Origin of the sequence: Pseudomonas nicosulfuronedens, assembly GCF_005877905.1 — a bacterium.
In the GTDB taxonomy this organism is placed as follows: domain Bacteria; phylum Pseudomonadota; class Gammaproteobacteria; order Pseudomonadales; family Pseudomonadaceae; genus Pseudomonas; species Pseudomonas nicosulfuronedens.
Window position 1 is genome coordinate 1 of sequence record NZ_SWDV01000025.1, and the last position, 55,765, is coordinate 55,765.

The following is a 55,765-nucleotide window of genomic DNA, read 5'->3' on the forward strand; positions in this document are numbered from 1 at the left end:
GTGTCCTGTGGCTCTTCAGGTGCCGGCTCGTGGCGTCTGTAGTGGCTTGTTGTCTGGGTTGATAACAAATTGGCGCGAAAAATCTGGCAACTTTATCGCTAACTATTTTTGTATATGGCGAGTCGTTGTCGACGACCGGTATTGAATTATCGAGTGGGTGGGGTGGCGATTCGCCATTTAACTAATAGAGTCTTTTTAAAGACCCCGGAAAAGAGAGTCTCGACAATGCCTGTCAGTTCCCGCGGTTTTACCCTGATCGAGTTGATGGTGGTGGCGGCGATAGTTGCGATCCTCGCGGCTATTGCTTATCCCAGCTATCAGCAGTACGTCATCCGCGGAAAACGGTCCGCAGCCCAGGCGCAGATGATGGACATTGCCAATCGCCAGCAGCAGTACCTGCTCGCCAACCGGGTCTATGCCAGCAAAAGCCAGCTGGAGAGCGGTGGCTACGCCTTGCCCAGCGAGGTATCGAGCAACTACGGCTACGACGTCACGGTGGTCAGTGGCACTCCGCCGACCTTCACCATCACCTTCACCCCGAGCGGCGCACAGGCCAGCGACGGCAACCTGACCCTCAGCAGCGACGGCAGCAGGACGCCGTCGGCCAAGTGGTGATCGCCATGATGACCTCTCGCCAGAGCGGTGTGACCCTGATCGAGTTGTTGATCAGCATTCTGATCATTTCCCTCGGACTGCTGGGCCTGGCCAAGTTGCAGATGCGCATGCAGCTGTCAGACATGGAGTCCTACCAGCGCGCGCAGGCGCTGCTGCTGCTCAACGACATTTCCAGTCGGATGACGGCCAATCCCAACAACGCATCCGGTTATGTCACCGGCGCTTCTTCGCCGGTTGGCTCGGGTATGACCTGCTCGACCACCACCGGCACCCGTCAGCAGGCGGATATCGCTGACTGGTGCAACAGCCTGCAGGGCGCAGCGGAGGTCGGCGGTGGCAACGTCAAGGCTGGCGCCATGCTGGGCGGGCGCGGCTGCATCCAGTCGCTGGGCAGCAATCAGTACATGATCACCGTCGCCTGGCAGGGGATGAGCCCGGTTTCGGCGCCGCCCTCCAGCGTGGCGTGCGGCACGGGAAGCTACGACGGCAGCTCCGGCTGCAGCAACGATCTGTGCCGCCGCGTGGTGACCACGGTCGTGCGGGTGGCCACCCTATGAGTCGCGCCAGCAACCAGCAGGGGTTCACGCTGGTGGAGCTGATGGTCGCCGTCACCATCGGCTTGATCATCATGGCGGGGGTCCTGTCGCTCTACCTGAACCTGAGCCGTACCAATGACGACATGGCCAAGACCAATGCCCTGATCGAGAACGGCCGGTTCGCGGTCGGGTTGATGCAGGAGGACTTCGCCCATGCCGGTTTCTGGAATGGCTACGTCCCGCAGTTCGACGACCTCACGGTGACTGGCATTCCCGGGGACGTGCCGACTGCCCTGGCGCCGGTCTGTTCGGACTTCTCCACCTGGACTGAGGCGGACAAGCTCAATGCTGTGGGCATCGTCGTGCAGACCTATTCGGCGGTACCCGCGGGCTGCTCGGGGATCGTTTCGGACCTGGCGGCGAATTCCGATGTGGTGGTGATTCGCCACGCAGAGAACTGTGTGCCCGGCGTCGGTACCTGCGAAGCGCTGACCGCTGGCAAGGTGTATTTCCAGGCGTCCTTCTGCGACACCGATGCGGGCCCCACAACCCCTAATCCCTTTGTACTCGCGACATCCGGCTTCACCTTGCGCAAACGCGACTGCACGACCCTGGGCGAGCGCCGCAAATTCGTCAGCAACGTCTATTACGTGCGCACCTATGCCGTGAGCGCTGGGGACGGGATTCCCACCTTGATGCGCGCTCAGTTCGACTCATCCGGTGGCGCGACGCCGACCAATGGTCTGCAGGCAGCCGTGCCGCTGATCGAGGGTGTCGAATCTTTCCGGGTCGAACTGGGGCTCGACACCATCAGCGATTCCGGCGCAGCGGTGAACTATGCGCAGGGTGTGTCCTGGGCGGACAACAGCACCAAGACCTCGCCCACCAACCGAGGCGACGGCTCTCCGGACGGCAGCTTCGTTCACTGCGGCCCGGCTTCCTGCACCGCAGCCCAGCTGGTCAACGTCGTGGAGGCGCGTCTCTACGTCGTGGCGCGCAGCCGCACACCAACGCCGGGTTACAGCTCCGACAAGACCTATGCCCTCGGCTCGGCCACTCTCGGCCCCTACACCGATGGCTACAAACGGCACCTGTTCACCTCCAGCGCCACGCTGGTGAACGTATCCCGGCGGAGGCAGACGCCATGAAAACGCACCGCAGTATGAGAAGCCAGCAGGGCGCAACCCTGGTGGTCACCCTGGTGATGTTGCTGATGCTGATGCTGATGGTGGGCAGCTCCTACACCCTCAGCGGCACCAATTTGAAGGCTGTGGGCAACATGCAGTTCCGCAACGAGGCGATCGCCTCCGCCAATATCGGTATCGAGCGGGTGTTGGGGTCGGCGTTCACCACCTCACCGACGGCGGAGCAGCTCAACGTCGACATCAACAATGACGGCACCACCGACTATCAGGTGTCGATGACGGCGCCGATTTGCCTGAGCGCCAAGCAGGGCGCCGGGTCTTCTCTCTGCGGCAAGCAGACCCAGAGCATGTGCAGCCAGGACTGGAACACCGTCTGGGAGCTCAACGCGACCGTGACCGATGCCGTGACCGGGACGGCTGTGAAGGTACGGTCGGGCGTGCGCGTGCAACTCACCGATACGCAGAAGCAGACCGTGTGCGGAGCATGACGATGAAGACTCAGGGCAGTTTCATGATCCTCCGGCGTGCGCTGGCTTCGTGCGTGCTGTGCCTCGGTTCGTTCGCGGCCTTGGCCGAAGACATCGACCTGTTCGTTGGCACGCCGCCGAATTCGACGGATGCGCCGAACGTACTGATCATTCTCGACAACACCGCCAACTGGAACACAGCGTTCGACAATGAAAAGTCGGCGCTGGTGTCGGTGATCAATGGCCTGACCGCGAACAAGTTCCGTGTCGGCCTGATGATGTTCACCGAGACGGGCGGCGGCGATAAGGGCAACGACGGGGCTTATGTCCGGGCTGCCATCCGCCTGTTCGATGCGACGAACAAGACCAAGTACCAGGCGCTGGTGAACAGCCTCGACGTGGGAGGCGACAAGTCCAATGGCGGCAAGATCAGCAAGGCGATGGAGGAGGCCTGGCTTTACTACTCGGCCAGTGCGCCCTATTCGGGCAACAAGAAAGTGAAGACCGACTACGCGGGCAACGCTTCGGGCACAGCATCCTCCAACGGCGTCTACGCCCTCGCGGGAAACGCGCTGCCGTCGAAGGATGGCACGCCCTACGTCACCCCCATCGTCGCCGGCTGCGCGAAGAATTTCATCATCTACATCAGTAACGGTGCAGCGCAGGACAACACCAACGACGTCAACCAGGCCACCGGTGCGCTGACCGCCGCGGGAGGCAATACCACGGCGATCCCGATTTCCCCCAGTGGCTCGCAGGACAACGTGGCCGACGAGTGGGCGCGCTTCATGAAGAAGAGCAGTCTCGCCATCACCACCTATACCGTGGATATCAACAAGGTCACCACGGGCCAGGGACCGGGCTGGACCGCTTTGCTCAAGAGCATGGCCAACGTCAGCAGCGGCAAGTACTTCGACGTGACCGCCAGTGGCACCCAGATCGCCGACGCGCTGAACGCCATCTTCTCCGAGATCCAGGCCACCAACAGCGTATTCGCCTCGGTGACCTTGCCGGTCAGCGTCAACACGCAGAGCACCTACCTGAATCAGGTGTTCGTCGGGATGTTCCGGCCGGATACCGACTCCTTCCCACGCTGGCCCGGCAACCTCAAGCAGTACAAGCTGGGCATGGTGGGCGGGGCGCTGAAAACGGTGGATGCCGACGACAGGAGCGCCATCAACAGCAGTACCGGCTTCATCACCGAATGCGCGCGCAGCTTCTGGACGCCCAGCACGACCGACAACTACTGGGCGTTCAAGCCGCAAGGCGGGTGCCTCACGGTCACCGGCGCCGATGCATCCAACTACCCGGATGGCAACATCGTCGAGAAGGGCGCGCAGGCCTATCGCCTGCGCCAGGGTGGCACGCGGACTGTGAAGACCTGCGCCGCCAGCGGTTGCACCACCCTGACCAACTTCAACACTGCCAACGGCACCGCTATCGGGCTGCTGGGGACGGCAAACACCACCGAGCGCGACACGCTGATCAACTGGGCGCGGGGTGACGACAACCAGGACGAAAACACCAACGCCAACCTGACGGAAGTGCGCGCTTCGGTGCATGGTGACGTGGTGCACTCGCGCCCGGCGGCGATCAACTACGGGACAGCGGCCTCGCCGCAGGTAGTCGTCTACTACGGGGGCAACGATGGCCTGTTGCGGGCGGTGAACGGCAACCGTACCGCAGCCATTGGCTCGGTGCCGGCTGGCAACGAGATATGGTCGTTCATGCCGCCTGAGTTCTACCCCAACATCAAGCGGCTGCGCGACAACAGCGTGACCATCGCCTTCCCCGGCCATACCACGGGTACGCCGACTCCGCAGCCCAAAGCCTACGGAATGGATGGCTCGGTCACCACGGTCCTGCAGGGCACCAGCACCTGGATCTACGCGGCCATGCGCCGTGGCGGCCGCGCCTTGTATGCCTTCGATGTCACCACGCTGGCCAGTCCCAGCCTGAAATGGAAGATCGGCTGCCCTAACCTGGCCAACGATACCGGCTGCTCCACGGGCTACAGCGACATCGGGCAGACCTGGGCCACGCCGACGACCTTCAAGGCAGCCGGCTATGGCAGTGGCGTCTCGACCATACTCGCGATGGGGGTGGGTATGACGCCTGCGAGGACGGTGACCCGAACACCTGTACCTCATCGTCCAAAGGTAATCGGATCTATATGATCGACGCCGACACGGGGGCCGCGCTGAGGACCTTCACCACAGACCGCGGCGTCGTTGGCGACGTGACCATGGTGGCCAACAGCAGCGGCCAGGCTGTCTACGGCTATGCCGCCGACCTGGGGGGCAACGTCTACCGGATTTCCGGGGCAGACGCCGTTTCGCCCATCGGAACGACTGTGCCGGCGAACTGGACCATCACCAAGATCGCCGCGCTGGGCTGCAACTCGGCCTCCAGTTGCACGGCGAACCGCAAGTTCCTCTATGGTCCCGAGGTTGCGGTCAGCAACGGGCAGTACGTCATCCTGCTCGGCTCCGGAGATCGCGAGAAACCGTTGCTCAGCTATACCTCGGCCGCGAGCGTGGCGAATCGCTTCTACACCCTGCGTGACAACCCGACCGACTCGACCTGGCTGACTTCCGAGAACGCCACCTGCGGCGCCAACGTGATCTGCAATGCGTCGCTGCTCGCCATCACCAGCACGGCCAACCCGAGCGATGCAGACCTTGCCGCCCACCCGAAGGGCTGGTACCTGGGCCTGGCATCGACCGAACAGGTGGTGACGTCAGCCCTGCTGCTGTTCGACACCATCATCTTCAGCACCCACACACCGCAGGTCGCCAGCACGACCAGCTGTGTCGGTCTCGGCACCGCGCGCAACTACAACATCAACTACCTGAATGCCTCTGCGCCCGGCGATCGCTTCCAGGTGATTGCCGGCGGCGGATTGCCGCCCTCGCCGGTGGCCGGGGTCGTGGTGCTCGATGACGGCACGCAGAAACCCTTCATCATCGGCGGCGGCACTTGCGCCACCGATTCGTCGCTGCAGGGCTGCGAAGCGGTGCCGCCGTCTTCCGGGACCCGGCCGAAATCCTGGGTGTTCTGGGACATCGAACGATAGGAGGACCGCGCCATGAACGCAGTTTCCCGGCGTGCAACCAGCGGTTTCACCCTGCTGGAGCTGATGGTCAGCCTGGCGGTGCTGGCAATCCTGGTGGGCATCGCCGTGCCGTCGCTGAGCGAAGCCACCCTGGCCAGCAAGCTCAAGGCCAGCGCCAACGATCTGGTGGCGGGTGTGGCGATGGGGCGCAGCGAAGCGATCAAACGCAATGCGGTGACCAGCCTGTGCGTCTCCAGCGATGGAGCCAGTTGCGGTTCGGGCGGCTGGGAGCAGGGCTGGATCGTCATTTCCGGCTCCACCGTGATCCAGAAACATCCCGCCGCCCCGACGGGGTTCAAGGTCACTTCCAGTGTCGCCAAGATCGACTTCCAGCCCAGCGGTGTGGGCAATACCCAGGCAAGCGTCACCGTCTGCCGCTCCGCGCCCACGGCTGGCGCCCAGGAACGGGTGGTGAATGTCAGTGCCACCGGGCGCGCCTACGTCAGCAAGACCGCCACAGGTAGCTGTTCCTGAGGGGATGAAGGTATCCCTGTCTACACCCTGAAGGGCAAATCGCAGGCAACAAAAAACCGGCCAGAGGGCCGGTTCTTCGTGGGTTTCGGGACTTCCTGGGAAGTCCTGAAACGATGTGGTGGTGCCCCGGGAGAGACTCGAACTCTCACTCTGTCGCCAGAAACGGATTTTGAATCCGCCGCGTCTACCATTCCGCCACCGAGGCAATGGGCGCGCAGTATAGGGAGGCGCTCTGCGCCGGTCAATCGGCTCGAATGGTCAGAATTTGGCATTTCCAGTAAGATACGCGCCCCTTCGAGAATGCTCTTCCCATGCGTGTCGCTGACTTTCATTTCGACCTGCCCGAGGCGCTGATCGCCCGCCATCCGCTTCCGCAACGTAGCTCCAGCCGTCTGCTGGTGCTGGACGGACCCAGCGGCGAGCTCAGCCATCGGCAATTCGCTGACATCCTCGGCTTCCTCAAGCCGGGTGACCTGATGGTGTTCAACAACACCCGGGTCATTCCTGCCCGTCTGTTCGGCCAGAAGGCCTCCGGTGGCAAGCTGGAAATCCTCGTGGAGCGCGTGCTGGACAGCCATCGCGTGCTGGCCCACGTGCGCTCAAGCAAGTCGCCCAAGCCGGGATCGAAGATCCTCATCGACGGCGGCGGCGAGGCCGAGATGCTGCAGCGCCACGACGCCCTGTTCGAGCTGGGCTTCAGCGAGGACGTGCTGCCGTTGCTGGAGCGCGTCGGCCACATGCCGCTGCCGCCTTATATAGACCGTCCGGATGAAGACGCCGACCGTGAGCGCTATCAGACTGTCTATGCGGAGCGTGCCGGTGCCGTTGCCGCACCGACCGCCGGCCTGCACTTCGACGAGACGCTGCTGGAGTCGATTCGCGCCAAGGGCGTGGACACCGCGTTCGTGACCCTGCACGTCGGCGCCGGCACCTTCCAGCCGGTTCGTGTGGAGCGCATCGAAGATCACCACATGCACAACGAGTGGCTGGAAGTCAGCCAGGACGTGGTCGACGCCGTGGCCGCCTGCAAGGCGCGCGGTGGCCGCGTGGTCGCCGTCGGCACGACCAGCGTGCGTTCGCTGGAAAGCGCCGCCCGCGATGGCGTGCTCAAACCGTTCAGTGGCGACACCGATATCTTCATCTTCCCCGGGCGGCCGTTCCACGTGGTCGACGCCCTGGTCACCAACTTCCACCTGCCCGAATCCACCCTGCTGATGCTGGTCTCCGCCTTCGCCGGCTACCCCGAGACCATGGCCGCCTACGCGGCAGCGGTGGAGCAGGGCTATCGCTTCTTCAGCTACGGCGATGCCATGTTCATCACCCGCAACCCGGCACCGCGCGGCCCCGAGGACTGATCCATGAGCTTCATGAAATTCGAACTGCTGGCCACCGAGGGCAAGGCCCGTCGCGGCCGCCTGACCTTCCCTCGCGGCGTGGTGGAAACCCCGGCGTTCATGCCGGTGGGTACCTACGGCACCGTGAAGGGCATGCTCCCGCACGACATCGAAGGCATCGGCGCGCAGATCATCCTCGGCAACACCTTCCACCTGTGGCTGCGTCCGGGCACCGAGGTGATCCAGAAGCACGGCGACCTGCATGACTTCATGCAGTGGAAGGGGCCTATCCTCACCGACTCCGGTGGCTTCCAGGTCTTCAGCCTGGGCGCGCTGCGCAAGATCAAGGAAGAGGGTGTGTACTTCGCCTCTCCGGTAGACGGCGCCAAGGTCTTCATGGGCCCGGAAGAGTCCATGGCCGTGCAGCGCGCGCTGGGCTCGGACATCGTGATGATCTTCGACGAATGCACCCCGTATCCGGCGGAGTTCGACGTTGCCAAGCGCTCCATGGAGTTGTCGCTGCGCTGGGCCAAGCGCTCGAAAACCGCCCACGGCGACAGCCCCTCGGCGCTGTTCGGCATCGTTCAGGGTGGCATGCACGAAGAGCTGCGCATGCGTTCGCTCGAGGGCCTGCAGGAAATCGGCTTCGACGGTCTGGCCATCGGCGGCCTGTCGGTGGGCGAGCCCAAGGAAGAGATGATCCGCGTGCTGGACTTCCTGCCCCAGCACATGCCGGCTGACAAACCTCGTTACCTGATGGGTGTGGGCAAACCCGAAGACCTCGTGGAAGGTGTGCGCCGGGGCGTCGACATGTTCGACTGCGTCATGCCCACCCGCAATGCGCGCAATGGCCACCTTTTCGTTGACACCGGGGTGATCAAGATTCGCAACGCGGTGCACAAGCACGATGAGTCTCCGCTGGACCCGACCTGCGATTGCTACACCTGCAAGCACTTCTCCCGCGCCTACCTCTACCACCTGGACAAGTGCGGCGAAATGCTCGGCAGCATGCTCAATACCATCCACAACTTGCGGCATTATCAGCGGCTTATGGCTGGTTTGCGCGAGGCAATCCAACAGGGTACATTGGCGAACTTTGTCGACGCCTTCTACGCCAAGCGCGGCCTTCCCGTGCCGCCGCTGGCGGACTGACCTTATTCATCGAAAAAGCTTTGAGACAGGAGTTTCCAATGAGTTTTCTGATTCCCGCTGCCTACGCTGACGCCGCAGCTCCCGCCGCTGCTGCAGGCCCGGCCGGCACTGGCTTCGAGTGGATTTTCCTGGTCGGTTTCCTGGTCATCTTCTACCTGATGATCTGGCGTCCCCAGGCCAAGCGCTCCAAGGAGCACAAGAACCTGCTGTCCGGCCTGCAGAAGGGCGATGAAGTCGTCACTTCCGCCGGTATCGCCGGCAAGGTGACCAAGGTCGCCGAGGACTTCGTCGTCGTCGAGGTTTCCGACAACGTCGAGCTGAAGTTCCAGAAGGCCGCGATCGCCGCGACCCTGCCGAAAGGCACCCTGAAGGCGATCTGATCCTCCACTTAGAAACCCAACCGACGGGGCGCAAGATGCGCCCCGCGTCATAACGGGCGGTGTCATGCTCAACAAGTATCCCCTGTGGAAGTATCTGCTGATCCTGGCGGTCCTGGCCGTTGGTTTCATCTATTCCGCACCCAACCTCTATCCTGACGATCCGGCCGTCCAGATCAGTGGCGCGAGCACCGCGCTGCAGGTCACCCAGGCCGACGTCGACAAGGCCAGCAAGGCTCTCGCCGACGCAGGTATCGCTGTCAAGGCCGGCTCGCTGGACAAGAACAGCGGCCTGATCCGCCTCGCCAAGCAGGAAGACCAGCTGCCGGCCAAGGACATCGTCCGCCGCGCGCTGGGTGACGACTACGTAGTTGCCCTGAACCTGGCCCAGACCACTCCGAACTGGCTGCGCAATATCGCCGCCCACCCGATGAAACTGGGTCTCGACCTGTCCGGTGGTGTGCACTTCCTGCTGGAAGTGGACATGGACAAGGCGGTCGACGCCCGCCTGAAGGTCTACGAGAACGAGGTCAAGAGCGCCCTGCGTAAAGAGCGCGTGCGCTACCGCAGCCTGCCCGTGCAGGATGGTGGCATCCAGCTCGGCTTCACCGAAGACGCGGACCTGGACAAGGCCAAGTCGATCATCGCCAAGGATTTCCGCGATTTCGAAGCTACCCAGAGCGAGCGTAATGGCCTGCAGGTCTTGCGCCTGGCCATGACCGCCACCAAGCTGGCTGAGATCCGCGAATACTCCATCAAGCAGAACCTGACCACCGTCCGCAACCGCGTGAACGAGCTGGGCGTGTCCGAGCCGCTGGTGCAGCGCCAGGGCGCCAACCGCATCGTCGTCGAGCTGCCGGGCGTGCAGGATACCGCCGAAGCCAAGCGTATCCTCGGCAAGACCGCCAACCTGGAGTTCCGTCTGGCCGCCGAGCCGGATGCGATCAAGTCCTCCACCGAGACCTTCGAGTTCCGCGAGCCGCGTCGCCCGCCGGCAAGCCTGGAGCGCGGCGTGATCATCACCGGTGACCAGGTCACCGACGCCAGCGCCAGCTTCGATGAGAACGGTCGTCCGCAGGTGAACATCCGTCTGGATGGCCACGGCGGCGAGCTGATGAACCGTGCCACCCGCAACAACGTTGGCCGCAGCATGGCCGTGGTGTTCATCGAGCAGAAGCCGATCACCCGCTATACCAAGCAGGTCGTCGACGGCGTCGAGCAGGATGTTGCCGTTCCGGCGTTCAAGGAAGAGAAGCAGATCATCAGCCTGGCGACCATCCAGTCGCCGCTGGGCAACCAGTTCCGCATCACCGGCCTGGACGCCCCGGGCGAGTCCTCGGAACTGGCCCTGCTGCTGCGCGCTGGCGGCCTGGCCGCGCCGATGTACTTCGCCGAAGAACGCACCATCGGCCCGAGCCTGGGTGCGGACAACATCGCCAAGGGTATCGACGCTTCCCTGTGGGGCATGGTCTTCGTTTCCCTGTTCATCATCGTCATCTACCGCTTCTTCGGCGTGATCGCCACCGTGGCCCTGGGCTTCAACATGGTCATGCTGGTGGCGCTGATGTCGATCCTCGGTGCGACCCTGACCCTGCCGGGTATCGCGGGTATCGTACTGACCATGGGTATGGCGGTGGACGCCAACGTGCTGATCTTCTCGCGGATACGCGAGGAACTGGCGGCGGGCATGTCGACGCAGCGGGCGATCCACGAGGGCTTCAACCGTGCCTTCACCGCGATCATCGACGCCAACCTGACCTCGCTGCTGGTCGGCGGCATCCTCTACGCCATGGGCACCGGCCCGGTGAAGGGCTTCGCCGTGACCATGTCCCTGGGTATTCTCACCTCGATGTTCACTGCCATTCTGGTCACCCGCGCAATGGTGAACCTGATCTACGGCGGCCGCGACGTTAAGAAGCTGTGGATCTAAGGGGCCAGAGATGAATATCAAGATCGGTACTATCAACTTCATGGGCGTGCGCAACATTGCGTTCGCCGCGACCCTGCTCCTGACCCTGATCGCCCTTGGCAGCTGGGTATTCAAAGGCATCAACTTCGGCCTGGACTTCACCGGCGGTACGTCGATCAAGCTGAGCTACGAGCAGCCTGCCGACCTCTCCAAGGTGCGTGAACAGCTGGTTGCCGCCGGTTACAGCGAAGCTGTGGTACAGAGCTTCGGTGATACCAAGGACGTGCTGGTGCGTATGCCCAGCGAAGACCCTGAACTGGGCAAGAAGGTCGCCACTGCGCTGCAGCAGGCCGATGCTTCCAATCCGGCGAAGGTGAATGGCGTCGAGTATGTCGGCCCGCAGGTGGGTGAAGAGCTGCGCGACCAGGGTGGCCTCGGCATGCTCCTGGCGCTGGGCGGCATCCTGTTGTACGTGGGCTTTCGCTTCCAGTGGAAGTTCGCCCTGGGTGCGATCCTCTCGCTGATCCACGACGCCATCATCGTGATGGGCGTGCTGTCGTTCTTCCAGATCACCTTCGACCTGACTGTGCTCGCCGCGGTGCTGGCGGTGGTGGGCTACTCGCTGAACGACACCATCGTGATCTTCGACCGGGTACGCGAGAACTTCCGCGTACTGCGCAAGGCCAGCCTGATCGAGAACATCAACATCTCGACCAGCCAGACCTTGCTGCGGACCATCGCCACCTCGGTGTCGACCCTGCTGGCCATCGCTGCTCTGCTGTTCTTTGGTGGCGACAACCTGTTCGGCTTCTCCATCGCCCTGTTCGTCGGTGTCATGGCGGGTACCTACTCGTCGATCTACATCGCCAACGTGGTATTGATCTGGCTGAACCTGTCCAGCGAGGACCTGATTCCTCCGCCGAGCAAGGAAGTCGACGAGCGCCCGTAATAGAGCGCTTCCGGCCTTCCACTGAAAACTCCCGCTTCGGCGGGAGTTTTTGTTTGTAGGCACTGTGTCACGTATAGGCCGGAACTTTCTTACAAATGGACGGCTCCAAGGCAGGGTAAAGGGCAAGGCCCGAATGAGAAGAAAGACCAGGAGAACCCTATGAACAAGTCGTTGCTAATCGGTACCGTGCTGGGCGCTGTAGGCGTGACTGCCGGTGGCGCCGTGGCTACCTACAGCTTGGTGGACCGCGCGCCCGAATACGCCGAGGTGCTCGCCGTTCAGCCGGTCAAGGAAACCATCAAGAATCCGCGTCAGGTCTGCAAGGACGTGGCGGTGACCCACCAGCGTCCGGTCAAGGACCAGCATCAGATCGCCGGTACGGCGATCGGCGCCATCGCTGGCGGCCTGCTGGGTAATCAGATCGGCGGCGGTAACGGCAAGAAGATCGCCACCGTGGCGGGCGCCATCGGCGGCGGTTATGCGGGCAACAAGGTGCAGGAAGGCATGCAGGAGCGTGACACCTACACCACCACCGAAACCCGTTGCAGTACCGTCAATGACACCAGCGAGAAGGTTGTCGGCTATGACGTGAAGTACCTGCTTGACGGCAAGGCCGGTCAGGTCCGCATGGACCGCGATCCGGGCTCGCAGATACCGGTCGACAAGAGCGGCCGTTTGATCCTGGGTCAGCAATAAGCAGTCGCCAGGAGTGAACGGAAAAAGGCGCCCATCGGGCGCCTTTTTCTTTTCTGTTTTTTGTAGGGGCGAGCTTGCTCGCGAACCGCCTCAACCCTCTGGTAGCAGGATGAACAGCTTCGCGAGGCGGCTGTCCCTGCGGGCGGGCATGGCATTCCCGCAGGCACAAAAAAGCCCGGCATTGCCGGGCTTTTTTCGTCGAGGCTCAGGCTCAGCGCTTGAGCGACGGTGGCAGGTGAGGCTGGATGCTGGTCAGCAGCGCCTTGAAGCACTTGGTGTTGCCGGCAACGATCTGGCCCTTCTCGAGGAACTCGTGACCGCCGGTGAAATCGCTCACCAGGCCCCCCGCTTCCTGGATCAGCAGGGCGCCAGCGGCCATGTCCCACTCGGACAGGCCGAATTCCCAGAATGCGTCGTAACGGCCGGCGGCGACGTAGGCCAGGTCCAGGCTGGCGGCGCCGGCGCGGCGGATGCCGGCGGTCTGGCCGACCAGGCTGCGGAACATGCCCAGGTAGGCGTCCAGGTTATCCATCTGGCTGTCGCGGAAAGGGAAGCCGGTGCCGAGCAGGGCGCCTTCCAGGCTCTTGCGGTTGCTGACGCGCAGGCGACGGCCGTTCAGCGCGGCGCCACGGCCACGGCTGGCGGTGAATTCTTCCTGGCGGACCGGGTCGAGGACCACGGCGTGCTCGAGGCGACCGCGGTACTTGCAGGCGATGCTGACGGCGTAGTGCGGAACGCCGTGGATGAAGTTGGTGGTGCCGTCCAGCGGATCGATGATCCACAGGTAATCGGCGCCTTCGCCGCTGCCTTCGAGCATGCCGCCTTCTTCGCCCATGATCCCGTGGTTCGGGTAGGCCTTGCGCAGGGCGGTGACGATGGAGAGCTCGGCCGCGCGATCGACTTCGGTGACGTAGTCGTTGGCTTCTTTCTCGTTGACCGACAGGGTGTCCAGGCGTTCGATGGAGCGGAAGATCAGTTCACCGGCGCTGCGAGCGGCGCGCAGGGCGATATTCAGCATAGGCTGCATGGAGAGGTCACCTGGGTCGTTAAAGAAAGCCGGACATTCTAGCAGAAAGCGCCAGCGTTCATAGAGCGACCTGTCGCCTGCGTGGCGCAAGACCCACTGCTGCGGTAGGATTCCCTCCCTTTTTCGCTTTTGTGTGGAGTCGCGCGTTGCTCGACAAAATTCGCGTGGTGCTGGTCAACACCAGCCATCCCGGCAATATCGGCGGTACGGCCCGTGCGATGAAGAACATGGGGCTGTCGCGCCTGGTGCTGGTCGATCCGATGGATTTCCCCAGCGGTGAGGCGCGTGCGCGCGCTTCCGGTGCTGATGACATTCTCGACGCGGCCGTGGTCGTTCCCACCCTTGAAGATGCCCTGGCGGGCTGCAGCCTGGTGCTCGGCACCAGCGCCCGCGATCGCCGCATCCCCTGGCCGCTGTTAGATCCCCGCGAGTGCGCCACCACCAGCCTGGAGCACATCCAGCAGGGTGGCGAGGTCGCTTTGGTGTTTGGTCGCGAGTACGCCGGCCTGACCAATGAGGAGCTGCAGCGATGTCAGTTCCATGTGCACATCCCGGCTAATCCCGAGTTCAGCTCGCTGAACCTGGCGACGGCGGTGCAGGTGCTGGTCTATGAGGTGCGCATGGCCTGGCTGGCCGTCCAGGGGCAGCCGACCAAGCAGGAAAAGGTCGAGTCCACCGCGATGCTCAACAGCGTTCCGGTGACGTCGGACGAACTGGAGCGCTTCTACGCGCACCTGGAGTCGACCCTGGTGGATATCCAGTTCCTCGATCCGCAGAAACCGCGCCACCTGATGTCGCGCCTGCGCCGCCTGTACGGCCGCAGCGGCGTCAGCAAGCTGGAGATGAATATCCTGCGGGGTATTCTCACCGAGACACAGAAAGCTGCCCGTGGGGAGCTTTCCAAGCGGAGTGATGAAGATGTTTGAGCGTGTACGCGAAGATATTCAAAGCGTATTCCATCGTGATCCGGCGGCTCGCAACGCCTTCGAGGTGCTCACCTGCTACCCGGGGCTGCATGCTGTCTGGTTGCACCGCCTGGCCCACGGCCTGTGGACGTCCGGCTGGAAATGGCTGGCGCGCATGGTGTCGAACTTCGGTCGCTGGATGACCGGCATCGAGATCCATCCGGGCGCGAAGATCGGTCGCCGCTTCTTCATTGATCACGGCCTGGGCATCGTCATTGGCGAAACCGCCGAGATCGGCGACGACGTGACCATCTATCAGGGCGTGACCCTGGGGGGCACCAGCTGGAACAAGGGCAAGCGTCACCCGACCCTGGCCGACGGCGTCGTGGTGGGGGCGGGCGCCAAGGTGCTTGGTCCGTTCACTGTCGGTGCCGGTGCCAAGGTCGGCTCCAATGCCGTGGTGACCAAGGAGGTGCCGCCGGGAGCCACCGTTGTGGGTATTCCGGGCCGCATCATCGTCAAGGATGACGCGGATCAGGCCGCCAAGCGCCAGGCCATGGCAGAAAAACTCGGCTTCGATGCCTACGGTGTCAGCCAGGACATGCCTGACCCGGTGGCTCGCGCCATTGGTCAGCTGCTCGACCACCTGCAGGCGGTCGACGGCCGTCTGGAAGGCATGTGCAAGGCCCTGACAGCGTTGGGCAGTGACTACTGTGCGAAAGATCTTCCGGTTCTGCGGGAAGAGGATTTCGCCGGAGTCAAGGACGAAGAGAGCAGCAAGTCGGCGCAGTGATGCGCCGGCCCTTGCATTGCTGCTACAATATGCCGCCGTTCGCTGGCTAATTCCGACTAAAGTAATAGGTCTTATAGTTGACTTAAATAGTCGGAAAAGAGCATACTCACGCCATACCAGCGATTCTTCCGGATTTCCCCATGCGATTGACCACCAAAGGCCGCTATGCCGTCACCGCCATGCTCGATCTGGCGTTGCACGCCCAGCGTGGCCCGGTTTCTCTCGCCGATATCTCCGAGCGCCAGGGTATCTCCCTGTCCTACCTGGAACAGCTGTTCGCCAAGTTGCGCCGTGGCAACCTGGTGGTCAGCGTGCGTGGTCCGGGCGGCGGCTACCAGCTGTCCCGCGACATGACCGGCATCCACGTCGCCCAGGTGATCGATGCGGTCAATGAGTCGGTCGACGCTACCCGCTGTCAGGGGCAGGGCGACTGTCACTCCGGCGATACCTGCCTGACCCACCATCTGTGGTGTGACCTCAGTCAGCAGATTCACGAGTTCCTCAGCGGCATCAGCCTGGCCGACCTGGTCGAGCGCCGCGAAGTTCAAGAGGTCGCCCAGCGCCAGGACGAGCGTCGTTGCTCGGGCAGTAAGCCGCTGCGCCTCGACAAGATTGAAGCGTCCGCCATCGATTGAGCGAACGCCCGCCTGTAGGAGTTACCTGATGAGATTGCCGATTTACCTCGACTACTCCGCCACCACCCCGGTGGATCCGCGTGTCGCTCAGAAAATGGCCGACTGCCTGCTGGTTGACGGCAATTTTGGCAACCCGGCTTCGCGTTCCCACCTCTTCGGCTGGAAGGCCGAGGAAGCGGCTGAAAACGCCCGTCGCCAGGTCGCCGAACTGGTCAATGCCGACCCCCGCGAGATCGTCTGGACTTCCGGTGCTACCGAGTCCGATAACCTCGCCGTCAAGGGGGTCGCGCACTTCTACGCGACCAAGGGCAAGCACATCATCACCTCGAAGATCGAGCACAAGGCGGTCCTGGATACCTGCCGCCAGCTGGAGCGCGAAGGCTTCGAAGTGACCTACCTGGAACCGACTCCCGAGGGCATCATCACCCCGGCGATGGTCGAGTCCGCCCTGCGTGACGACACCATCCTGGTCTCGGTCATGCACGTGAACAACGAAGTCGGCAGCATCAACGACATCGCCGCCATCGGCGAGCTGACCCGCTCGCGCGGCATTCTGCTGCACGTCGACGCCGCCCAGTCGGCCGGCAAGGTGGATATCGACCTGGAAAAACTCAAGGTCGACCTGATGTCCTTCTCTGCCCACAAGGTCTACGGCCCCAAAGGCATGGGTGCGCTGTACGTGCGCCGCAAGCCGCGCGTGCGCCTGGAAGCCCAGATGCACGGCGGTGGACACGAGCGCGGCATGCGTTCGGGTACCCTGGCGACCCACCAGATCGTCGGCATGGGCGAAGCCTTCCGCATCGCCAAGGAAGAAATGCACCAGGAAATGGCCCGCATCGAAGGCCTGCGCAAGCGCTTCTTCGATCAGGTTCAGGACCTGGAAGAGCTGTACCTCAATGGCAGCCCCACTTCCTACGCACCGAACATCCTCAACGTCAGCTTCAACTACGTTGAAGGCGAGTCGCTGATGATGTCGCTCAAGGACTTGGCCGTTTCGTCCGGTTCCGCCTGTACCTCGGCCTCGCTGGAGCCGTCCTACGTGCTCCGCGCCCTGGGTCGCAATGACGAACTGGCGCACAGCTCCATCCGTTTCAGCTTCGGCCGCTTCACCACTGAAGAAGAGGTCGATTACGCCGCCAAGAAGGTGGTGGAAGCCGTTTCCAAGCTGCGTGAGCTCTCGCCGCTGTGGGATATGTTCAAAGAGGGTGTCGACCTGTCCAAGGTCGAATGGCAGGCCCACTGACCCGCCCCATAGAAGTGAGGATTAGCCATGGCTTACAGTGACAAGGTCATCGACCACTACGAAAACCCGCGCAACGTCGGCAAGCTCAATGCCGAAGATCCGGACGTCGGCACCGGCATGGTCGGCGCGCCGGCCTGCGGCGACGTGATGCGCCTGCAGATCAAGGTCAACGAGCAGGGCGTTATCGAAGATGCCAAGTTCAAGACCTACGGCTGCGGTTCGGCCATCGCCTCCAGCTCCCTCGCCACCGAGTGGATGAAGGGCAAGACCCTGGACGAAGCCGAATCCATCAAGAACACCACCATCGCCGAAGAACTGGCCCTGCCGCCGGTGAAGATCCACTGCTCGGTACTCGCCGAGGACGCCATCAAGGCGGCCGTGCGCGACTACAAGCAGAAGAAAGGTCTGCTCTGAAGCGATTCGTTGAGTAAGGAGTTCCCATGGCCATCAGCATGACCGAATCCGCCGCCAATCACGTTCGCCGCTCCCTCGAGGGGCGCGGCAAGGGCGAGGGCATTCGTCTTGGCGTGCGCACCACCGGGTGTTCCGGGCTGGCCTATGTGCTGGAGTTCGTCGACGAGCTGGCAGCCGAGGATCAGGTCTTCGAGAGCCACGGCGTGAAGGTCATCATCGACCCGAAAAGCCTGGTCTACCTCGACGGCACCGAGTTGGACTTCACCAAGGAAGGCCTCAACGAGGGCTTCAAGTTCAACAACCCGAACGTGCGCGGTGAGTGTGGCTGCGGCGAAAGCTTCAACGTCTGAGGCTGGGTGTGGGTAGTCCCTGTCACTTCGCGCTGTTCGACCTGCAGCCGGGCTTCCGGATCGATCTGGAAGCCCTTGGCAATCGCTACCGGGAGTTGGTGCGAACCGTCCATCCGGACCGTTTCGCCGACGCTTCCGAGCGCGAGCAGCGACTGGCGCAGGCCAAGGCCGCCGAACTCAACGATGCCTACCAGACGCTGAAGAGCGTTCCGCGTCGTGCCCTGTACCTGCTGGCCCTGCGCGGCGATGCGCTGCCGCTGGAAGCCACGGTGCAGGATCCGGAGTTCCTCCTGCAGCAGATGCAGCTGCGCGAGGAACTGGAAGACCTGCAGGAAAGCGCCGATCTTGACGGTGTGGCGCAGTTCAAGCGTCAGCTGAAGTCCGCCCAGCAACGGCTGGAAGAGGATTTCGCCGATTGCTGGGATGACGCCGCCCGCCGCGACCTGGCTGAGCGCCTGGTGCGTCGCATGCAGTTCCTCGACAAGCTGGCGCAGGAAGTGCGGCAGCTGGAAGAGCGACTCGACGATTAATCCGCGCGGCCCGTGCCGCGCCCGATAGCCTGATTAGAAACCGCATGGCCCTACTGCAGATCGCCGAGCCCGGACAAAGCCCCCAGCCACACCAGCGTCGCCTGGCAGTGGGGATTGACCTGGGCACCACGAATTCCCTGGTCGCTGCCGTGCGCAGCGGCGTCGCGGCGCCGTTGCCGGACGACCGCGGCGAAGTGATCCTGCCTTCGGCAGTGCGTTACCTCGCCGATCGCATCGAGGTGGGTGAGAGCGTGCGCGCCACTGCCTCGCAAGACCCGTTGAACTCCATCATCTCGGTCAAGCGCTTCATGGGGCGCGGCCTCGAGGACGTGAAGCAGCTGGGCGGCCAATTGCCGTACCGCTTCACCCAGGGCGAATCGCACATGCCCTTCATCGAGACTGTCCAGGGCGCCAAGAGCCCCGTGGAAGTTTCGGCGGAAATCCTCCGCGTCCTGCGTCAGCGCGCCGAATCCACCCTGGGTGGCGAGCTGGTGGGGGCGGTGATCACTGTTCCTGCCTATTTCGATGACGCCCAGCGTCAGGCCACCAAGGACGCTGCGCGCCTGGCTGGTCTGCACGTGTTGCGTCTGCTCAACGAGCCGACCGCTGCCGCTGTGGCCTATGGCCTGGACAAGAATGCCGAAGGCCTGGTTGCCATCTACGACCTGGGCGGCGGTACTTTCGATATCTCCATCCTGCGCCTGACCCGTGGTGTCTTCGAGGTCCTGGCCACCGGTGGCGACACTGCCCTGGGTGGCGATGACTTCGACCATGTCATCGCCGGCTGGATCATCGAGCAGGCTGGTATCTCGGCTGACCTCGATCCGGGTGCCCAGCGCCGTCTGCTGCAGACTGCCTGTGCTGCCAAGGAAGCCCTGACCGACAGTGCCAGCGTTGCCGTAGCCTACGACGGTTGGGCTGGTGAGCTGACTCGCGCCCAGATGGATTTGCTGATTGACCCGCTGGTCCAGCGCAGCCTCAAGTCCTGCCGTCGTGCCGTGCGTGATTCCGGCATCGAACTGGAAGAAGTCAGCGCCGTGGTGATGGTGGGTGGCTCCACTCGCGTGCCTCGCGTTCGCGAGCTGGTGGGCGAGCTGTTCGGTCGCGAGCCGCTGACCGATATCGATCCGGATCAGGTGGTCGCCATCGGTGCCGCTATCCAGGCCGATGCCCTGGCGGGCAACAAACGCGGTGAAGAGCTGCTGCTGCTGGATGTGATTCCCCTGTCGCTCGGCCTGGAAACCATGGGTGGGCTGATGGAGAAGGTGATTCCGCGCAATACCACTATCCCGGTGGCGCGTGCCCAGGAATTCACCACCTACAAGGATGGCCAGACGGCCATGATGATTCACGTGCTGCAGGGCGAGCGTGAGCTGGTCAAGGACTGCCGGTCCCTGGCGCGCTTCGAGCTGCGCGGCATTCCGCCGATGGTGGCGGGCGCGGCGAAGATCCGCGTCAGCTTCCAGGTCGATGCCGATGGCCTGCTGGGCGTTTCCGCCCGCGAGCTGTCCTCCGGTGTCGAGGCGAGCATCCAGGTCAAGCCGTCCTACGGCCTGACCGACGGCGAAATCGCCCGCATGCTGCAGGATTCCTTCCAGTACGCTGGCGATGACATGGCCGCACGCACGTTGCGCGAGCAGCAGGTTGAGGCCCAGCGTCTGCTGGAGGCCGTGCAGTCCGCGCTGGATGCCGACGGCGAGCGCCTGCTGGAAGCCGATGAGCGCCTGGTCATCGATGCCGGCATGGACTCGCTGCGCGAGCTGGCTACCGGCAGTGATGCCGGTGCCATCGAACTACAGATCAAGCGTCTGTCCCAGCTGACCGACGCCTTTGCCGCGCGCCGTATGGACGCCACCGTCAAAGCCGCACTGGCCGGTCGCCGGCTCAACGAAATCGAGGAATAAGCGAAGATGCCGCAGATTGTCTTTCTGCCCCACGCCGAACACTGCCCCGAAGGTGCCGTGATCGAAGCCCAGCCGGGCGAAACCATCATGAAGGCGGCGCTGCGCAACGGCATCGAGATCGAGCACGCCTGCGAGATGTCCTGTGCTTGCACCACCTGCCACGTGGTCGTGCGTGAAGGCTTCAATTCCATGGAGGCCTCCGACGAGCTGGAAGACGACATGCTGGACAAGGCCTGGGGTCTGGAGCCGGATTCGCGCCTGTCCTGCCAGGCGGTGGTCGGCGAGACCGATCTGGTGGTGGAAATTCCGAAATACACCATCAACCAGGTGTCCGAAGGTCACTGAGGCGGAGCGTTCGCATGAGTCTGAAATGGGTTGATGTGCTCGAAATCGCCATCCAGCTGGCCGAATCCAAGCCGGACGTCGATCCGCGCTACGTGAATTTCGTCGATCTGCACCGTTGGGTGCTGGCATTGCCGGAGTTCAGCGACGATCCTTCCCGCGGCGGGGAAAAGGTCCTGGAGGCCATCCAGGCCGCCTGGATCGAAGAAGCCGACTGAGGGCGCGGCTCACCAGAGCCGCGTACCCATTTGTCATGAACCCGCGTATAATTCGCGGGTTTTATCTTTAGGTGAGCTGTCGAAAAATTCCCCGCGGGAATTTTCCAGTCGCCGGCCCTGTCGCAGTCGGGCCGGTTTCGCGGCTTCCGCCCATCGGGCGCGGCGCGCGGCAAACCCTAGAATCGCAGGAGCTCCTGGCCACGCCAGGGGCTTCTTGGCATTACCAACCTAGCTTTTCGGAGTTATTTCCATGGCCCTGCAACGTACCTTCTCCATCATCAAGCCCGACGCCGTTTCCAAGAACGTCATCGGCGAAATCCTGACCCGCTTCGAGAAAGCCGGCCTGCGCGTTGTCGCTTCCAAGATGGTTCAGCTGTCCGAGCGCGAAGCTGGCGGTTTCTATGCCGAGCACAAAGAGCGTCCCTTCTTCAAGGACCTGGTTTCCTTCATGACCTCCGGCCCGGTCGTTGTTCAGGTTCTGGAAGGCGAAGACGCCATCCTGCGCAACCGTGAGCTGATGGGCGCCACCGATCCGAAGAAAGCCGACGCTGGCACCATCCGCGCCGACTTCGCCGTTTCCATCGACGAGAACGCCGTACACGGTTCCGACTCGGAAGCTTCGGCTGCCCGCGAAATCGCTTACTTCTTCTCCAGCACCGAGGTGTGCGAGCGCATTCGCTGATAACGGCGAATGAGCGAGGGTGAATCCATGACTGATACCGCTGTAAAGGCCAACCTGCTGGGTATGACCAAGCCCCAGCTCGAGGAATTCTTCGAGTCCATCGGTGAAAAGCGCTTCCGCGCCGGCCAGGTGATGCAATGGATTCACCACTTTGGCGCTGTCGAATTCAGCGCCATGACGAACGTCGGCAAGGCCTTGCGCGAGAAGCTCGAAGCCGTTGCCGAAATTCGTCCTCCGGAGATCGTCAGCCAGGATATTTCCGCTGACGGTACCCGCAAGTGGGTGGTGCGCGTGGCTTCGGGCAGTTGCGTCGAGACCGTGTACATCCCGCAAGGCGGCCGCGGCACCCTGTGTGTGTCGTCGCAGGCCGGTTGCGCGCTGGATTGCAGCTTCTGCTCCACCGGCAAGCAAGGCTTCAACAGCGACCTGACCTCCGCCGAGATCATCGGTCAGGTGTGGATCGCCAACCAGTCGTTCGGGACTATCCCGGGCAAGATCGACCGTGCCATCACCAACGTGGTGATGATGGGCATGGGCGAGCCGCTGCTGAACTTCGACAATGTCGTGACCGCCATGAGCATCATGATGGAAGACCTCGGCTACGGCATTTCCAAGCGCAAGGTGACCCTGTCCACCTCCGGCGTGGTGCCGATGATCGACAAGCTCGCCGAAGTGACCGATGTGTCCCTGGCCCTGTCGCTGCACGCGCCCAACGACGAACTGCGCAACAAGCTGGTACCGATCAACAAGAAGTACCCGCTCGAGATGCTGCTCGATTCCTGCTACCGCTACATCACGCGCCTGGGCAAGGAACGCGTGCTGACGATCGAGTACACCCTGCTGGCCGGCGTCAACGACCAGCCCGAGCATGCTGAGCAGCTGATCGCACTGCTCAAGGATTTCCCTTGCAAGATCAACCTGATTCCGTTTAATCCGTTCCCGCATTCCGGTTACGAGCGTCCGAGCAACAATGCCATTCGCCGTTTCCAGGACATGCTGCACAAGAGCGGCTTCAACGTGACCGTTCGTACCACCCGTGGCGACGATATCGATGCCGCCTGTGGTCAGCTGGTAGGCCAGGTGATGGACCGCACCCGCCGCAGCGAACGTTATATTGCCGTACGTCAGCTGGCCGCCGATGCCGACCAGGCCGCGCCAGCTACCAACCGAAACTGAACTAGGGAGGATTCCGATGACCCTGCGCGCCGCGCTGTGCTTACTGTTGGCAACCGTGCTGACGGGTTGCGTGACGACTGGTAAACAGGATCCTCTGAAGACCGACAAGGGCCGGAACGAGGCGCGTGACGCCTACATCCAGCTGGGCATCGGTTACCTGCAGATGGGCAATACCGAGCAGGCCAAGGTGCCGCTGCGCCAGGCCCTGGACATCGATTCGTCCAGCGCGGACGCCCACGCTGCCCTGGCTGTGGTCTATCAGGTCGAGAAAGAGCCCAAGCTCGCCGAGAGCGAGTTCCGCAAGGCGTTGTCCTCGCGCTCGGGCGATGCGCGCATCCTGAACAACTACGGCGGTTTCCTGTTCGAGCAGAAGCGCTACCAGGAGGCCTACGACACCTACATGAAGGCTACCGAAGACGGGCTCTATTCCGAGCGTTCGCGCGTCTTCGAGAACCTCGGTCTGGTAAGCCTGAAGCTGAACAACCGGGCGCAGGCCAAGGAATTCTTCGAGAAGGCCATCCGCCTGAATCGCAATTCGACGGGCGCGCTGCTCGAGTCGGCTGAACTGAACTACCAGGATCGCGAGTACGTGCCGGCTCGCGCCTACTACGAGGAATACCTCAAGCGGGGCCCGCAGACCGCGCGCAGCCTGCTGCTGGGGATTCGACTGGCAAAGATCTACGACGACCGGGATACCGCTGCCAGCTACGGGCTGCAACTCAAGCGCCTGTATCCCGCTTCTCCTGAATACCAGGCATACCAGGCGGATAAATGATGAATACGTCGCAGTCCGATGTCATCGGCACGACCCGCGCCAACCCTGGCGAAACCCTGCGCCAGGCGCGCGAGAACAAGGGCTGGAGCACCGCTCAGGTCGCCGGCCAGCTGAACCTGACCGAGAATGCACTGCGCCAACTGGAGCAGGGCTCGTTCGACCAGTTGCCGGGCCACACCTTCGCCCGTGGCTACATCCGCGCCTACGCCAAGCTGCTGGGCATGGACCAGGCCCAGATGGTCACTGCCTTCGACCAGTACACCGGAACCGACGCCACCGGCAGCAACGTCCAGGCGCTGGGGCGCGTGGTCGAGCCGGTACGGCTATCGCGTAACCTGCTGCGCCTGTTCAGCCTGGCGCTGTTGGCCGTGCTCATCGGCTTCGGCTACTTCTGGTGGCAGGAGCGTGCTGCGCGCCCGGCCGAGACCGGTAGCCTGAACATGGAGCATGTCGAGGTCGAAAGCGCCGACGGCACCACCGAAATCCATACCCTCGACGAGCCGGAAGACCAGGCCGTCGCCGAAGACCAGGCCAATACTCCGGCGGTTCCGACCGAGCCGGCCGGCGACAATGGCAGCGCCGAGGCTCCGGCCGAAGGCACTCCGCCGGCGGTCACTGCTCCGGCAGTTCCGGGCGCCCCGGCCGTTGCCGAAACCGCTCCGGCCCAGGCCCCGGTGGTTCCTGCCCAGCCGGCTGCTGCGCAGCAGCCCGTCGCTCCGGCCAGCCCGGCCGCTCCGGTTGTCCCAGCGGCTCCGACCGAGTCGCCTGCCGCTCCGGTGGTCGCTTCCGCTGGCCAGGGCGTGGTCAAGGTTCAATTCAGCGCCGATTGCTGGACTCAGGTGACCGATGCCGATGGCAAGGTTGTCCTCGAGGGCCTCAAGCGCAAGGGTGATTCGCTGGAAGTCGCCGCCAAGGCACCGGTCCAGCTGCGCCTGGGCTTCGCCCAGGGCGCCCAGGTCAGCTACAACGGCCAGCCGGTCGAAGTCACACCGGCGCGCGGTGGCACCGCTCGCCTGAAGTTGGGTGGACAGTAAGATGCATTGCGAGTCTCCGATCAAACGTCGCCTGTCCCGCAAGATCTGGGTGGGTAACGTGCCGGTGGGTGGGGACGCCCCCATCGCCGTGCAGAGCATGACCAACACCGACACGCTGGATGTGGCGGCCACCGTGGCCCAGATCCGTCGTCTGGAAGACGCAGGCGCCGACATCGTCCGCGTCTCCGTGCCGGACATGGACGCCGCCGAGGCGTTCGGCAAGATCAAGCAGCAGGTGAAGGTCCCGCTGGTTGCCGATATCCACTTCGACTACAAGATCGCCCTGCGCGTGGCCGAACTGGGCGTCGACTGCCTGCGTATCAACCCCGGCAACATCGGTCGCGAAGATCGTGTGAAGGCCGTTGTGGATGCCGCCCGCGACAAGAACATCCCGATTCGCATCGGCGTCAACGCCGGTTCGCTGGAGAAGGACCTGCAGAAGAAATACGGCGAGCCGACCCCGGAAGCTCTGCTGGAGTCGGCCATGCGCCACGTCGACCACCTGCAGCGCCTGGACTTCCAGAACTTCAAGGTCAGCGTGAAGGCTTCCGACGTGTTCATGGCCGTCGCCGCCTACCGCCTGCTGGCCAAAGAGATCGAGCAACCCCTGCACCTGGGGATCACCGAAGCCGGTGGCCTGCGCTCGGGTACCGTGAAGTCCGCCGTGGGCCTGGGCATGCTGCTCGCCGAAGGCATCGGCGACACCATCCGCATCTCGCTCGCCGCCGACCCGGTGGAAGAGATCAAGGTCGGCTTTGACATCCTCAAGTCGCTGCGCCTGCGCTCCCGTGGCATCAACTTCATCGCCTGCCCGAGCTGCTCGAGGCAGAACTTCGATGTGGTCAAGACCATGAACGAGCTGGAAGGCCGCCTGGAGGACCTGCTGGTGCCGCTGGACGTCGCCGTGATCGGCTGCGTGGTCAACGGGCCGGGCGAAGCCAAGGAGGCCCACATCGGCCTCACCGGCGGCACCCCGAGCAACCTGATCTATATCGACGGCAAGCCGGCGCAGAAGCTGCAGAACGATAACCTGGTGGATGAGCTGGAACGGCTGATCCGCGAAAAAGCGGCCGAGAAGGCCGAGGCCGACGCCGCACTCATCGTGCGCGGCTGACCGCAACAAGGATCCTAAGTGAGCAAGTCCCTGCAAGCCATCCGTGGCATGAACGACATCCTGCCGGACCAGACCCCGGCCTGGCGCTATCTGGAACGCACCTTCGCCGGCCTGCTGGACAGCTACGGCTACAGCGAGATCCGCCTGCCGATCCTCGAGTTCACCGAGCTCTTCGCCCGCGGCATCGGCGAAGGCACCGACGTGGTCGACAAGGAGATGTACACCTTCCTCGACCGCAACGGCGAATCCCTGACCATGCGTCCGGAAGGCACTGCGGGCTGCGTACGCGCTGTGCTGGAGCATGGCCTGTCGGGCGGCGGCCAGGTACAGAAGCTGTGGTACACCGGCCCGATGTTCCGCTACGAGAAGCCGCAGAAAGGCCGCTATCGCCAGTTCCACCAGATCGGCGTGGAAGTCTTCAACCTGCCCGGCCCGGACATCGACGCCGAACTGATCATCCTCACCTGGCGACTGTGGCAGAAGCTGGGCATGGCCGACGCCGTGACCCTGCAGCTGAACACCCTGGGTTCCAGCGAAGCCCGCGCGCGCTATCGCGATGACCTGGTGGCCTACCTGCAGGAACGCTTCGAGCAGCTGGACGAAGACAGCCAGCGCCGCATGACCACCAACCCGCTGCGCATCCTCGACAGCAAGGTCGAGAGTACCCAGGCCCTGCTGGTAGGCGCGCCGAGCCTGCACGACTACCTGGACGATGAGTCGATCGCTCACTTCGAGGGTCTGAAGGCCCGCCTGGATGCGGTCGGCCTGCGCTACGAAATCAACCAGAAGCTGGTACGTGGCCTGGACTACTACTGCCGCACCGCTTTCGAATGGGTCACCGACAAGCTCGGGGCCCAGGGCACCGTCTGCGGCGGGGGCCGCTACGACGGCCTGGTCAGCCAGTTCGGCGGCAAGCCGACTCCGGGCGTTGGCTTTGCCATGGGCGTGGAACGCCTGGTGCTGCTGCTGGAAACCCTGGGCGTGGTCCCGGCCGAGCTGAACCGTCCGGCTGACCTCTATGTCTGCGCCTTTGGCGAGCCGGCCGAGCTGGCTGCGCTGACCCTGGCGGAGAAGCTGCGTGAGGCCATTCCGGGCCTGCGTCTGCTGGTCAACGCCGGTGCCGGCAGCTTCAAGAGCCAGTTCAAGAAGGCCGACAAGAGCGGCGCACAGTTCGCAATGATTCTGGGTGACGACGAACTGGCCAACCGCGTGGTAGGTTTCAAGCCCCTGCGTGGCGAGGGCGAACAACAGAATATCGCCTGGGATGCTCTGCCCGAGCACCTGGCTGCCTGCCTCCAGCAGGCCTGAATCGAGCGGATAGGAGTATTGGGGTGAGTAACCGTACCGAAGAAGAACAGATCGCTGACATCAAGGACTGGTGGCAGCGTAACGGCATGCCCCTGCTGACCGGCGCCGCTCTGGCGCTGATCGTGGTGTTCGGCTGGCAGGCCTGGAAAAAGTACCAGAACAACCAGTCCCAGGGTGCCTCCATCATTTACCAGGCCCTGCTGGAAACTGCGCTGAACCCGACTGGCAAGCCCGACACCGCCAAGGTCGCCGAGCTCGCTGGCAAGCTGAATACCGACTTCGCCGGCACTCCGTACGCCCAGTACGGCCGCCTGTTCGTCGCCAAGGTCGCGGTGGACAGCGGCAAGCTGGATGACGCCGCCCTTGAGCTCAAGGCCGTGGTCGACAAGCCGGTTGACGCTACCCTCGGCGAGCTGGCCCGCCAGCGCCTGGCCCGTGTCCTGGCTGCCCAGGGCAAGGCCGAAGAGGGTCTGAAGCTGCTCGACGGCAACGTCGACAAAGCCTACGTTGCCACCCGCGAAGAGCTGCGCGGCGACCTGCTGTTGCAGCTCAAGCGCAATGACGACGCCCGCGTCGCCTACGAAAAGGCCAAGGCTGCCCTGCCGGAAGATGCCGCCGTAGGCGCGCTGCAGATGAAACTCGACGACCTGGCCAAGGGAGACGCCTGAGATGTTGCGTTGGAAACACGTTGCACTGCTGGCACTGACCCTGATGGCTGTGGGTTGCAGCAGCAATAGCAAGAAAGAACTGCCGCCGGCGGAACTGACCGATTTCAAGGAAGAGGTCCGCCTGGAGAAACAGTGGAGCCGCTCGATCGGTGATGGCCAGGGCGACCTGTACAACCTGCTGGAGCCCGCCGTGGATGGCCAGACCATCTACGCCGCGTCTGCCGAAGGCCGCGTCATGGCCATGCAGCGCGAGACCGGCGAAGTGCTGTGGAAGAAAGACCTCGATCTGCCGATCTCCGGCGCCGTTGGCGTGGGCAGCGGCATGGTCCTGCTGGGCACCCTGCGTGGCGACGTGATCGCCCTGGACTCCGGTTCCGGCGAGCAGAAGTGGCGCGCCAAGGTCACCAGCGAAGTGCTGGCTGCCCCGGCCACCAACGGCGACGTGGTGGTGGTGCAGACCCAGGACGACAAGCTGATCGGCTTCGATGCCTCCAGCGGCAACCAGCGCTGGATCTACGAAGGCACCGTACCGGTACTGACCCTGCGCGGTACTGGCGCTCCGCTGATCGCGGGTCGCCTGGCCCTGGCCGGCCTGGCCAGCGGCAAGGTCGTCGCGGTGGACGTGGAGCGTGGCCTGCCGGTCTGGGAAGCGCGCGTTGCGATTCCGCAAGGCCGTTCCGAGCTGGACCGCGTCGTCGATATCGACGGCGGCCTGCTGCTGGTCGACGACGTTCTTTATGTCGCCAGCTATCAGGGCCGCGCTGCGGCACTGGATGTAGGTACTGGTCGCGTGCTTTGGCAGCGTGAAGCTTCCAGCTACGTCGGCGTCGCCGAAGGTACTGGCAGCGTGTTCATCAGCCAGTCCAGCGGCACTGTGGAAAGCCTCGATTCCCGTGGTTCGTCCTCGCTGTGGAGCAACGACGCTCTGGCTCGCCGCCAGCTGTCCGCTCCTGCCGTGCTGTCGAGCAACGTAGTGGTCGGTGACCTGGAAGGTTACGTGCACCTGCTGAGTCAGGTGGACGGTCGTTTCGTTGGCCGCGAGAAGGTCGACGGTGACGGCGTGCGGGTTCGCCCGCTGGTAGTCGGCAGCTGGATGTACGTGTTCGGCAACAGCGGTAAGCTGGCCGCCTACACGATTCGCTAAGCTGAGTGTTACTGCCGGCCGCTGCCGTGAAAAACGGCAGCGGCCGTCGTGTTTTCTGAAAATCAAATTTCCTGGAGAGCCGCATGGTTCCCGTAATAGCCCTGGTGGGCCGCCCGAACGTCGGCAAGTCCACCCTGTTCAACCGCCTGACCCGCACCCGTGACGCCATCGTCGCCGAGTACGCAGGTCTGACCCGAGACCGCCAGTACGGCGAGGCCAAGTGGCAGGGCAAGAAATTCATCGTCATCGATACCGGTGGTATTTCCGGTGACGAAGAGGGTATCGACGCCAAGATGGCCGAGCAGTCGCTGCAGGCCATCGAAGAGGCCGATGCCGTCCTGTTCATGGTCGACTCCCGCGCCGGCCTCACCGCCGCCGACGAGATGATCGGCGAGCACCTGCGCAAGAAGAACAAGCGCACCTACCTGGTGGCCAACAAGGTCGACACCGTCGATCCGGACATCGCCCGCGCCGAGTTCAGCCCGCTGGCCCTGGGGCACGCGATCCCGATCGCCGCCGCCCACGGCCGTGGCATCACCCAGATGCTCCAGGAAGCCCTGGGCGAGATGTTCGCTCCCGAGCCGGAAGCGCCGGAAGACAACGACCTGCCCAGCGAGCTGGAAGAGGTCGCCGAGGGTGAGGAAGCCAAGCGCATTCCCGGCCCGAGCGAGAAGGATGGCATCAAGATCGCCATCATCGGCCGGCCCAACGTCGGCAAGTCCACCCTGGTCAACCGCATGCTCGGTGAAGAGCGGGTGATCGTGTACGACCAGGCCGGCACCACCCGCGACAGTATCTACATCCCCTTCGAGCGCAACGAAGAGAAGTACACCCTGATCGACACCGCCGGCGTACGCCGCCGCGGCAAGATCTTCGAGGCGGTGGAAAAGTTCTCCGTGGTGAAGACCCTGCAGGCGATCCAGGACGCCAACGTGGTCATCTTCGTCATGGACGCCCGCGAAGGCGTGGTCGAACACGACCTCAACCTGCTCGGTTTCGTGCTGGAGACCGGCCGTGCGCTGGTCATCGTGCTGAACAAGTGGGACGGCATGGAGTCGGCCGAGCGCGACTACGTGAAGACCGAACTCGAGCGCCGGCTGATGTTCGCCGACTTCGCCGATATCCACTTCATCTCCGCGCTGCACGGCACTGGCGTTGGCCACCTGTACAAGTCGGTGCAGGACTCCTTCCGTTCCGCCGTGACGCGCTGGCCCACCAGCAAGCTCACGCAGATCCTCGAGGACGCCATCCAGGTCCACCAGCCGCCGATGGTCAACGGCCGCCGCATCAAGCTGCGCTATGCGCACCTGGGCGGCGCCAACCCGCCGCTGATCGTGATCCACGGCAACCAGGTGGACGCGGTGCCCAAGGCGTATACCCGCTACCTGGAGAAGACCTTCCGCCGCGTGCTGAAGCTGGTCGGCACGCCGATCCGCATCGAGTACAAGGGCGGTGACAACCCGTTCGAGGGCAAGAAGACCCAGCTCACCGATCGCCAGGTCAACAAGAAGCGCCGCCTGATGTCGCACCACAAGAAGGCGGAGAAGAAGAAGAAGGACAAACGTAAATAACGTCTGTCAGGCTTTAGACCGCAAGCCGCAGGCGATAGAGTAGGGACTTCCCTCTCATCGCCTGCAGCCTGTAGTCACGCCATGCTCACCAGCAAACTGCCGAATGTCGGCACCACCATCTTCACCCGCATGTCCCAGCTCGCCGCCGAAAGCGGGGCGCTGAATCTCTCCCAGGGCTTCCCGGACTTCCCCGGCCCTGCGCCGCTGCTTGAAGCAGTCGCCCGTCACGTCCTGGCCGGGCACAACCAGTACAGCCCGATGACCGGCTTGCCAGCACTGCGCGAGCAGGTTGCGATCAAGGTCGCGAGCCTCTACGGCCGCAACGTCAGTGCCGACACCGAGGTGACCATCGTCCCCGGTGCGACAGAAGGGATCTTCTGTGCCGTACAGGCGCTGATCCGCACTGGCGACGAAGCCATCGTCCTCGATCCCTGCTACGACAGCTACGAGCCATCGGTCGAGCTGGCCGGTGGCCGTTGTGTGCATGTCGCTTTGAGCCAGCCGGACTTCCGCATCGACTGGCAGCGCCTGGCCGATGCCATCACTCCGCGCACACGCCTGATCTTCCTCAACAGCCCGCACAACCCCAGTGGTGCACTGATCGACCGTGCCGACCTGGATCGTCTGGCCGAACTGATCCGTGACCGCGAAATCTACCTGATCAGTGACGAGGTCTACGAGCATCTGATCTATGACGGCGTGCAGCACGCCAGCGTGCTGGCCCATGACGAGCTGTATGCGCGCGCTTTCGTCATCAGCTCCTTCGGCAAGACCTACCACGTCACCGGCTGGAAGACCGGCTACGTGGTGGCACCACCGGCGTTGTCGGCGGAGATGCGCAAGATTCACCAGTACGTGAACTTCTGCGGCGTGACCCCGCTACAGTGGGCGCTGGCCGACTTCATGGCCGCGCACCCCGAGCACCTGCGCGAGCTGCCAGGCTTCTACCAAGCCAAGCGCGACCTGTTCTGCGACCTGCTGGAAGGCTCGCGCTTCACCTTCCAGCGTGCTGCCGGCACCTACTTCCAGGTGGTCGATTACTCGGCGATTCGCCCGGACCTCGATGACGTCGCCATGTCCGAATGGCTGACCCGTGAGCACGGCGTGGCCGCCATTCCGGTCTCGGTGTTCTACCAGCAGGCCCCGGCGGACGCGCGCCTGGTGCGCTTCTGCTTCGCCAAGAAAGAGGAGACGCTGCGCCAGGCAGCGGAACGACTATGCGCGATCTGACTCAACTGGCCGATCTCAAGCTCGCTCTCGTGCAGACCACCCTGGTCTGGCACGACGCCAAGGCCAACCGGGAACGCTTCGAAGGACTTCTGGAAAGTACCCGTGGCGCGGACGTGGTGATCCTGCCGGAGATGTTCACCACCGGTTTCTCCATGGATTCCGAAGCCCTCGCTGAGGCGGAAGAGGGCGAAACCTACGCCTGGCTGCGCGAGCAGGCGGGCAAGCTCGATGCTGTGGTCTGCGGCAGCGTGATCATCCGCGTGGCGGACGGCAGCCATCGCAACCGCTTGCTCTGGGCACGCCCGGATGGGGAAGTACAGCATTACGACAAGCGTCATCTGTTTCGCATGGCCGGCGAGCACAAGCACTACACGCCGGGCGAGCAGCAGGTGCTGCTGGAGTGGAAGGGCTGGCGAATCCGCCCGCTGGTCTGCTACGACCTGCGCTTCCCGGTGTGGAGCCGCGATGCCCAGGACACTGACCTGCTGCTCTACACCGCCAACTGGCCGGCCGCACGTCGCCAGCACTGGAATCGCCTGCTGCCGGCGCGGGCCATCGAAAACCTCTGCTATGTCGCGGCGGTCAACCGCGTTGGTGAAGACGGAAAGGGTCACGCCTATTCCGGCGACAGCCAGGTGCTCGACTTCCAGGGGGATAACCTGTTGGCCGCCGGCAGTGCCGATGGGGTTTTCCAGATCGCCTTGAGCGGAGCGGATCTGGCGGCTTACCGCGAGCGTTTCCCGGCCAATCTCGACGCCGACCAGTTCGACATTCGGACGTAACGGATCTCCCTGCAGGGCGGACCGTGGCGCGCTCCTACAGGGAACCTCGATGTAGGATGGGGGGGAGCAGAGCGATACCCATGCTGTCGGTATTGCCAATGATGGGTATCGCTTCGCTCCACGCCATCCTACGGTCAGTGTTTGCCTGCGACTTCCTTAGTAGGCACTGGCGGTATTCAACCGCTGGATCGCCTCGTCACTGAGCTTCAGCTCCACCGCCGCGATCAGGTCCGGCAGCTGCTCCAGCTTCGACGCACTGGCAATCGGCGCGGTAATGCTCGGGCGGGCCATCAGCCAGGCGAGGGCGACCTGCGTCGGCGTGACCTTGAGATCGCCCGCCACTTCCTCCAGTGCATCGAGGATGGCGAAGCCGCGCTCGTTCATGAAGTTCTTCACCTTGTAGCCGCGTACGCTGCTCTTGCCCAGGTCCGCCTCGCTGCGGTACTTGCCGGTGAGGAAGCCGGCGGCCAGTGAATAGAAGCTGATGACGCCCAGGCCCAGTTGTTGCACCGTCGGCTCCAGCTGCGTCTCGTAGTTGGCGCGGTCGTACAGGTTGTAGTTGGGCTGCAGGCTCTGGTACTGCGGCAGCTTCAGGCGTGTGCAGAGCTCATGGGCTTCGCGCAGGCGCTTGGCGTCGAAGTTCGAGGCGCCGATCACTCGCACCTTGCCGCGTTCGACCGCCTCGGCAAAGGCGCCCATGGTTTCCTCCAGCGAGGTGTGCGGGTCATCGCAATGCGACTGGTAGAGGTCGATGTAGTCGGTCTGCAGTCGCTTGAGCGAGCGCTCCAGTGCCTGCTCGATGTACACCGCCGACAGCCCCTTGTGGCCGTTGCCCATGTCCATGCCGACCTTGGTGGCGATCTGCACCTGATTGCGCTTGCCGGTCTTCTTCAGCCACTTGCCGATCAGGACTTCCGACTCGCCGCCCTCGTGGCCAGGGACCCAGCGTGAGTAGACGTCGGCAGTGTCGATGCAGTTGAGCCCGGCGTCGACCAAGGCATCCAGCAGGCGAAACGAGGTCGCCTCGTCGGCGGCCCAGCCGAACACGTTGCCGCCGAACACCAGTGCGGGAATCTTCAGGCCCGATTGGCCGAGTTCGCGTGTACGCATCTGCTTTGGCTCCTGAAACACTGCGAAAGCCCTCAGTGTAGACGCCGTCCACTCTCTCGCCGGGGCGAATGACCGGCAGTCGCGGGCCAGCTGGTCTATCATGGCGGCCAGCCCATCTGCCGAGTGCCCGCCATGACCACGACTCCCTACCTGCTGGACCAACTGGAAACCGCCGACATGCTGTTGATCGACGGTCTACACGCCTGGCAGTTCGAGCTGAACGAGGCATTGCTGGACCAGGCCGACGCGGCCGCCCACGCCGACCAGCCCTTCGCCAGCGAAGACGTGGTGCTGCAGATCGAGTCCATCGACGGCCGTGATCGCCGTGAATGGCGCTTCAGCTACAACCAGGTGATGGAGGCCAGCTACCAGACCGAAGACGAGACCTGGCTGCTGCAGGCAGGCGACCAGCAGCACCGACTCTGTTGCCTGGGCGCTGTCGCTGCCAGCGGCGACGACGAGTAAGGAAAAAGGCCCCGCGAGGGGCCTTCTTCCTTTCCGGGCTCAGAACGCCAGCGGATAGCTGGTGATGAAGCGCACCTCGTCGTAGTCGCTGGAATAGCTGCTGCGGACCGTGGAGGTGCGCACGAGGAACGACAGCGTCTTCAGCGGCCCGTTCTGGATGGTGTAGCCGATGTCGGTATCGCGCTCGTATTCGTGGCCATCGCTCATGCCGGGGCGTGCGATATCGGTGCCCTTGGTGTAGCGCGTCATCAGGGTCAGGCCCGGCAGGCCGAGGCTGGCGAAGTCATAGTCGTAGCGCAGCTGGTAGGAACGCTCCTGCGCCCAGAAGAACCCGCCGTTGGTGACCCAGTTGACCAGGTAGGGTTGCGGGGTATTGCCCAGCAGCATGGGGAACATGTCCTCGCCGAGCATGCGTTGATACGTGGCCGAGAGTGTGTGGCTGCCGTGCTTCACGCCGAGTCGAGCGCCATAGGCGCGGTTGTCGATGCGGCCGGACAGCGCCTGCCCGGACTCCTCGTTGTGGAAGTAGCTCAGGGTGCCGAGCAGTGCGGTGTTCTCACCCAACGGCTGCTTGAAGTTGGCGCCGACGTAGTGCTGATCGTAGATGTCCTCGAGCTGGGCGAAGTAGTAGCTGGTGGACAGACCGGGCGTCCACTGCGCATCGACGCCGCCCAGGTTCAGTTTGTTGCTGTCCTGGCTGGCGGGGCGGGTGGCCAGATAGAACGACTCGCGGTCGCTGGAGGCGCGGGTGCTGGTGTTCCAGAGTTGCGCGGCGGTGAACTTGAAACGATCCGATTCCTTCGACTCCAGCATCACGCCCTGGAAAGTCTGCGGCAGCACGCGCACGTCATCCTGGAAAATCACCGGCAGGCGCGGCTCCAGCAGTCCGACCTTCAGGGTGGTCTTCGAATAGCGCAGCTTGAGCGTGGCGCCGCCACGGCTGAAGTCATTCACCGGCTCGCCAGTCGTGCGGTCATAGGGCAGGTTGCTGTCGTTGCTGGTGCCGGCGCCGCCGTCGAGCTTCAGGGCGTAGAAGCCGGTGAAGTCCACGCCGACACCGAGGGTGCCTTCGGTGAAACCGGAACTGAAACGCGCCAGCACAGCCTGGGACCAGCTGCCGGCCTGGGACTGCGGGGCATTGTCCTGGCGGTAATCGCGCAGCATGTAGAAGTTGCGCAGGGTGGTGTCCAGGCGGCTGTCGTCGATCAGGTCGGCCTGGGCACAGAGGGGCATCAGCGCGCTGGAGAGCAGCGCACCGGCAAAGCGATTACGGAACATCGTCATCTCCTGGGCGTCGTCCGCCGGGGCGCGTAGGGCGCCACGCCGGCGAACGGGCGTACGTCTTGTCGAGGCGGGCGCGATCAGTTCGCGACGGCGGCGCTATCCAGCGGTGCAGTTTCAGGCTCGGCTGTTTGCTCCTGGCCCAGGCTGCGGCGGAAGTGCTTGCGCCCTCTGCCCAGCAGCCACAGGCAGAGCAGCCCGGCGAGGGTGACGATGATGCCGATGGAGGAGCCGACGGCCTTCGGGTCCTTGAAGTACTGGTCGGTGAGCAGTGCCACGAGCGTGGTGCCGACGCCCAGGCCGATCAGGTTGGAGACCAGCAGGAACAGTGCCGACACCTGCGCGCGCAGACGATTGGGCGTAAGCACCTGCATGGCGGCTGCCGAAGTGGAGATGCAGAAGGCGCAGAAGAACATCGCCGGCCCCATCAGCACCGCCGACAGTTGCAGGCTGTTGACGCTGACTGCACCGATGACGAAGGGGATGGTACAGGCCGCGCCGAGCATGCCGCTGATCAGCGCGGCGTCGCTGTGCCCACGTTTCTGCAGGCTGTCCACCAGCCAGCCGGCGCAGAACACGCCGGCCGTATTGAGTACCAGCAGGATGCCGCCCAGCAACGTCCCTACCTCCATCGGTGTCAGGCCGTACTGGCGGATGTAAAGGGCCGGGGCCCAACCCATCAAGGCGTACTGGCACATGGCGAAGAACGAGAAGCCGAGAAAGTGGCAGGTGAAGGTCGCGCGGTGGCGGCCGAGGAAGCGCAGGCCATCACTCACCGTTGCCTTGTGCGTCGGGTCGGCAAGCTTGCGCGCCGGGTCGCGGATGGTCAGGGCGATCAGCAGCGCCACCAGCACCCCGGGCAGACCGACGATGAAGAAGGCGATCTGCCAGGAACGCACCTGGCCCAGCCAGCCCAGGTCGATGGCCGGCACGTCGCGCAGGGCCTCGATCACGTAGCCGCCGACCAGGAACGCCAGGCCGCCACCGAGGAAGGCCCCCATCGAGTACAGCCCCAGCGCGCGGCCGAGTTTTTCCTTGGGGAACAGGTCGGCGAGCATCGAGTAGGTCGCCGGGGTCAGTGCGGCTTCGCCGACGCCAACGCTCATGCGCGCCAGGAACATCTGCAGGAAGTTCTTCGACAGCCCGCACGCCGCGGTGGCGATGCTCCAGAAGGCCACGCCGATGGCGATGATCCTGACTCGCGAGGAGCGGTCGGCGAGGTACGCGATGGGCAGCCCCATGAAGGCGTAGAACAGCGAGAAGGCCAGCCCGCTGAGCAGGCTGAACTGGGTATCGCTGATCTGCAGGTCGGCCTTGATCGGCTCGATCATCAGCGAAAGGATCTGCCGATCCACGAAGGAGAAGATGTACGCGACCATGCACAGCACGACGACGTACCAGGAATAACGGGAAGTGCGGACGGATTGCGGGTGGGGAGATTGCGGGTTCACGGTTACTGGCTCCTGAAGCGGGTGAAGGCAGATGGCCAAGCACGTCGAGCTCGTTGTTGTTGTGGGTAACCAGGCGCCTCTGTACGCAAGGCAGGGGCTGCCGATCGTGTCTGATTGCGTGACACGGTTTTTTGATTGCCTGCCGCTTTCACGGCAGTGCACGCAAGACTAGGGAAGGGAGGAAGCAGCGGTAATCGGGGCGAGTACCAGCATTGCGGAGATTTCCCCCTAGGGGGCTAGGGGGAATCTTTAGGCGGGGACGGCGCGAAAGAACAGCGAACCCTTGGCCAGTGCCAGGGCGAAGGTGGTGCCGTAGAAGATGGCGAAGATGACCATCAGGAACAGTAGGCTTACGCCAAAGGCGCGCCAGTTGGATGAAAAGGCGCCGCTTTGGGCTGCATGATCTACCAGTGCTTTTCCGGTCACCTGCTTCGCATACTCATGCATCGTCAGGACTGCAACGATATTGAATGGGGCGACTGGAAAGCTTGCTGGAATCAGTGACAGTAGTACGAGGCCGACAAGCAGGCCTGTTCCCACAAACCAGACCTGGCGCCTTCGTTCAGGCATTCCCAGGCGGCGAAGGTTCTGCGCCATGATCCAGGCTCCAGCAATGGGAGTCCCGAAAAAGGAAGCTATGCCAACTGCGGTGACCCGATAAACGGGGTCGCCAGTCACGGCAGTCGAAGCATTCTGGAGAGTGGCGGCGGGCGTCTGGAAGGGGTTGTCTTGTTGAAGGTCACTCATGTTTTTCGCTCCTTCGAAAACAGCCCCGGACGCTCGAAGCGTCCGGGGCAAAGGGACTTCCTTTTTACCAGCCTGGACCAGGCTTACGCGGCTTTCGCGTGGCCCAGCGTCACGGCGCGGTTCAAAGCGCTAAACAGCGCACGGAAGCTCGCGGTGGTGATGTTTTCATCGATGCCGATACCGTGCAGCGAGCGACCACCCTCGACGCGCAGCTCGATATAGGCGGCTGCGCGGGCATTGGTGCCGGCGCCGATGGCGTGCTCGTTGTAGTCCATGATCTCGACGTCCACCGGCAGCGAGGCAACCAGGGCTTCCAGGGTGCCCTTGCCCTTGCCGTGCCAGCGGTGCTGCTCGCCCTTGTGGGTGACGTCGATGTCGATGGCGCAGATGCCGTTCTCTTCCTGCAGGCGGTAGTTCTTCAGGCCGAACGGGGAAACAGCCTGCAGGTACTCGGTCTGCAGCAGGGTGTAGATCTGCTCGGCGGTCATTTCCAGGCCCAGGCGATCGGTTTCGTTCTGCACTACCTGGCTGAACTCGATCTGCATGCGGCGCGGCAGGCTGATGCCGTATTCCTGTTCGAGCAGGAAGGTGATGCCGCCCTTGCCGGACTGGCTGTTCACACGGATCACGGCTTCGTAGCTGCGGCCGATGTCCGCCGGGTCGATCGGCAGGTACGGCACTTCCCACACGGCGTCTTCCTGCTGCTGGGCGAAGCCCTTGCGGATGGCATCCTGGTGGGAGCCGGAGAAGGCGGTGTGGACCAGGTCGCCAACATACGGGTGACGCGGGTGCACCGGAATCTGGTTGCACTCTTCCACCACCTTGCGCACGGCATCGATGTCGGAGAAGTCCAGCTCGGGATCGATGCCCTGGGTGTACATGTTCAGCGCCATGGTCACCAGGCAGAGGTTGCCGGTGCGCTCGCCGTTACCGAACAGGCAGCCTTCGACGCGGTCGGCGCCGGCCATCAGGGCCAGTTCCGACGCGGCCACGCCGGTGCCTCGGTCATTGTGGGTGTGCAGGCTGAGCAGCACGCTGTCGCGCTTGTTGATCTGGCGGCCGAACCACTCGATCTGGTCGGCGTAGTTGTTCGGGGTGGCGCACTCGACGGTGGCGGGCAGGTTGAGGATCAAGCGGTTGGCCGGGGTCGGCTGGAACACCTCGATCACCGCGTTGCACACCTCGACGGCGAAATCGGTCTCGGTGGAGCTGAACACTTCCGGCGAGTACTCGAAGCCCCACTGGGTTTCCGGTGCGGCGTCGGCCAGGCGCTTGATGGTCTGGCCGGCGGCCACGGCGATGGCTTTCACACCGGCCTTGTCCTGGTTGAAGACGATCTTGCGGAAGCTCGGTGCGCAGGCGTTGTAGTAGTGGACGATGGCTTTCTTCGCGCCCTTGAGGGACTCGAAGGTGCGCTCGATGAGGTCGTCGCGGGCCTGGGTCAGCACCTGAATGGTGACGTCATCGGGAATGTGGTCGTTCTCGATCAGCTCACGCACGAAGTCGAAGTCGGTCTGCGAGGCGGACGGGAATCCCACTTCGATTTCTTTCAGGCCTACCTGAACCAGGCACTTGAAGAAGCGCATCTTCTTCTCGGCGTCCATCGGCTCGATCAGGGACTGGTTGCCGTCGCGCAGGTCGGTGGACAGCCAGATCGGCGCCTTGTCGATGATCTTGTCCGGCCAGGTGCGGTCGGGCAGGGTGATCTGGGTGAAGGCGCGGTATTTCTTCGACGGGTCTTTCAACATGCTCATGAGCGGAATCCTTGTTCTCTGCGGCCTGCGAGGCCTGCGCAAAAAAAACTGAATGAGGCGAAACGGGGGAGGGGGGCTCAGCCACGCAGTCGCGGGCTGACCAGGCGCAGGCAGGCGTGTTGGCGAAGCAGGATGAGGGTGTGTGCGGTTTTCATGAGTGCCAAGCTAAAGGCCTGGAAGACCAATGGCAAGCATTTGGGGAAATTTGGTAGGAAAAGTCTTCGATAGCGATTGAGAGATGAATAATTGTCGAAAACTTACTATTTAAGCAATTAATCCTGAAGCTTAGCGCTGTGCTTAACTGATTCTGCGTCTTCGTGCCGCAGCGGAGCTTTGTAACTCCGTGCGATCATTGCGCACCCCGCCTCAGGCAGGGACCTTCCATCCGCAAGGACATTTCGTGACCCGTCGTACTCGACAAGGCGTAGGCACCTGGCTGGCGTTGTTCGCCATGCTGATGATCTATGTCGGCCCGCTGGTTTCCCAGTCGATGCCGATGGATCACGCCATGCCCATGGATCACGTCATGCCGATGGAGCATGGCAAGTCCAAGGACCATGGCGCGGCGGTCGCTGCCATGGACGAGATGGCCTGTTCGGATGGTCACCGTGCCGCTGCGCAACATCCGGCACCGACATCTCACGGCGAGCAGCCGCTCACCGCCGACGCCTTCATGGAGAAGTGCGGCTACTGCAGCCTGCTGATCCACAGTCCGCCACTGACGCCGCCACCGGTAGTGCTCGACCACGGTGTCCCCGCCGTCGGCGCACCGGTTGCACTGTTCACCGCTTCCCGTATCCCTGCCTCGCCGGTCTTCCCCGGCGCTCGCTCCCGCGCTCCTCCGTTCCTGATCGGCTGACCCGCAATCCCGACTCCCCGACCCCGGCGCGGATGCCTGCATTCGCTTGCGCGCCGTGCGAGTACGCGTGGAGCGGGCGTCATCACCGATCATGGAATTCATGGAATGACCCGCATGCCCCTGCGCCGTCGGCAAACTGCCGTCGGCCTGCGCGCCCTGTGCGCGCTGACCGCCCTTGGCGGTTTCACTGCCGTCCCCGTGCTGGCCGAGGAAGAAGATCACTCGGCGCACGCCACCAATGCGTCGGTTACCGAACTGTCGCCCAGTGTCATCACCGCCGTGGCGCAGAGTTCGCCGCTGACCGTGGTCACCGACCCCAAGCAGCCGCGGCAGCCGATTCCCGCCAGCGACGGCGCCGACTACCTCAAGACCATTCCCGGCTTCTCCGCCATCCGTAACGGCGGCACCAACGGCGATCCTGTACTGCGCGGCATGTTCGGCTCGCGCCTGAACATCCTCACCAACGGCACCACGATGCTCGGCGCCTGCCCGGCACGGATGGATGCCCCGACCTCCTATATCTCGCCGGAAACCTTCGACAAGCTCACCGTGGTCAAGGGCCCGGAGACCGTGATCTGGGGCCCCGGTGCCTCGGCGGGGACCATCCGCTTCGACCGCGAGCCGGAGCGCTTCGGCGAGCTGGGCATGCGCGTCAACGGCAGCCTCGTCGCCGGCTCCAACGGTCGCTTCGACCGAGTGCTGGATGCCGCCGCTGGCGGGCCGCTGGGCTATGTGCGGGTCACCGGCAACAAGTCGCAGTCCGATGACTACGAAGACGGCAGCGGCAACACCGTGCCCTCGCGCTGGAACAAGTGGAACGGCGACGTGGCGGTGGGCTGGACGCCGGACGCCGACACCCTGGTCGAGCTCACCGCCGGCAAGGGTGATGGTGAGGCGCGCTATGCCGGGCGCGGCATGGATGGCTCGCAGTTCAAGCGCGAAAGCCTCGGCCTGCGCTTTGAGAAGTCCAACATCGGCGAGGTGCTCGACAAGCTGGAGGCGCAGGTCTACTACAACTACGCCGACCACGTGATGGACAACTACAGCCTGCGCACGCCCTCGGGCACCGGCATGATGGCCGGCCCCATGGCCTCCAACGTCGACCGTCGCACCCTCGGCGGGCGCCTGGCCGCCACCTGGCGCTGGGACGACTTCAAGCTGATCACCGGGGTCGATGCGCAGACCAACGAACACCGCGAACGCAGCGGCATGGGGATCAATACCTATGACGAGCAGCCGTGGGACAAGGATGCCGTGTTCCACAACTACGGCGCCTTCGGCGAGCTGACCTGGTACGCCGCCGACCGTGATCGCGTGATCACCGGTGCGCGCCTGGACCGTGCCTCGGTCAAGGATTACCGGCAGACAACCGGCTCGGGGATGATGGCGATGCCCAACCCCACTGCCGACGACACCCGTGCCGATACCCTGCCCAGCGGCTTTGCGCGCTATGAGCACGACCTGGCCGACACGCCGACCACCCTCTACGTTGGCCTCGGCCACGTGCAGCGCTTCCCCGACTACTGGGAGCTGTTCTCCCCGGATAAGGGTCCGACCGGCTCGGTCAACGCCTTCGACAGCATCAAGCCGGAGAAGACCACCCAGCTGGACTTTGGCGCGCAGTACGAGGACGAGAAGCTCAAGGCCTGGGCGTCGGGCTACGTCGGCGTGATCCGTGACTACATCCTCTTCGACTACCTGCCCGGCGGCATGATGGGCCGCACCTCCCAGGCGCGGAACGTCGATGCCCGCATCATGGGCGGCGAACTGGGTGCGGCCTACGCGCTGACCAGCAACTGGACCGCCGATGGCACCCTGGCCTACGCCTGGGGCAAGAACACCACCGACGACACTGCGCTGCCGCAGATGCCGCCGCTGGAGGCGCGTTTCGGCCTGACCTACGAGGAAGGCGACTGGAGCGCCGGCGGACTCTGGCGCGTGGTTGCGCACCAGGGCCGGATCGCCGAGAACCAGGGCAACGTGGTCGGCTACGACTTCGACGAAAGCCCCGGCTTCGCGGTGTTCTCGCTCAACGGTGCTTACAAGCTGAGCAAGCACCTCAAGGTCAGCACCGGCGTCGACAACCTGTTCGACAAGGACTACGCCGAGCACCTGAACCTGGCGGGCAACGCCGGCTTCGGCTACCCGGCGAACGACCCCGAATCGATCCACGAACCGGGACGTACGTTCTGGACCAAAGTGGACTTCAGCTTCTAAGCCCGACCGGCCCCCGCCCGTCGGGGGCCTCCTTGCGTGAGGAGATCAACGAATGCAGCAGAAGACATTCGATTTCTACAACCTGGCCTGGCGCTGGCATTTCTATGCCGGTCTGTTCGTCGCGCCGTTCATGATCTTGCTGTCGCTCACCGGGATCATCTACCTGTTCAAGCCGCAGCTCGACCCGCTGATGTACAGCGACCTGCTGACGGTGAAACCGGGCGAGGTGCGGCTGTCCGCCGATGAGCAACTGATGCACCTGCATCACCAGAACCCGCAATTGCAGGTCAGCCAGTACCTGCCGGCACCGGCCGCCGACCGCAGCGCGCAGTTCGTCGCCCAGCTCGATGGGCGAGAGGTCAATGCCTTCGTCGACCCCTACAGCGGCAAGCTGCTCGGTGTCCAGGACGCCAAGTCCAACCTGCAGGCCATGGCCCGCGCGCTGCACGGCGAGCTGATGATCGGCACCGTCGGTGATCGGCTGATCGAGCTGGCGGCGGGCTGGGGCATCGTGCTGGTGGTCTCCGGCCTGTACCTCTGGTGGCCGCGCAAGCGCTCGCTGCGCGTGCTGCTCTGGCCTGAGCTGTCGCGTCGTGGCCGTGCGCTGTGGCGTGAGGTGCACGTGGTGGTCGGCTTCTGGGGCTCGCTGCTGATGCTGTTCATGCTGCTCACCGGCATGACCTGGACCGGCTTCTGGGGCAAGTCCTTCGCCGACGTGTGGAACCGCTTCCCGGCGCCCATGTGGAACGAAGTGCCCAAGTCCGACCTGGAGGCGCGCACGCTCAACGAGGCGCACCGCCAGACCATTCCCTGGGCCATGGAAAACACGCCGATGCCGATGTCCGGCGGTGCCCACGCCGAGCACATGGCCCATGGCTCCGGCGGCATGGCGATGCCGCAGATCAGCCTGCAGCAGGTGGTCGACACGGCCGACCAGGCCGGCGTGGTGCCGGGCTACGCCATTGCGCTGCCCAAGGGCGAGCAGGGCGTGTTCACCGTCTCGGTGTTCGCCGACGACTCGCGTAACGACGCCACCCTGCACATCGACCAGTACACCGGCAAGGTGCTCGCCGACGTGCGCTGGAAGGACTATGGGCTGGTGGCCAAGGGCGTCGAGTCCGGGGTGATGCTGCACGAAGGCAAGATGTTCGGCCTGTTCAACCAGATGCTCATGCTCGCGGTCTGCCTGATGATCCTGCTCAGCGCGGTCAGCGGCCTGTGGATCTGGTGGAAGCGCCGCCCGCAGGGCCGCCTCGGCGTGCCGCCGATGCCCCACGCACTGCCGGTATGGAAGGGCGGGGTGGCGATCATGATCCTCCTCGGCGTCGCCTTCCCGCTGGTGGGTGTCTCACTGTTGCTGGTGTGGGCGCTGGACTGGGCGGTGCTATCGCGGATCAAACCGCGCAGCCCGGCGCTGGGCTGATGCGTCCCTGTTTCAACCTGACGCCTGCCGCGAGGCAGGCTATGCTGCGGCGCGATCGTTGCGCCCGCGGCCCGATGAATGACCGCCGCTGTGGCGGACCTGATCACAAGCCAACTGGAGTCTCGAACATGCGTAAAACCCTGCTCGCTTTCGCTGTGCTGCTGGGCTTCTCCGGCGCCGCCGTGGCCCACGAATACGAGGCCGGCAACCTGCATATCGACCATCCCTGGTCGCTGCTGCTGCCGGCCAACTCGGTGAACGGCGCCGCCTACTTCATCGTGCAGAACCACGGCAAGGAGGCGGATCGCCTGCTTGGCGCCGACACCGACCGCGCCGCCAGCGCCGAGGTCCACCAACACGTGGAGAAGGACGGCATGATGAAAATGCAGAAGGTCGAGGGCGTGGATATCCCTGCCGGCGGCAAGATCGTCTTCGCGCCCGGCCAGTACCACCTGATGCTGTTCGGCCTGAAGAAACCACTGGCCGATGGCGAGCGCTTCCCGCTGACCCTGCACTTCCAGAAGGCCGGCGATGTGAAGGTCGAGGTCGCGGTGCAGAAGGAAGCGCCGAAAGGCACAGACATGGGCCACGACATGCACGGTATGAAGATGAACTGATGAGTGACCGGCTCCTGCGCCCACTGGTCTGGGCGCAAGACGGCGAGTGGCTGCTGGGTTTTGACGGCAGCTACTCGAGCGACTCGATCCTGCGTATCGAGAGCGCCGCTGATGGTTTCATCCTGCGCGAGGAGCGTCTGGCCGAGACGCAGACCAAGCGCTATCCCTTTGCCGACCTGAAGGATGATGTCACGGCGGCCGACTGGACCGCCGTGGTCGTCGATGAGGAAGGCGAGCGCCTGGGCTTCGCCATCGCCCGCTATGAAATCTGGAACCGCCGCGCGGTGCTGGACGACCTGTTCGTCCTCGCCGACGCGCGCGGCCAGGGCGTTGGCCGGCAATTGCTGGAAGGCTGTCTGGACTGGGCGCGCGGCACCGAGGCGCGCCACCTGTGGCTGGAAACCCAGAACCTCAATCTGCCGGCAGTGGGCTTCTACCGCTCCCGTGGCTTTACTCTCAGCGGGCTGTCCACCGACCTCTATGACCCGGCGCAGGTGTTGCCCGGGGAGATGGCGCTGTTTTTCAGCTACCCGCTGGCCTGAGGGCCAGGCGCGCCTGTCGCGCCAAGAGGATCAGCGCGAAGCCGATGCAGTAGGCCAGCACGTCCAGCCAGTCCGGCGTGGCACCCAGCACGATGCGCAGTGCGCGATTGCCGATCTGCCAGTGGAAGGTCGCCGCGAGGTACTGGCCGAACTCGATGATCAAGCCGCAGGCCAGTGCCGCACCTGCCAGCCATGACGCCGGCGCATCCAGCGCGGCGCGCAGCAGGCAATACAGCCAGATCACCGCCAGCACGTCGCCGCCGAAACCGCGCATCCAGCCGAGGTTCGCTCCGGCCGTGGCCAGCCAGACGAGCACGACGAACCAGATCAGCGCGAAGATCGCGCTGCGCCCCTCGAAACGAAGCCGCATCAGGGCTTGAACGCGCCGATGAAGATCGCCGGGTCGACGCGGGCGTCGTTCAGGCTGACGTTCCAATGCATGTGCGGCCCGGTGGCGCGACCGGTAGCGCCGACACGGCCGACCACACCGCCACGCGGGACCTGGTCACCGAGCTTCACGTCGATCTTCGACATGTGGCAGAACATGCTGATGAAGCCCTGGCCGTGGTCGACGAACACGGTGTTGCCGTTGAAGAAGTAGTTGCCGATCAGGATGACCTTGCCGGCGGCCGGTGACTTGATCGGGGTTCCGGCGGGTACGGCGAAGTCCAGTCCGGAGTGCGGGTTGCGTTCCTCGCCGTTGAAGAAGCGGCGCAGGCCGAAGGGGCTGGAAAGCGGGCCGTTGACCGGCTTGTCCAGCACCAGGTTGCTCGGTGTACCGGGGCTGAAGCTGCGGTAGGCGGCGGTCTGCTCGGCCAGTTCGCGGTTGATGCGCTTGAGGTCTTCGGGCAGCGGGTTCACCTGACGGGTGTTCTTCAGGGTGATGCGCTGCTCCTTGTAGTGCTTGCTGCCCACGGTGAACCCGAGGTTGCGGCTGGCGCCGGCCTGTTTCACCGCGATCTGCTGGCTGCCGGCCTTGGTGGTCAGCGGGATGCCGACGATGGCGATCCAGTCGCGGCCTTCCTCGCGCACCACCAGCACCGGTTTTCCCTGGTAGGTGGCGGTCGGTACGGCGGTGTCCTCGCCCAGTTGCACCACGGCGACGCCGCCGGGCACCGGTTTGTTCAGGGTGCGGCTGATGAAGCCTTCGGCGTGGGCAGACAGGGTGACTAGGGAGGCAATGAGCAGGCAGGAGAGTCGGAACATTTCGCTATCCGTGGACGTGTCGGCGGATGAAGCGGGCAGTCTACACGGGCCGCTCTGAGGGGCGGGGCGATTTCGTCGAAAGCGGAACCGCGTTGCGGCAGCGAATCATCCGGGGCACAACCGTAGGATGGGTGGAGCGCAGCGATACCCATCAACGGTGCGACAGGTTTCGATGGGTATCGCTGCGCTCCACGCCATCCTGCAAACGCGGGCTTTATGAATGCAGGCCTTCGAGCTGCTGGCGCCACAGTTGTTCCAGCGCCAGTACCTGCGCGGGACCATAGAGGGCGTGGGGCTTGCCCAGGTGCGCGGCCCACAGCTGGTCGCCATAGTCGTAGTGCCACCACTCGCTGGAGAGGTTGCTGAAGCCTGCCGCACTCATGGAGTTGAACAGGATGCGGCGGTTATCGCGGATACGCCGCTGGGCTTCGTCCGGCTCGGCGATGGCTTCGTAATGGCGGGTATAGGAGCGCGGTGTGGCCTCGTCGAACAGGCTGCCCATGTCCAGCCAGCGCCCCTCGCTGTCGCACAGGGTCAGGTCGATGGCGCCGCCGGTGAGGTGCGGGCTGGGCGATTCGGCGCGGGTGCTGGGTGGCGCGACGAATTCGCGGGTGCGTCGGGTCAATTCGGCAGGATCGGCTTCCGGCTCGTGCTGGCGAAGGATGTCGTAGAGCGTATCGTACAGGTGCTGTTGCACCGCGAAGGGCCGCCAGGCATCGAGGATCACCAGGCGCAGGCCGTCGGGCAGCAGGCTGGCGGCATGCAGCAGGCGCTCGAAGACTTCCGTGCGGGCGTAGCATTCCGGCTGGGCGTTGGGCACCCCAAGGCGGTGATACGCCGGCCAGACCGCGAAGCCGGTGGCGATGCCCAGGGCCTGGAGTGGTTGGTCGCATTCGATGATCGGCACGCGAAAGGCTTCGGCCCAGTCCGGATCGGGTTGCGGCAGGATCGGCGCGAGCAGGTCGGTCATCGGTTCTCAGTCCAGCAGGGAAAGGGTGACGGGCGCCTGGTGGTTGTCTTCCACGCGCACTTCCAGCTCGCCGTCGCCCAGCTTGGCCTTGAGGCGCTGGCCGTTCTTCGTCTGCGTGGCGCTGCGGATGGCCTGGCCCTTGTCGTCCAGGAGAATGCTGTAGCCGCGCCCCAACGTCGCCAGCGGACTGACGATATGTAGCGTCTGCATCAAGCTGTCGAGGCGCTGACGCTGTTCGCGCAGGATCGCGTTGGTGGCGCGGGGCAGGCGGGCGCTGAGGTTGTCCAGGCGCTGGCGCAGCAGAGCCAGGTTGCGGCCAGGGTGTTGCGCGGCGAGGCGGGTATCCAGCCGTGCGACGCGCTCGTGGCGAATCTGCAGCTGGCGCTCGAAGGCGCGGCGCAGGCGCATGTCCAGGTCATCCAGGCGCTGGGATTGCTGGCGCAGGCGCTCGCCGGGGTGGCGCAGGCGCCGGGCGGTGCCTTCCAGGCGCAGACGTTCGCGGGTCAGGCGGTCCTGGATACGCAGGATCAGCCGGCGGCGCAGGCTGTCCAGGCGTTGTTGCAGGTCCCCGCTGTGCGGGGCCAGCAGTTCGGCGGCGGCCGAGGGCGTGGGCGCGCGCACGTCGGCGACGAAATCGCTGATGGACACGTCGGTCTCATGGCCCACCGCGCTGACGATGGGTGTCACGCAGGCGGCGATGGCTCGGGCCACCGGTTCCTCGTTGAAGCACCAGAGGTCTTCCAGCGAGCCGCCGCCACGGGCCAGGATCAGCGCGTCGAAGCCCTGGGCGTCGGCCAACTTCAGCGCGCGGACGATCTGCCCGATGGCCTCGCGACCCTGCACGGCGGTAGGGATCAGGGTCAGCTCGACCTGGGGCGCGCGGCGGCGGAACACGCTGATGATGTCGCGGATCACCGCGCCGGTGGGCGAACTGACGATGCCGATGCGCCTTGGGTGGGCGGGCAGTTCCTGCTTGCCCTCGGCGGCGAACAGACCTTCGGCGGCGAGCTTTTCCTTCAGCGCCTCGAAAGCCAGGCGCAGTGCGCCGTCACCGGCCGGTTCGACGGTGTCGGCGATCAGCTGGTAGTCGCCGCGCCCCTCGAACAGCGAAACCTTGCCGCGCACGCGCACGGCGAGGCCGTCGCGCAGGGCCTGGCGCACGCGCAGGGCGTTCTGGCGGAACAGCGCGCAGCGCACCTGGGCGTTGCTGTCCTTGAGGGTGAAATACATATGCCCGGACGCGGGCCGCGCGAGGTTGGAGATCTCGCCCTCGACCCAGACCTGCGGGAACACGTCCTCCAGCAGGTGGCGGGCGCGCTGGTTGAGCTGGCTGACGGTCAGAACCTCGCGGTCGAGGCCCAGCCGTTGGAAGGGATCTTTCTGCATGGCGAAGGATGATAAGCGGGCCTGCGGACCGGGGCCAGCGCACGAGGCCCATAAAGGCTTCAATCAGATCGTCCGGTTGCGTTGAGCCCGACCCCCTGACTGAGATATAATGCCGCGCTTCCATTTTTCCCGATCGGGAGCCCCCGCCATGCTGCGCATCAGCCAAGAAGCCCTCACTTTCGACGACGTCCTCCTGATCCCAGGTTATTCGGAAGTCCTGCCCAAGGACGTGAGTCTCAAGACTCGCCTGACCCGTGGCATCGAACTGAACATCCCGCTGGTGTCCGCCGCGATGGATACCGTGACCGAAGCCCGCCTGGCCATCGCCATGGCACAGGAAGGCGGCATCGGCATCATCCACAAGAACATGAGCATCGAGCAACAGGCCGCCGAGGTCCGCAAGGTCAAGAAGCACGAGACCGCCATCGTTCGCGATCCGGTCACCGTGACCCCGTCGACCAAGATCATCGAACTGCTGCAAATCGCCCGCGAATACGGCTTCTCCGGCTTCCCGGTGGTGGAAGAGGGTGAGCTGGTCGGCATCGTCACCGGCCGCGACCTGCGCGTGAAGCCGAACGTCGGCGACAGCGTTTCCGCGATCATGACTCCGAAGGACAAGCTGGTCACCGCCCGCGAAGGCACCGCCCTGGAAGAGATCAAGGCCGCCCTCTACGAGAACCGCATCGAGAAGATGCTGGTGGTGGACGAGAAGTTCCGCCTGACCGGTCTGGTCACCTTCCGTGACATCGAGAAGGCCAAGACCTACCCGCTGGCCTCCAAGGACGACGAAGGCCGCCTGCGCGTCGGCGCAGCCGTTGGCACTGGCGCCGATACCGGCGAGCGTGTTTCCGCCCTGGTCGCCGCTGGTGTTGACGTCGTTGTCGTCGATACCGCCCACGGCCACTCCAAAGGTGTGATCGACCGCGTGCGCTGGGTGAAGGAAACCTTCCCGCAGGTACAGGTCATCGGCGGCAACATCGCTACCGGAGAAGCGGCCAAGGCACTGGCTGACGCCGGCGCCGACGCCGTGAAGGTCGGCATCGGCCCGGGCTCCATCTGCACCACCCGTATCGTCGCTGGCGTCGGTGTGCCGCAGATCTCCGCCATCGCCAACGTCGCCGCAGCCCTGGAAGGCACCGGTGTTCCGCTGATCGCTGACGGTGGCATCCGCTTCTCCGGCGACCTGGCCAAGGCCATGGTGGCTGGCGCCTACTGCGTGATGATGGGTTCGATGTTCGCCGGTACCGAAGAAGCTCCGGGCGAGATCGAACTGTTCCAGGGCCGTTCCTACAAGTCCTACCGTGGCATGGGTTCCCTGGGCGCCATGGCCGGCTCCACCGGTTCCTCCGACCGCTACTTCCAGGACGCCTCTGCCGGCGCTGAGAAGCTGGTGCCCGAAGGCATCGAAGGCCGTGTGCCGTACAAGGGCCAACTGACCGCCATCGTCCACCAGCTGATGGGTGGTCTGCGCGCCGCCATGGGCTACACCGGCAGCGCCGACATCCAGGACATGCGCACCAAGCCGCAGTTCGTGCGCATCACCGGCGCCGGCATGGCCGAGTCCCACGTCCACGATGTGCAGATCACCAAGGAAGCCCCGAACTACCGCGTAGGTTAAGGGGTTTCGGTTAATGAGTCGGACACGGGGCTGGTTGATACAGCCCCGTGTCGTTTAAGAATTTCGCTACGAGAGATGGCCATGGCCCAAGACATTCACGCTCACCGGATCCTGATCCTCGACTTCGGCTCCCAGTACACCCAGCTGATCGCCCGCCGCGTCCGCGAGATCGGCGTGTACTGCGAAATCCATCCGTTCGACATGAGCGACGACGAGGTTCGTGCCTTCGCCCCGCGCGGCATCATCCTGGCCGGTGGCCCGGAGTCGGTGCACGAAGCCAACAGCCCGCGCGCGCCCAAGGCCGTGTTCGACCTGAAGGTGCCGCTGTTCGGCATCTGCTACGGCATGCAGACCATGGCCGAGCAGATGGGCGGCAAGGTACTGGGCTCTGACCTGCGCGAGTTCGGCTATGCCCGCGTCGACGTGGTCGGCAAGGCCCGCCTGCTGGACGGCATCGAAGATTGCGTCAGCGAAGACGGCGTATTCGGTCTCGACGTGTGGATGAGCCACGGCGACAAGGTCACCGAAATCCCGGCCGGCTTCCACATCCTTGCCAGCACCCCGAGCTGCCCGATCGCCGCCATGGCCGATGATGCCCGTGGCTACTACGGCGTGCAGTTCCACCCGGAAGTGACCCACACCAAGCAGGGCGGTCGCATCCTCTCCCGTTTCGTGCTGGACATCTGCGGCTGCGAAGCCCTCTGGACCCCGTCCAACATCGTCAACGACGCCATTGCCACCGTGCGTGCCCAGGTCGGCAACTCCAAGGTGCTGCTGGGACTGTCCGGCGGTGTGGATTCCTCGGTGGTCGCGGCCCTGCTGCACAAGGCCATCGGCGACCAGCTGACCTGCGTCTTCGTCGACAACGGCCTGCTGCGCCTGCACGAGGGTGACCAGGTGATGGCCATGTTCGCCGAGAATATGGGCGTCAAGGTCATCCGCGCCAACGCCGAAGAGAAATTCCTCAGCCGTCTGGCCGGCGTCAGCGACCCGGAGCAGAAGCGCAAGATCATCGGCGGCAGCTTCATCGAAGTCTTCGACGAGGAAGCCACCAAGCTGAAGGACGTGAAGTTCCTTGCCCAGGGCACCATCTACCCTGACGTGATCGAGTCGGCCGGCGCCAAGACCGGCAAGGCCCACGTGATCAAGTCGCACCACAACGTCGGTGGCCTGCCCGAGGACATGCAGTTCGAACTGGTCGAGCCGCTGCGCGAGCTGTTCAAGGACGAAGTCCGCAAGATCGGCCTGGAGCTGGGCCTGCCCTACGACATGGTCTACCGCCACCCGTTCCCGGGCCCGGGCCTGGGCGTACGCATCCTCGGCGAAGTGAAGAAGGAGTACGCCGACCTGCTGCGTCGCGCGGACCACATCTTCATCGAAGAGCTGCGCAACTTCGACTGGTACCACAAGACCAGCCAGGCCTTCGTGGTGTTCCAGCCGGTGAAATCCGTCGGCGTGGTCGGTGATGGCCGTCGCTACGCCTGGGTCGTGGCCCTGCGTGCCGTGGAAACCATCGACTTCATGACCGCTCGCTGGGCGCACCTGCCGTACGAGCTGCTGGAGAAGGTCTCGAACCGCATCATCAACGAGATCGAAGGCATCTCCCGCGTCACCTACGACGTGTCGAGCAAGCCGCCGGCCACCATCGAGTGGGAATGATCGGAGACGTTTAACGTTTCCTTAACGAGGGGCGCGGCAAGCTCGCCGCGTTCCTTGCAGGCGAGGGCGGAGATACCCGTCCTTGACCTGGCGCATGAGAGGCGTTCGCGCCTTCATGCAAAGTTCTCCTGATTGCAGTGCAGCCGGCCGCAAGAGCCTGGCGCCGGGCGCGAACGCGCCAACCTCCGTGAAAGCCGATGGGGTCGCAAGTCCCTTGTTTGAGGAGTCTGGACCCATGTCGTTTACCCGTAGACAAGTACTCGGTGGCCTTGCTGGCCTGGCCGTTGTCGGCCTGGGCGCCGGCGGCGCGCGCATCTGGCTGGCGCGCCCGGAAGTCGCCGCCGAGCATGATTACGAATTGATTGCCGCACCGCTGGACCTGGAGCTGGTACCCGGCCACAAGACTCCCGGCCTGGGCTATGGCGGCCAGGCTCCCGGCGTGGAAATCCGCGCGCGCCAGGGCGACTGGCTGCGGGTGCGCTTCACCAACAAGCTGGACGAGCCGACCACCATCCACTGGCACGGCATCCGTCTGCCCATCGAGATGGACGGCGTGCCCTACATCTCGCAGCCGCCAGTGCAGCCGGGTGAGAGTTTCGTCTACCAGTTCAAGACGCCGGACGCCGGCAGCTACTGGTACCACCCGCACCTGATGAGCAGCGAGCAGTTGGGCCGCGGCCTGGTCGGGCCGCTGATCATCGACGAGCGTGAGCCGAGCGAGTTCAGCAGCGAGAAGGTCCTCAACCTGAAGACCTGGCACGTGGACGAAGAGGGGAATTTCACGCCCTTCAGCGTACCGCGCGAGGCGGCACGCGAAGGCACTCGCGGACGCCTGTCGACCATCAACGGCGAACGCACGCCGGTGATCGAATTGCCGGCCGGCGAGATTGTCCGGGTGCGTATCCTCAACGTCGACAACACCGTGACCTACCGCCTCAACCTGCCAGGTGCCGAGGCGAAGATCTACGCCATCGACGGCCATCCGGTGGAGCCGCGCGACTTCGGCAAGGGCCCCAACGACCAGTACTGGATCGGCCCCGGCATGCGCCTGGAGCTGGGCATCCGTGGCCCGGCGGAAGGCACAGAGCTATCTTTGCGCAATGGCCCGGTGCGCCTGGCGACTATTCGTGGCGTGGCCAACTCCAAGGCGCCCACCGCCCAGTGGCCGGCGCCGCTGCCGCGCAACCCGGTGGCCGAGCCGGACCTGAAGAACGCCGAGACCATCAACTTCAAGTTCGAATGGGTCGGCGCCATGACTGACTACTCCAAGGGGCAGTCGACGCCGTCACTGTGGCAGATCAACGGCGTGGCCTGGCAGGGCGGCGAGGAGCACAAGCACAACTCACCGCCGCTGGCGAAGCTCAAGGAAGGCAACAGCTACATCTTCGTGCTGCGCAACATGACCCAGTACCAACACCCGATCCACCTGCACGGCATGGCCTTCAAGGTGCTGGACTCCGATCGTCGGGAGATCATTCCGTATTTCACCGATACCTACCTGCTGGGCAAGAATGAGACGGCACGCGTGGCACTGGTGGCGGATAACCCCGGCCTGTGGATGTTCCACTGCCACGTGATCGATCACATGGAGACCGGGCTGATGGGGACCATCGCGGTGGGCGAGGCATGGTGCGGCTGACCAACAGCAAGGGGCATCCGACGGTAAAAGGGTTGGCGCCGGTCATCGACCGCAGCCGGGATATCCCTTTCATGCGTGAAGCCATGGTGCTGGCCGAGCAGGGCGCAGCCCTGGGCGAAGTGCCCGTGGGCGCCGTGCTGGTGCTGGATGGGCAGATCATCGGCCGCGGCTTCAACCGGCCGATCACTTCCCACGATCCCAGCGCCCATGCCGAAATGGTCGCCATTCGTGAAGCCGCTGCCGCCGTGCAGAACTACCGCCTGCCCGGCAGCACCCTCTATGTGACGCTCGAACCCTGCAGCATGTGTGCTGGCCTGCTGGTGCACTCGCGCATCCAGCGCGTGGTATTCGGCGCCACCGAGCCGAAGTCGGGCGTAGTGGTCAGTCGCGGCAACTTCTTCGAGCAGGACTTCCTCAACCACCGGGTGCTGGTGGAAGGCGGGGTGCTGGGGGAGGAGTGCAGTGCGATGCTCTCGGCCTTCTTCAAGGCGCGGCGCAAGGGCTCCCCGTAGAAGCGAGCTTGCTCGCGAACCTTCCCGCTCTGTGTGGTGGGTGGACTATCGCGGCACCGTTCACGTAGAGAGCGGCAGAAAAGCCTCAGAGCTTCTGATCACGCCCATCGTCGTCATCGCTGGGTTTGGTCTTGTTCACGCCCGGCAGGTGCAGGCCGCTTTCGGCAAGCTGGCCGCCTTCCATCTGCGGCTGGGTCACCCAGGTCAGGATGTCGTAGTAGCGGCGCACGTTCTGCACGAAGTGCACGGTTTCGCCGCCACGCGCGTAGCCGTAGCGGGTCTTGCGGTAGTACTGCTTCTGCGCCAGGCGCGGCAGCATCTTCTTGACGTCGAGCCACTTGTTCGGATTCAGGCCTTGCTGCTCGGCCATCTTGCGCGCGTCGTCCAGGTGGGCGCCGCCGATGTTGTAGGCCGCCAGGGCGAACCAGGTGCGGTCCGGGTCCTTGATGCTGTCGGGCAACTCGTCCTTGATCTGGGTGAAGTACTTGCTGCCGCCCTGGATGCTCTGCTTCGGGTCCAGGCGATTGGCCACGCCCATGGCCTGGGCGGTACGGTTGGTCAGCATCATCAGGCCGCGCACGCCGGTCTTGGACGTTGCGTCGGGCTGCCACATGGATTCCTGGTAGCCAATGGCGGCCAGCAGACGCCAGTCGGCTTCGAGCTTGGTGCCGCTCTGGCGGAAGTGCGGTTCGTACTTGGGCAGGCGCTGTTGCAGGTGCTGGGCGAAGGTGTACGCGCCGACGTAACCCAGTACGTCCACGTGGCCGTAGTAGCGGTCTTTCAGGCGCTGCAGCAGGCCGTCCTGCTTGGCCTTGTCGAGGAAGGCGTTGACCTTGTCGATCAGGCTGTTGTCGTCGCCGGCCGGCAGCGCCCAGGCCAGGCCCTTGGCATCGCCGAGGTCGAAGGCGACGCGCACGTTGGGGAAGTAGACCTGGTTCATCGCAAGCTCGTTGGAGTCCACCAGTGTCAGGTCGATCTCGCCGACGTCCACCATGCGCAGCAGGTCGACCATCTCGTCCGCGTCGGACTCGCGGTATTCCAGCTTGGGATACTGCTTCTTCAGTTCGGCCAGTTGAGAGGCGTGGCTGCTGCCTTTCAATACGACGATGCGCTTGCCCACCAGGTCTTCGGGGCGGGTAGGGCGCTGTGCGCCGTTGCGGTAAACGACCTGCGGGGTGACGTCGAGGTAGGAGTGCGAGTAGCGCACCTGGGAATCGCGTTCACCGCCCGGAGTCAGGCCGGCGGCCGCCAGGTTCGGTCCGCCGTCGCGGCCGATGCGGTCGTAGAGGTCGTCGATGTTGTCGGCGGTCTCAATCTGCAGCTGCACGCCCAGGCTGTCGGCGAAGCGCTTGGCCAGCTCGTACTCGAAGCCGGTATCGCCGTTACGGTCCTGGAAGTAGGTGGCCGGACTGTTGCGGGTAATCACGCGCAGCACGCCGTCCTTCTGCACGCGCTCAAGGGCCGTCGGGGCTTTCGCCTCGCTACAGCCGGAAAGCAGCAGAAAGATACAGGTCGCCAAGATCCAGGCGGTGCAGCGCACGCGGGACACAGTCAGGGCAAGCATCGGGGCAGTATACGCAAAGGCCGTTGTGCGCCATATCTCGACAGCCAGAAGCTTCTCTGCTAGTTGGGGTGCCGTTCGTCGGCATTTTCCCTGCTGAAGGCCGTTGGGCGGGGCTTTTTCCTAGGACGCTC

At 64.1% G+C, this 55,765-nt stretch carries 55 protein-coding genes and 1 tRNA gene; 44 read left to right on the top strand and 12 right to left on the bottom strand.

Annotation, left to right across the window (positions count from 1 at the left end):
* Positions 1 to 225: 225 nt before the first annotated feature.
* From FAS41_RS18905 to FAS41_RS18930, 7 genes are read left to right on the top strand one after another with little or no spacing between them, the layout of a single operon-like run.
* Positions 226 to 615 (top strand): type IV pilin protein, encoded by a 390-nt coding sequence (locus FAS41_RS18905; RefSeq protein ID WP_138524955.1) that lies wholly within the window; start codon positions 226 to 228, stop codon positions 613 to 615.
* Between the two features lie 5 nt (positions 616 to 620).
* Positions 621 to 1,172 (top strand): type IV pilus modification protein PilV, encoded by a 552-nt coding sequence (pilV, locus tag FAS41_RS18910; protein ID WP_171049515.1) that lies wholly within the window; start codon positions 621 to 623, stop codon positions 1,170 to 1,172.
* Positions 1,169 to 2,299 (top strand): PilW family protein, encoded by a 1,131-nt coding sequence (locus FAS41_RS18915; RefSeq protein WP_138524957.1) that lies wholly within the window; start codon positions 1,169 to 1,171, stop codon positions 2,297 to 2,299. Before pilV ends, FAS41_RS18915 begins: the two co-directional genes overlap by 4 nt.
* Positions 2,296 to 2,784: a hypothetical protein gene (locus tag FAS41_RS18920; protein WP_138524959.1), complete on the top strand. Its 489-nt coding sequence runs from the start codon at positions 2,296 to 2,298 to the stop codon at positions 2,782 to 2,784. The genes FAS41_RS18915 and FAS41_RS18920 overlap by 4 nt, the downstream gene beginning before the upstream one ends.
* Positions 2,785 to 2,786: 2 nt before the next feature.
* A complete protein-coding gene (locus FAS41_RS18925; RefSeq protein ID WP_246084898.1) occupies positions 2,787 to 4,940 on the top strand; it encodes a pilus assembly protein in 2,154 nt (717 codons plus the stop codon).
* A complete protein-coding gene (locus FAS41_RS31190) occupies positions 4,937 to 5,839 on the top strand; it encodes a pilus assembly protein (RefSeq protein ID WP_246084899.1) in 903 nt (300 codons plus the stop codon). Before FAS41_RS18925 ends, FAS41_RS31190 begins: the two co-directional genes overlap by 4 nt.
* Positions 5,840 to 5,851: 12 nt before the next feature.
* Positions 5,852 to 6,352, top strand: a complete 501-nt coding sequence (locus tag FAS41_RS18930; protein WP_138524961.1) for a GspH/FimT family pseudopilin — start codon at positions 5,852 to 5,854, stop codon at positions 6,350 to 6,352.
* Between the two features lie 119 nt (positions 6,353 to 6,471).
* Here the strand turns inward: FAS41_RS18930 and FAS41_RS18935 are convergent.
* Positions 6,472 to 6,557 (bottom strand) — tRNA-Leu (locus FAS41_RS18935).
* Between the two features lie 106 nt (positions 6,558 to 6,663).
* Between FAS41_RS18935 and queA the strand changes: the two genes are divergently transcribed.
* From queA to FAS41_RS18965, 6 genes are all read left to right on the top strand, one after another.
* Positions 6,664 to 7,707: a tRNA preQ1(34) S-adenosylmethionine ribosyltransferase-isomerase QueA gene (gene queA, locus FAS41_RS18940; protein ID WP_138524963.1), complete on the top strand. Its 1,044-nt coding sequence runs from the start codon at positions 6,664 to 6,666 to the stop codon at positions 7,705 to 7,707.
* Positions 7,708 to 7,719: 12 nt separating this feature from the next.
* Positions 7,720 to 8,838, top strand: a complete 1,119-nt coding sequence (gene tgt / locus FAS41_RS18945) for a tRNA guanosine(34) transglycosylase Tgt (protein WP_138525109.1) — start codon at positions 7,720 to 7,722, stop codon at positions 8,836 to 8,838.
* 38 nt (positions 8,839 to 8,876) lie between these two features.
* On the top strand, positions 8,877 to 9,218 hold the full coding sequence (yajC, locus tag FAS41_RS18950; protein WP_017522301.1) for a preprotein translocase subunit YajC: 342 nt from the start codon (positions 8,877 to 8,879) through the stop codon (positions 9,216 to 9,218).
* A 64-nt stretch (positions 9,219 to 9,282) separates the two neighbouring features.
* Positions 9,283 to 11,145, top strand: coding sequence for a protein translocase subunit SecD (gene secD / locus FAS41_RS18955; RefSeq protein ID WP_138524965.1), 1,863 nt, complete (start codon positions 9,283 to 9,285; stop codon positions 11,143 to 11,145).
* Between the two features lie 10 nt (positions 11,146 to 11,155).
* Entirely contained in the window at positions 11,156 to 12,073 is a 918-nt protein-coding gene (secF, locus tag FAS41_RS18960; RefSeq protein ID WP_138524967.1) for a protein translocase subunit SecF, read from the top strand.
* A gap of 159 nt (positions 12,074 to 12,232) precedes the next feature.
* Entirely contained in the window at positions 12,233 to 12,769 is a 537-nt protein-coding gene (locus tag FAS41_RS18965) for a glycine zipper 2TM domain-containing protein (protein ID WP_138524969.1), read from the top strand.
* 211 nt (positions 12,770 to 12,980) lie between these two features.
* Here the strand turns inward: FAS41_RS18965 and suhB are convergent, their stop codons facing one another.
* A complete protein-coding gene (gene suhB, locus FAS41_RS18970; RefSeq protein WP_138524970.1) occupies positions 12,981 to 13,796 on the bottom strand; it encodes a type III secretion system regulator SuhB in 816 nt (271 codons plus the stop codon).
* A 146-nt stretch (positions 13,797 to 13,942) separates the two neighbouring features.
* Here suhB and trmJ point away from each other — a divergent pair, with 146 nt between their 5' ends.
* The 21 genes from trmJ to FAS41_RS19075 all read left to right on the top strand — a co-directional run bounded on the left by trmJ (position 13,943) and on the right by FAS41_RS19075 (position 32,614).
* Positions 13,943 to 14,722 carry a tRNA (cytosine(32)/uridine(32)-2'-O)-methyltransferase TrmJ gene (trmJ, locus tag FAS41_RS18975; protein ID WP_138524972.1) on the top strand — a complete coding sequence of 260 codons (780 nt, stop codon included), beginning with the start codon at positions 13,943 to 13,945 and terminating at the stop codon, positions 14,720 to 14,722.
* Positions 14,715 to 15,494: a serine O-acetyltransferase gene (gene cysE / locus FAS41_RS18980; RefSeq protein WP_081515983.1), complete on the top strand. Its 780-nt coding sequence runs from the start codon at positions 14,715 to 14,717 to the stop codon at positions 15,492 to 15,494. Before trmJ ends, cysE begins: the two co-directional genes overlap by 8 nt.
* Positions 15,495 to 15,634: 140 nt before the next feature.
* Entirely contained in the window at positions 15,635 to 16,129 is a 495-nt protein-coding gene (iscR, locus tag FAS41_RS18985; RefSeq protein ID WP_088419609.1) for a Fe-S cluster assembly transcriptional regulator IscR, read from the top strand.
* A 28-nt stretch (positions 16,130 to 16,157) separates the two neighbouring features.
* Complete coding sequence (locus FAS41_RS18990) at positions 16,158 to 17,372, top strand: IscS subfamily cysteine desulfurase (protein ID WP_138524974.1); 1,215 nt, start codon at positions 16,158 to 16,160, stop codon at positions 17,370 to 17,372.
* A gap of 27 nt (positions 17,373 to 17,399) precedes the next feature.
* A complete protein-coding gene (gene iscU / locus FAS41_RS18995; protein ID WP_015478505.1) occupies positions 17,400 to 17,786 on the top strand; it encodes a Fe-S cluster assembly scaffold IscU in 387 nt (128 codons plus the stop codon).
* A 26-nt stretch (positions 17,787 to 17,812) separates the two neighbouring features.
* On the top strand, positions 17,813 to 18,136 hold the full coding sequence (gene iscA, locus FAS41_RS19000) for an iron-sulfur cluster assembly protein IscA (RefSeq protein WP_017522292.1): 324 nt from the start codon (positions 17,813 to 17,815) through the stop codon (positions 18,134 to 18,136).
* Positions 18,137 to 18,144: 8 nt separating this feature from the next.
* The gene (hscB, locus tag FAS41_RS19005) at positions 18,145 to 18,666 is read left to right on the top strand and encodes a co-chaperone HscB (protein WP_138524976.1); all 522 of its coding nucleotides are present in this window, start codon (positions 18,145 to 18,147) and stop codon (positions 18,664 to 18,666) included.
* Positions 18,667 to 18,710: 44 nt separating this feature from the next.
* A complete protein-coding gene (hscA, locus tag FAS41_RS19010; protein ID WP_138524977.1) occupies positions 18,711 to 20,570 on the top strand; it encodes a Fe-S protein assembly chaperone HscA in 1,860 nt (619 codons plus the stop codon).
* Between the two features lie 6 nt (positions 20,571 to 20,576).
* Complete coding sequence (gene fdx, locus FAS41_RS19015; RefSeq protein WP_081515975.1) at positions 20,577 to 20,915, top strand: ISC system 2Fe-2S type ferredoxin; 339 nt, start codon at positions 20,577 to 20,579, stop codon at positions 20,913 to 20,915.
* 14 nt (positions 20,916 to 20,929) lie between these two features.
* Positions 20,930 to 21,130 carry a Fe-S cluster assembly protein IscX gene (gene iscX / locus FAS41_RS19020; RefSeq protein WP_017522288.1) on the top strand — a complete coding sequence of 67 codons (201 nt, stop codon included), beginning with the start codon at positions 20,930 to 20,932 and terminating at the stop codon, positions 21,128 to 21,130.
* A gap of 250 nt (positions 21,131 to 21,380) precedes the next feature.
* Positions 21,381 to 21,812, top strand: a complete 432-nt coding sequence (gene ndk / locus FAS41_RS19025; protein ID WP_024762960.1) for a nucleoside-diphosphate kinase — start codon at positions 21,381 to 21,383, stop codon at positions 21,810 to 21,812.
* Positions 21,813 to 21,839: 27 nt separating this feature from the next.
* Positions 21,840 to 22,988: a dual-specificity RNA methyltransferase RlmN gene (gene rlmN / locus FAS41_RS19030; RefSeq protein ID WP_138524979.1), complete on the top strand. Its 1,149-nt coding sequence runs from the start codon at positions 21,840 to 21,842 to the stop codon at positions 22,986 to 22,988.
* A gap of 16 nt (positions 22,989 to 23,004) precedes the next feature.
* Positions 23,005 to 23,763 (top strand): type IV pilus biogenesis/stability protein PilW, encoded by a 759-nt coding sequence (gene pilW / locus FAS41_RS19035; RefSeq protein ID WP_138524981.1) that lies wholly within the window; start codon positions 23,005 to 23,007, stop codon positions 23,761 to 23,763.
* Positions 23,760 to 24,797 (top strand): RodZ domain-containing protein, encoded by a 1,038-nt coding sequence (locus FAS41_RS19040; protein ID WP_171049516.1) that lies wholly within the window; start codon positions 23,760 to 23,762, stop codon positions 24,795 to 24,797. Before pilW ends, FAS41_RS19040 begins: the two co-directional genes overlap by 4 nt.
* 1 nt (position 24,798) lies before the next feature.
* Complete coding sequence (gene ispG / locus FAS41_RS19045) at positions 24,799 to 25,911, top strand: flavodoxin-dependent (E)-4-hydroxy-3-methylbut-2-enyl-diphosphate synthase (protein WP_138524985.1); 1,113 nt, start codon at positions 24,799 to 24,801, stop codon at positions 25,909 to 25,911.
* An 18-nt stretch (positions 25,912 to 25,929) separates the two neighbouring features.
* Positions 25,930 to 27,219 (top strand): histidine--tRNA ligase, encoded by a 1,290-nt coding sequence (hisS, locus tag FAS41_RS19050; protein ID WP_138524987.1) that lies wholly within the window; start codon positions 25,930 to 25,932, stop codon positions 27,217 to 27,219.
* Between the two features lie 23 nt (positions 27,220 to 27,242).
* Positions 27,243 to 27,887, top strand: a complete 645-nt coding sequence (locus tag FAS41_RS19055; protein WP_138524989.1) for a YfgM family protein — start codon at positions 27,243 to 27,245, stop codon at positions 27,885 to 27,887.
* Between the two features lies 1 nt (position 27,888).
* Positions 27,889 to 29,031: an outer membrane protein assembly factor BamB gene (bamB, locus tag FAS41_RS19060; protein WP_138524991.1), complete on the top strand. Its 1,143-nt coding sequence runs from the start codon at positions 27,889 to 27,891 to the stop codon at positions 29,029 to 29,031.
* Between the two features lie 83 nt (positions 29,032 to 29,114).
* Positions 29,115 to 30,602, top strand: a complete 1,488-nt coding sequence (gene der / locus FAS41_RS19065; RefSeq protein ID WP_138524993.1) for a ribosome biogenesis GTPase Der — start codon at positions 29,115 to 29,117, stop codon at positions 30,600 to 30,602.
* An 81-nt stretch (positions 30,603 to 30,683) separates the two neighbouring features.
* A complete protein-coding gene (locus tag FAS41_RS19070) occupies positions 30,684 to 31,832 on the top strand; it encodes a pyridoxal phosphate-dependent aminotransferase (RefSeq protein ID WP_138524995.1) in 1,149 nt (382 codons plus the stop codon).
* Positions 31,820 to 32,614, top strand: coding sequence for an amidohydrolase (locus FAS41_RS19075; protein ID WP_138524997.1), 795 nt, complete (start codon positions 31,820 to 31,822; stop codon positions 32,612 to 32,614). Before FAS41_RS19070 ends, FAS41_RS19075 begins: the two co-directional genes overlap by 13 nt.
* Before the next feature lie 156 nt (positions 32,615 to 32,770).
* Here FAS41_RS19075 and FAS41_RS19080 read toward each other — a convergent pair whose 3' ends face one another.
* The gene (locus FAS41_RS19080) at positions 32,771 to 33,724 is read right to left on the bottom strand and encodes an aldo/keto reductase (RefSeq protein ID WP_138524999.1); all 954 of its coding nucleotides are present in this window, start codon (positions 33,722 to 33,724) and stop codon (positions 32,771 to 32,773) included.
* Positions 33,725 to 33,856: 132 nt separating this feature from the next.
* On the opposite strand from FAS41_RS19080, the gene FAS41_RS19085 reads away from it, so the two are divergent.
* Positions 33,857 to 34,189, top strand: coding sequence for a DUF5629 family protein (locus FAS41_RS19085; RefSeq protein WP_138525001.1), 333 nt, complete (start codon positions 33,857 to 33,859; stop codon positions 34,187 to 34,189).
* Between the two features lie 39 nt (positions 34,190 to 34,228).
* Here the strand turns inward: FAS41_RS19085 and FAS41_RS19090 are convergent, their stop codons facing one another.
* The 4 genes from FAS41_RS19090 to leuA form a co-directional block, all read right to left on the bottom strand.
* A complete protein-coding gene (locus FAS41_RS19090) occupies positions 34,229 to 35,467 on the bottom strand; it encodes an OprD family porin (protein WP_138525003.1) in 1,239 nt (412 codons plus the stop codon).
* An 83-nt stretch (positions 35,468 to 35,550) separates the two neighbouring features.
* Positions 35,551 to 36,921 (bottom strand): spinster family MFS transporter, encoded by a 1,371-nt coding sequence (locus FAS41_RS19095; RefSeq protein ID WP_138525005.1) that lies wholly within the window; start codon positions 36,919 to 36,921, stop codon positions 35,551 to 35,553.
* 249 nt (positions 36,922 to 37,170) lie between these two features.
* Complete coding sequence (locus FAS41_RS19100; protein WP_138525007.1) at positions 37,171 to 37,668, bottom strand: hypothetical protein; 498 nt, start codon at positions 37,666 to 37,668, stop codon at positions 37,171 to 37,173.
* 83 nt (positions 37,669 to 37,751) lie between these two features.
* Complete coding sequence (gene leuA, locus FAS41_RS19105; protein WP_138525009.1) at positions 37,752 to 39,422, bottom strand: 2-isopropylmalate synthase; 1,671 nt, start codon at positions 39,420 to 39,422, stop codon at positions 37,752 to 37,754.
* A gap of 400 nt (positions 39,423 to 39,822) precedes the next feature.
* On the opposite strand from leuA, the gene FAS41_RS19110 reads away from it, so the two are divergent.
* From FAS41_RS19110 to FAS41_RS19130, 5 genes are all read left to right on the top strand, one after another.
* Positions 39,823 to 40,281 carry a DUF2946 domain-containing protein gene (locus FAS41_RS19110; RefSeq protein WP_138525011.1) on the top strand — a complete coding sequence of 153 codons (459 nt, stop codon included), beginning with the start codon at positions 39,823 to 39,825 and terminating at the stop codon, positions 40,279 to 40,281.
* Between the two features lie 105 nt (positions 40,282 to 40,386).
* Positions 40,387 to 42,498, top strand: a complete 2,112-nt coding sequence (locus FAS41_RS19115; RefSeq protein ID WP_138525013.1) for a TonB-dependent copper receptor — start codon at positions 40,387 to 40,389, stop codon at positions 42,496 to 42,498.
* A 52-nt stretch (positions 42,499 to 42,550) separates the two neighbouring features.
* On the top strand, positions 42,551 to 43,921 hold the full coding sequence (locus FAS41_RS19120; RefSeq protein ID WP_138525015.1) for a PepSY-associated TM helix domain-containing protein: 1,371 nt from the start codon (positions 42,551 to 42,553) through the stop codon (positions 43,919 to 43,921).
* Positions 43,922 to 44,049: 128 nt separating this feature from the next.
* Positions 44,050 to 44,538, top strand: coding sequence for a copper chaperone PCu(A)C (locus tag FAS41_RS19125; protein ID WP_138525016.1), 489 nt, complete (start codon positions 44,050 to 44,052; stop codon positions 44,536 to 44,538).
* Positions 44,538 to 45,080 carry a GNAT family N-acetyltransferase gene (locus FAS41_RS19130; protein ID WP_138525017.1) on the top strand — a complete coding sequence of 181 codons (543 nt, stop codon included), beginning with the start codon at positions 44,538 to 44,540 and terminating at the stop codon, positions 45,078 to 45,080. Before FAS41_RS19125 ends, FAS41_RS19130 begins: the two co-directional genes overlap by 1 nt.
* Here FAS41_RS19130 and FAS41_RS19135 read toward each other — a convergent pair.
* The 4 genes from FAS41_RS19135 to xseA form a co-directional block, all read right to left on the bottom strand.
* Positions 45,061 to 45,450: a ribosomal maturation YjgA family protein gene (locus FAS41_RS19135; protein ID WP_138525018.1), complete on the bottom strand. Its 390-nt coding sequence runs from the start codon at positions 45,448 to 45,450 to the stop codon at positions 45,061 to 45,063. The two genes, FAS41_RS19130 and FAS41_RS19135, sit on opposite strands and share 20 nt — an antisense overlap.
* Positions 45,450 to 46,286, bottom strand: coding sequence for a M23 family metallopeptidase (locus FAS41_RS19140; protein WP_138525019.1), 837 nt, complete (start codon positions 46,284 to 46,286; stop codon positions 45,450 to 45,452). The genes FAS41_RS19135 and FAS41_RS19140 overlap by 1 nt, the downstream gene beginning before the upstream one ends.
* Before the next feature lie 214 nt (positions 46,287 to 46,500).
* Positions 46,501 to 47,256, bottom strand: coding sequence for a M15 family metallopeptidase (locus FAS41_RS19145; RefSeq protein WP_138525020.1), 756 nt, complete (start codon positions 47,254 to 47,256; stop codon positions 46,501 to 46,503).
* Between the two features lie 6 nt (positions 47,257 to 47,262).
* Positions 47,263 to 48,642, bottom strand: a complete 1,380-nt coding sequence (gene xseA, locus FAS41_RS19150) for an exodeoxyribonuclease VII large subunit (protein WP_138525021.1) — start codon at positions 48,640 to 48,642, stop codon at positions 47,263 to 47,265.
* Positions 48,643 to 48,790: 148 nt separating this feature from the next.
* On the opposite strand from xseA, the gene guaB reads away from it, so the two are divergent.
* From guaB to tadA, 4 genes are all read left to right on the top strand, one after another.
* Positions 48,791 to 50,260: an IMP dehydrogenase gene (guaB, locus tag FAS41_RS19155; RefSeq protein WP_138525023.1), complete on the top strand. Its 1,470-nt coding sequence runs from the start codon at positions 48,791 to 48,793 to the stop codon at positions 50,258 to 50,260.
* A gap of 81 nt (positions 50,261 to 50,341) precedes the next feature.
* Positions 50,342 to 51,919 (top strand): glutamine-hydrolyzing GMP synthase, encoded by a 1,578-nt coding sequence (guaA, locus tag FAS41_RS19160; protein WP_138525025.1) that lies wholly within the window; start codon positions 50,342 to 50,344, stop codon positions 51,917 to 51,919.
* A 235-nt stretch (positions 51,920 to 52,154) separates the two neighbouring features.
* The gene (locus tag FAS41_RS19165; RefSeq protein WP_138525027.1) at positions 52,155 to 53,558 is read left to right on the top strand and encodes a multicopper oxidase family protein; all 1,404 of its coding nucleotides are present in this window, start codon (positions 52,155 to 52,157) and stop codon (positions 53,556 to 53,558) included.
* Positions 53,546 to 54,070, top strand: a complete 525-nt coding sequence (gene tadA / locus FAS41_RS19170) for a tRNA adenosine(34) deaminase TadA (RefSeq protein WP_138525029.1) — start codon at positions 53,546 to 53,548, stop codon at positions 54,068 to 54,070. The genes FAS41_RS19165 and tadA overlap by 13 nt, the downstream gene beginning before the upstream one ends.
* 85 nt (positions 54,071 to 54,155) lie before the next feature.
* On the opposite strand, the gene mltF is transcribed toward tadA, so the two are convergent.
* Entirely contained in the window at positions 54,156 to 55,634 is a 1,479-nt protein-coding gene (gene mltF / locus FAS41_RS19175; RefSeq protein ID WP_138525031.1) for a membrane-bound lytic murein transglycosylase MltF, read from the bottom strand.
* Between the last annotated feature and the right edge of the window lie 131 nt (positions 55,635 to 55,765).

What these genes read in the sequence shown, in the direction of transcription:
- iscR (WP_088419609.1), top strand. Translation starts at nt 15,635, where the DNA reads ATGCGATTGACCACCAAAGGCCGCTATGCCGTCACCGCCATGCTCGAT.
- fdx (WP_081515975.1), top strand. Translation starts at nt 20,577, where the DNA reads ATGCCGCAGATTGTCTTTCTGCCCCACGCCGAACACTGCCCCGAAGGT.
- FAS41_RS19145 (WP_138525020.1), bottom strand. Translation starts at nt 47,256, where the DNA reads ATGACCGACCTGCTCGCGCCGATCCTGCCGCAACCCGATCCGGACTGG.
- FAS41_RS18925 (WP_246084898.1), top strand. Translation starts at nt 2,787, where the DNA reads ATGAAGACTCAGGGCAGTTTCATGATCCTCCGGCGTGCGCTGGCTTCG.
- FAS41_RS18930 (WP_138524961.1), top strand. Translation starts at nt 5,852, where the DNA reads ATGAACGCAGTTTCCCGGCGTGCAACCAGCGGTTTCACCCTGCTGGAG.
- FAS41_RS18915 (WP_138524957.1), top strand. Translation starts at nt 1,169, where the DNA reads ATGAGTCGCGCCAGCAACCAGCAGGGGTTCACGCTGGTGGAGCTGATG.
- queA (WP_138524963.1), top strand. Translation starts at nt 6,664, where the DNA reads ATGCGTGTCGCTGACTTTCATTTCGACCTGCCCGAGGCGCTGATCGCC.
- FAS41_RS19040 (WP_171049516.1), top strand. Translation starts at nt 23,760, where the DNA reads ATGATGAATACGTCGCAGTCCGATGTCATCGGCACGACCCGCGCCAAC.
- iscX (WP_017522288.1), top strand. Translation starts at nt 20,930, where the DNA reads ATGAGTCTGAAATGGGTTGATGTGCTCGAAATCGCCATCCAGCTGGCC.
- FAS41_RS19090 (WP_138525003.1), bottom strand. Translation starts at nt 35,467, where the DNA reads ATGTTCCGTAATCGCTTTGCCGGTGCGCTGCTCTCCAGCGCGCTGATG.
- FAS41_RS19100 (WP_138525007.1), bottom strand. Translation starts at nt 37,668, where the DNA reads ATGAGTGACCTTCAACAAGACAACCCCTTCCAGACGCCCGCCGCCACT.
- FAS41_RS18990 (WP_138524974.1), top strand. Translation starts at nt 16,158, where the DNA reads ATGAGATTGCCGATTTACCTCGACTACTCCGCCACCACCCCGGTGGAT.
- FAS41_RS19070 (WP_138524995.1), top strand. Translation starts at nt 30,684, where the DNA reads ATGCTCACCAGCAAACTGCCGAATGTCGGCACCACCATCTTCACCCGC.
- FAS41_RS19075 (WP_138524997.1), top strand. Translation starts at nt 31,820, where the DNA reads ATGCGCGATCTGACTCAACTGGCCGATCTCAAGCTCGCTCTCGTGCAG.
- guaA (WP_138525025.1), top strand. Translation starts at nt 50,342, where the DNA reads ATGGCCCAAGACATTCACGCTCACCGGATCCTGATCCTCGACTTCGGC.
- ndk (WP_024762960.1), top strand. Translation starts at nt 21,381, where the DNA reads ATGGCCCTGCAACGTACCTTCTCCATCATCAAGCCCGACGCCGTTTCC.
- iscA (WP_017522292.1), top strand. Translation starts at nt 17,813, where the DNA reads ATGGCCATCAGCATGACCGAATCCGCCGCCAATCACGTTCGCCGCTCC.
- secF (WP_138524967.1), top strand. Translation starts at nt 11,156, where the DNA reads ATGAATATCAAGATCGGTACTATCAACTTCATGGGCGTGCGCAACATT.
- ispG (WP_138524985.1), top strand. Translation starts at nt 24,799, where the DNA reads ATGCATTGCGAGTCTCCGATCAAACGTCGCCTGTCCCGCAAGATCTGG.
- FAS41_RS31190 (WP_246084899.1), top strand. Translation starts at nt 4,937, where the DNA reads ATGATCGACGCCGACACGGGGGCCGCGCTGAGGACCTTCACCACAGAC.
- tgt (WP_138525109.1), top strand. Translation starts at nt 7,720, where the DNA reads ATGAAATTCGAACTGCTGGCCACCGAGGGCAAGGCCCGTCGCGGCCGC.
- FAS41_RS19140 (WP_138525019.1), bottom strand. Translation starts at nt 46,286, where the DNA reads ATGTTCCGACTCTCCTGCCTGCTCATTGCCTCCCTAGTCACCCTGTCT.
- FAS41_RS19165 (WP_138525027.1), top strand. Translation starts at nt 52,155, where the DNA reads ATGTCGTTTACCCGTAGACAAGTACTCGGTGGCCTTGCTGGCCTGGCC.
- FAS41_RS19085 (WP_138525001.1), top strand. Translation starts at nt 33,857, where the DNA reads ATGACCACGACTCCCTACCTGCTGGACCAACTGGAAACCGCCGACATG.
- guaB (WP_138525023.1), top strand. Translation starts at nt 48,791, where the DNA reads ATGCTGCGCATCAGCCAAGAAGCCCTCACTTTCGACGACGTCCTCCTG.
- iscU (WP_015478505.1), top strand. Translation starts at nt 17,400, where the DNA reads ATGGCTTACAGTGACAAGGTCATCGACCACTACGAAAACCCGCGCAAC.
- FAS41_RS19080 (WP_138524999.1), bottom strand. Translation starts at nt 33,724, where the DNA reads ATGCGTACACGCGAACTCGGCCAATCGGGCCTGAAGATTCCCGCACTG.
- yajC (WP_017522301.1), top strand. Translation starts at nt 8,877, where the DNA reads ATGAGTTTTCTGATTCCCGCTGCCTACGCTGACGCCGCAGCTCCCGCC.
- mltF (WP_138525031.1), bottom strand. Translation starts at nt 55,634, where the DNA reads ATGCTTGCCCTGACTGTGTCCCGCGTGCGCTGCACCGCCTGGATCTTG.
- tadA (WP_138525029.1), top strand. Translation starts at nt 53,546, where the DNA reads ATGGTGCGGCTGACCAACAGCAAGGGGCATCCGACGGTAAAAGGGTTG.
- rlmN (WP_138524979.1), top strand. Translation starts at nt 21,840, where the DNA reads ATGACTGATACCGCTGTAAAGGCCAACCTGCTGGGTATGACCAAGCCC.
- FAS41_RS19130 (WP_138525017.1), top strand. Translation starts at nt 44,538, where the DNA reads ATGAGTGACCGGCTCCTGCGCCCACTGGTCTGGGCGCAAGACGGCGAG.
- FAS41_RS19115 (WP_138525013.1), top strand. Translation starts at nt 40,387, where the DNA reads ATGACCCGCATGCCCCTGCGCCGTCGGCAAACTGCCGTCGGCCTGCGC.
- cysE (WP_081515983.1), top strand. Translation starts at nt 14,715, where the DNA reads ATGTTTGAGCGTGTACGCGAAGATATTCAAAGCGTATTCCATCGTGAT.
- FAS41_RS18905 (WP_138524955.1), top strand. Translation starts at nt 226, where the DNA reads ATGCCTGTCAGTTCCCGCGGTTTTACCCTGATCGAGTTGATGGTGGTG.
- pilV (WP_171049515.1), top strand. Translation starts at nt 621, where the DNA reads ATGATGACCTCTCGCCAGAGCGGTGTGACCCTGATCGAGTTGTTGATC.
- FAS41_RS19120 (WP_138525015.1), top strand. Translation starts at nt 42,551, where the DNA reads ATGCAGCAGAAGACATTCGATTTCTACAACCTGGCCTGGCGCTGGCAT.
- FAS41_RS19125 (WP_138525016.1), top strand. Translation starts at nt 44,050, where the DNA reads ATGCGTAAAACCCTGCTCGCTTTCGCTGTGCTGCTGGGCTTCTCCGGC.
- bamB (WP_138524991.1), top strand. Translation starts at nt 27,889, where the DNA reads ATGTTGCGTTGGAAACACGTTGCACTGCTGGCACTGACCCTGATGGCT.
- hscA (WP_138524977.1), top strand. Translation starts at nt 18,711, where the DNA reads ATGGCCCTACTGCAGATCGCCGAGCCCGGACAAAGCCCCCAGCCACAC.
- der (WP_138524993.1), top strand. Translation starts at nt 29,115, where the DNA reads ATGGTTCCCGTAATAGCCCTGGTGGGCCGCCCGAACGTCGGCAAGTCC.
- FAS41_RS19135 (WP_138525018.1), bottom strand. Translation starts at nt 45,450, where the DNA reads ATGCGGCTTCGTTTCGAGGGGCGCAGCGCGATCTTCGCGCTGATCTGG.
- leuA (WP_138525009.1), bottom strand. Translation starts at nt 39,422, where the DNA reads ATGAGCATGTTGAAAGACCCGTCGAAGAAATACCGCGCCTTCACCCAG.
- secD (WP_138524965.1), top strand. Translation starts at nt 9,283, where the DNA reads ATGCTCAACAAGTATCCCCTGTGGAAGTATCTGCTGATCCTGGCGGTC.
- FAS41_RS18965 (WP_138524969.1), top strand. Translation starts at nt 12,233, where the DNA reads ATGAACAAGTCGTTGCTAATCGGTACCGTGCTGGGCGCTGTAGGCGTG.
- FAS41_RS18920 (WP_138524959.1), top strand. Translation starts at nt 2,296, where the DNA reads ATGAAAACGCACCGCAGTATGAGAAGCCAGCAGGGCGCAACCCTGGTG.
- suhB (WP_138524970.1), bottom strand. Translation starts at nt 13,796, where the DNA reads ATGCAGCCTATGCTGAATATCGCCCTGCGCGCCGCTCGCAGCGCCGGT.
- pilW (WP_138524981.1), top strand. Translation starts at nt 23,005, where the DNA reads ATGACCCTGCGCGCCGCGCTGTGCTTACTGTTGGCAACCGTGCTGACG.
- xseA (WP_138525021.1), bottom strand. Translation starts at nt 48,642, where the DNA reads ATGCAGAAAGATCCCTTCCAACGGCTGGGCCTCGACCGCGAGGTTCTG.